This is a genomic window from Shouchella lonarensis, assembly GCF_900096965.1.
Lineage (GTDB): Bacteria > Bacillota > Bacilli > Bacillales > Bacillaceae_D > Shouchella > Shouchella lonarensis.
In genome coordinates, this window is record NZ_FMYM01000007.1 from 115211 (window position 1) to 172881 (window position 57671).

The following is a 57671-nucleotide window of genomic DNA, read 5'->3' on the forward strand; positions in this document are numbered from 1 at the left end:
TGTTTTGAGGAGCAGCTGCGACGGGTGTTGCCAACGGAAGATCATGATGTGAAGATTGATCATGTTGTTGTGGAAGGAGATGAATCGGGATGACGACAGCGGAACGTTATTCGCGGCAGTTATTATTTCCTGGTATCGGTGAGGAAGGACAGCGTCGTTTAAAAAATAGTCGTGTGCTCATTGTTGGTATGGGTGCACTTGGTACAGTGTTGGCCAACCACGTTGTACGCGCTGGAATAGGCTATACGCATTTTGTTGATCGCGATTATGTGGAATTAAGCAACCTCCAACGCCAATCATTGTTTAATGAAGATGATGTATCACGTGCGTTACCAAAAGCAGTCGCAGCAAAAAACACGTTAGAAAAAGTGAATACAGAAGTTGAGATTGATGCAACGGTGTGTGACGTTCATAGTGGGAATGTGGCTTCATTTACAGAGGATGTAGATATCGTTTTAGATGGCACAGATAATTTTCATACGCGTTTCTTACTAAATGATGCCTGCTTTAAGCAACAAATCCCACTTAGTTATGGTGGGGTCGTACAAGCAAAAGGGGTTAGTGCATTGTTTGTTCCAGGTATGACACCCTGTTTAAGGTGTTTCATTGGAGAAGGTGCGCAACAAGGAGAAACATGCGACACAGTCGGTGTCATTGCACCCATTGTCGATATCATTGCCTCTTATCAAGTGGTTGAGGTTGTCAAGTACTTAGTGGGTGCGACGGAACAATTAAGAAACACCGTTCAAACCATTGATATTTGGCATAATACATTTTCGCAATTGTCATTTCGAGCGCCGAAAGTTGATTGTGCCACTTGTCAAAAAGCTGAATATCCAGCGTTAGCAGAGCGAGCAACGGATACAGTTGCATTGTGTGGACGAGAAACGATTCAGGTTGGTGGTAAGCCGTTAAATATTGCAGAGATGGCAACGCGGTTGCGAGCGGTTGCAACGATACAGGAAACCCCATTTTTAGTGCGTGCGACATTGCCAGAGGGAGAGCGGCTCGTTTTATTTCCAGACGGTCGCGTGTTGGTTCAAGGGACAGAAGATGTGGCAAAAGCGAAGTCCTTATACAATAAATATATTGGCCATTAATAGGAGAGGAATAGACACCTCTCTTTTTGTCTATAAAAAAAGCTTGATTTTATCGTGGAAAGTACGTATGATAAAGAACATATTACAAATATACTTTAACGCGTTAAAGTGAAAGGGTGTTGTTGGCATGGAGAGGACAAAAATAAGTACAAAAGTAGCAATTTGCTCGCTATGTTTATTCATTTTAATGATGGTTGGGTGTATGTTCTTTCTGAAGGTAGCACCACACATTCCGATTTTACTCGTATTAGTCACAGCTGTAATTCTTGGTCGGTTATTCGGGTTTTCTTATCAGGAATTAGAGGGAGGGCTCGTGCAAGGGGTATATCGCGGTCTTCAACCTATTTTTATTCTCATGCTTGTTGGCTTGATCATTGCTGTGTGGATGATGAGTGGGACGGTGCCTACGTTGTTATTTTATGGTGTTGGTTTGCTCTCACCAGAATGGTTTGCCCCAGCGGCATTAACAATTTGTATCGTTGTGTCGACATTTACAGGAAGTAGTTTTACAACGATTGGGACTGTAGGTGTGGCATTAATGGGCATAGCGGTTGCGCTTCATGTACCAGCACCTTTAGCAGCAGGAGCAATTATTTGTGGTGCGTGTTTTGGAGACAAAATGTCCCCTTTGTCAGATACAACGAACTTTGCAGCCGCAGTCGCTCGTGTACCACTGTTTACACATATAAAACATATGTTATGGACGACTGTCCCAGCACTTTTCATTACGTATGTATTTTTATTTGTTGTCGGGCGGTCTCCTAGTGGGGGAGAGCAAATGCAGCTTCAACCAATGTTGGATGCATTAACAGGGCACTTTCATATTACTTGGCTCACACTTTTGTCCCCGATCATTGTTGTCATTTTAGCAGCTCGGAAATACCCGGTGCTTCCAGTATTAATGACAGGCATTGCGACAGGCATTGTGACAGCCATTGTACTGCAACATGTCCCATCTGTTGCCGCTGTCTTCCATGTGTTGCAAGATGGTTTTAAATTAGATACAGGTGAAGAAATGGTCAATAACATTATTCAAGCTGGAGGCTTGCAATCAATGATGTGGTCCATTTCCCTAATTGTGCTCGCCCTTGCACTAGGTGGTGTGCTGCAAACAATCGGTTTTATTGAAGCGTTATTTTCTCCGGTTCGTTCCTTACTTGTAAGACGTGGTCATTTAATTGCGGCAACAGCGATGTCATCGATCAGTGTCAATGTGGTGACTGGTGAGCAATATTTATCAGTGTTGTTACCTGGAGAAACGTTTCGGACATCGTACAAAGCGATTGGCTTGGCACGGCAAAATTTGTCCCGTACGTTAGAAGATGCCGGGACATTAATCAATCCATTAATCCCGTGGGGGGTAAGTGGCGCTTTCTTCGCTCATACGTTACAAGTACCAGTAAGTGCTTATGCACCGTTCGCATTATTCTTGCTGTTGTCCCCGCTGTTTACAATTGTATTTGGTTATCTTGGAATTGGTATTGCGCGAGTGGATAAAAGCGGGGGAGGAGCGGCATAGTAAGACTGGAGGTGACGTCACATGCGTCAAATAATGTGTATGATGGGTATCGGTTTAGCCTGTGGTCTTGCTTATCGTTACCGTTACCGGTTACTAAACATGTTTTTTCGGCAGTCTTTTCTCCGGAAGCTCGCTATTGCTTCATTATTACGAATCCCTTTTATTCGTAAACGATTGATGGGTTCATTGTTTACCTATCCGAGTGCTCCGAATGCTCCGGAAGCCTAGAAAAAGCGCACCTTTTAAAAGGTACGCTTTTTCTTAACTTTTCTTGTCATGGGCAACAATATCTTGCTCGTGAAGGGAATCGACAATATACGGATGGTTGACATGCACAGGTGAGTAGTTGCTAGCTAGTACAAGACCGAATGGTGTCGGGTCATTTGGATTCACAATTGTATACGGAACACGATTGGCCGCTGCTAATTTAATATACCGTGTGTAAAAGCGATAAGACGTCTCACCATTAATGTATAGGTGCACGTTATTTTTTTGTTTCATCAATCGCTCTACTTCAGGATAAACGTGTGTAGATTGCACTTGGCTTGTCGTTAGTGCTAAATAAACCCGTTCTAGTATCGTCGTTAAAAATAAACGCCGCTCACTAGGTTTTGTTTCAAGGCAACCTGCCAATGCTTGTTCCAAAATGTCATTTACATCTTTTGGCATGTGGACTGCTCCTTTATAAAAAGGGTTAATTAGTCATTTTTCCTTGGAGGCGTAGATTTTTCCTTTTCCTTCTTAAATCGTTGTTGTTCTCGTTTTAGGATGTGTTGCTCTCGTCTCACACGTTCTCGTTCTGTCCTTAAGGCAAGTCGCTCTTGACGAACTCGCTCTCGATCGACAACAAGAATGGCTTTTTCGGAACGCAACTCTTTAAAGAGTGAAACAATCATTAAAATGATAATGACGGCGAACGGAAAGGCACCAATAATGGATGCGGTTTGTAATGCAGTAAGTCCTGTTCCTGCTTTGCCACCTGTAATGAGCAATACAGCGGCAGTACCAGAAATAATGAGTCCCCAGATGAATTTAACGATACCGGGTGGATTGAGATTTCCACCAGTTGTTTGCATGCCAAGAACGACTGTAGCTGAATCAACAGATGTAATAAAGAAAGAGCAAATTAACAATACAGCGATGATCGAAATGACAAATGTTAAAGGGAACTGTTCTAGCAAAGAGAAGAGCGCCATTTCTGTGCCACTTTCTTGCATGTGAGAGTATAAGTCTCTCCCAATACTTTCAAAATAGAGGCTTGATCCTCCGAAAACGCTAAACCATAGCGTGCCAAATAAAGATGGTAGAGCGATGACACCTATAACGAACTCTCGAATGGTACGTCCACGTGAAACCCGCGCAATAAACGCACCGACAAACGGTGCCCAAGAAATCCACCAAGCCCAGTAAAAGATGGTCCAGTCTTGCACCCACGATGATTCAGGGTTGTAAACATCCATTGTAAAACTCATACTAAAAAAGTTTTGCGCATAACTACCGATGCCTTGTGTAAAGACGCCCATGATGTGGCTTGTTGGTCCTAAAAATAAAATGAACGTCATTAAAATGATTGCAAGACGGACATTCAAGTTGCTTAAAATGCGTATCCCTTTGTCAATCCCTGTTGCAGCAGATAAACTAAATAAGATGGTCACAATAACAATGACGACAACTTGGAAAATATATACGTTAAAATCTTGCAGTTGTGGAAATACATAGCGAATGCCCGCAGTAATTTGAGCTGCACCAAAACCAAGTGATGTGGCTGTGCCAAATACCGTTGCAAACACAACAAACACATCAATTAATTTCCCGATTGGACCGGTGACGCGATGACCAATTAATGGGCGAAATGTAGAACTAAATAATGCCGGCTCATCTTTGCGGTATTGAAAATAGGCAAGGGTCAAAGCAACGACAGCGTAAATGGCCCATGGATGAATGCCCCAATGAAAAATAGAATAACGCATTGCTTCAGCTGCAGCTTGTTTCGTTTCAGGCGCTGCATAAGGTGGCGAGAAAAAATGTGATAATGGTTCTGCTGCCCCCCAAAAGACAAGACCAATCCCCATTCCTGCTGTAAACAGGAAAGCAAACCATGTTAAGTAGTTGTATTCAGGTTCTTCATCTGGTTTCCCTAATTTTATTTTACCATAAGGACTGAAGATTAAATAGATGCCGACCCCAACATAAAATGTAGCTGATAGTAAGTAAAACCATCCGAGTTCAGAAGTAATCATTTTTTGAATCGTTTCAGTAATGTCTTTCATATTTGTTGGCGCAATGGCACCCCATAGTATGAAGGCAATTGCAATAGAGAGAGATACGTAAAACACTGTTGTTATTTGTTTCATATTTAGTTCTCAGACCCTTCTTTTTTCTTGTAAAATAAAATCGTAACATAGGTAAAGTATCTTTCCAAGTGATGGATATGGTTGTAAAATGGTAAAAAAAGCTGTTCTCTGTTGGAAATGAAGGGATAAACGTTTGATTTCGCTTAGTATGAAGTTTTTTGGGAAAATGTATACGAATATGGAGATAACCGTACAAAAGGCAATGCGATTTATTAAGTTAAAACAAAAGTGAATGGGAGAGATGATGATGAAAAAAGGGTGGGTATTGATCGCATGTGTCGTTGCCTTATTGGCTGCATGTAGGAACGACAATGAGCCATCAAAAAGGGATGTATCCGTTCCTCGTGAACAGACGGAAGTGACGAGTAAAGTGGAAGTGAAATATGAAATTGATCCAAAAACATATTTAGTGCAGCCACTCCCTGAAATAAATACAAACAAGAAATTGGTGTTATTAACCATTGATGATGCACCAGAACACTATAGTGTGGAAATGGCGCGGACGTTAAAAGAAGTGGATGCACCAGCAATTTTTTTCGTGAATGGTCATTTTTTAGAGGATGATCGTGGCAAGGACAAGCTTAAGGAAATATATGAGCTTGGGTTTGCGATTGGGAATCATACGATGACTCATGCGCGTCTAAGTGAGCTATCAACTACAGCACAAACAGAAGAAATCGTCGCTTTAAATGATTTAGTGGCGTCTATTATTGGAGAACGCCCGCGCTTTTTTCGCGCACCATTTGGTGTGAACACAGATCATGTTCGGGAACTAGCAAAGCGGGAAGGGATGACATTAATGAACTGGACGTATGGTTACGACTGGGAGCCGAATTATCAAACAGGGGCATCGATAGCGGAGGTGATGGTGAATAGTGAATATTTACAACCAGGAGCGAATTTGTTAATGCATGACCGAAAATGGTCTGCAGAAGGATTAGCAGACATTGTCATTGGACTTCGTGATCAAGGGTACGAATTTGTTGATCCACTAGAAATTCAAACAGTAGACGTAGCCAATTAGTGTTGACCCCTTTTCACCTTCATGTCAATTGTGACATACTAATTAACGCTTGACGCACACATTGAGTCATACTATAATAAAATAAAGTATGAAGGAAGCGTTTTCATATGAGGGAGGGGGATTTTAAGATGGGTACAATCGTTTGTCAACATTGTGATCAACTGATGGACCATTTTGAAGGGGAAAAAGTGAGTCGTCTTTATGCAACAGGTGTTTGTGCGACGTGCCAAGTGAAGGAAGAGGAGCAAGATGCACAAAAATAATTTAAATAATACCAATTAGGGGGAGGGTGTGACATACTGTTGCACCCTCTTTATTTAATGGCCTCTTGTTCGCGAATGACTTTTAATGTTGCAAGTGTCGCATCTTCTGGTCCTTGGACAGGCAATCCAGCAGCAACATTCTTTTGAACGTAAGCTAAGTTTTCTGTTGTAATGAGTTCCCCAGGACTAAGAATCGGGATGCCTGGTGGGTAAACCATAATAAACTCTGCAATGATTCTGCCGGCAGATTGATCAAATGGAATCACTTCTGTTTCAGCGTAAAAAGCTTCTCGGGGAGAGAGTGCCAACGTGGGGATTTCAGGTAATTCAACTGGAATTGTTGTCGCGATTGTTTCTGTACGACGATAGCGTGTAGCTAAGTTTTCAAGCGCGGATAGGAGCATGTGAATGCTTTCTTCGTCGTCTCCTAGTGTGATCACACATAAAATGTTGTACAGATCTGACAGTTCTACTTCAATGTTTGCATGTTTTCGCAACCATATTTCTGCCTCATAGCCCGTGATAGTCAGTCCTTTTAAGGAAATGAACAATTTTGTTGGGTCTTGTGCAAAGGTTGCACTTGACTGGCACACTTCTTCTCCGATACAATAAAGACCATTTATTTCATTGATCGCGTTACGTGCCCAGTGGGAAAGGGCAATGGTTTGTTCAAGATACGCTTGCCCGTAGAGTGCCAAATGTTTGCGTGCAGCATCAAGAGACGCCAGCAATAGGTAGGATGTAGACGTCGTTGTCAGCATACTCATAAGGGCGGCGGTGCGCTCAACGGAGACGAGTCCAGCGCGCACATTTAACACAGAGCTTTGCGTGAGTGAGCCACCTAACTTATGGACACTTGTTGCCGCCATGTCTGCGCCTGCGGTCATTGCACTCATCGGAAGTGCATTGTGAAAGTGAATGTGGACACCATGCGCCTCATCAACGAGGACAGGAATTGCAGCATCATGTGCGAGGGCAACGATCGCTTTTAAATCACAGACAAATCCGAAGTAGGTCGGATTAATGAGAAGGATGGCTCTGGCGTCAGGATGTGTTGCGATCGCTTTTTCGACAGCATTTGTTGTGATTCCGTGCGCAATGCCATGATCGTTATCTAAAACAGGGTGAATAAAAATGGGAAGTGCACCTGAAAAAATAATTGCTGACATGACTGATTTATGAACATTTCGTGGCATAATGATTTTATCACCCGGTTTACATACCGCCATGATCATGGTCATAATGGCACCGCTTGTCCCTTGTACTGAAAAAAACGTGTGGTCCGCACCGAAAGCGTGCGCGGCAAGCTTTTGTGCGTCAGCAATCATGCCTTGCGGATGGTGAAGGTCATCAAGTGGGGCAAGGTTGATTAAGTCAAGCGCGAGCGCTTCAGCACCCATTAGTGTACGAAACTGTTCGTCCATTCCCTTTCCGCGTTTATGTCCCGGGATATGGAACGGAAGCGGTTTCTTTTTTGCATAAGTGACAAGACCTGTAAGTAAAGGGGTTTGTTCATGTATATGTGTCAAAGAGGATCCCTCATTTCCGTGATTAAAAAAGTCACATGAAAAGTATAGCAAGAATCCTTATGTTTGACTATCTGTTTGGAAAACATAAGGAAGAAAACGTGTAGAAAACCTGTCGAGGAGGAGCGCTGATGAATATTCCACTGAATGATGAATGGACGCAAAATGAAGTGGTCATTGTTGCCGAATTTTGTGATTGTATCGCACGCGTGTTTGAACAAGGGGTAGAGGCAAGGGAGATTTTGCGCCGTTATGAGCAATTTAAAGAAGTTGTTCCTGCAAAATCTGAAGAGAAGCAGTTGTTTAAGGACATTGACAAGGAAATAGGCACGTCTTGTTATCATGTTGTGCAGGCTGCTAAGCAAGCAAAACCGCAAGAACGTATTAAGCTTTAGCGCACGCGCTAAAGCTGTCTAGATAGTTGATAAATTGGACACAACGTTTGAACGGTTTCTATGATGGTTGCCATTAGCTTATGACCGTCCTTTAAAATCGGACTCTCGGCTGGTATATGACGACCGACGAGCCATTCTGCCTTTTTGATTGAATGGAAACGTTGCAAAGATGCACGTAAGTCAAGCGTAGAAAAAGGCGTCGCTTCTTTTTTCATATGGTCAAGTGAAACGACGTAATGGTCAGGAATGGTTTCTTTTAATGTTTGTTCGTGAGCAAGAAATGTATTGGCAATGGCTTGTTTGTCTGGGCATTCATAAATATAAGCAAGCCAAATGAATACATGATCGTCAAACAGCCCAACTTGAAAATGTGGATGTTTTTTATAACCACGCTTGTTTTCCGCAACAGCGAGCCATGTGTCATTTGGTGGGTTCGTTTTGCGGCGTGCATGCTTGGCAATGTGTAGAAACATTTCTTGTCCAAGCATGAGTGAGAGTTCTTGCGCAAGTGTCGCGCCAATTTCTGCAAATTTTGGTTGAATGCGCGTTTGAATGGCTTCCATTCGTTCAGCGAGTCCGTCAACGTGGAAAGCTGCAAAATCATGTGCAGTGAAAGTAGGAAGTGTCATAGATTTGTCTCATCCCTTTTTTAATGTTTAGATAGTAGCATAGCGTTTTTATGATTTCCGTGCAAACGATTTGCTTACTATGTAATAATAGTGATATACATCAAAGATGAAGACAAGTGGTTTAGATGAAAGGAGACTTGTATGACAGCAACATGGGGAAACATTGAACGCCAGGCGCGCTTGTGGATGGTTGAAGCAGGTGACCGCATCAAAACGGCATTGACAGAGGAAGTAGTTATTAGCGAAAAATCAGGACCAGATGACTTAGTTACTGAAGTAGATCAAGACATAGAGGCGTTTTTTTATGAAAAAATTAGTGAAGCATATCCGACGCATCATTTTTTTGGGGAAGAAGGGGTAGCTCAAGTATTGTCATCGCTAGAAGGCACCGTATGGATTGTCGATCCGATTGATGGAACGACAAACTTTATCCACCAAAAGCGTGGATTTGCTATTTCAGTAGCCGTATATCAAGGCGGAGAAGGGATGATCGGATTAATTTATGATGTGATGAACGAGGAATTTTTTCATGCGCTGAAAGGTGAAGGTGCCTATTTAAATGATCGTCTCCTCCCAAAGGTGGAGCAAACGTCACTTTCTAAAGCAGTTGTAGGAATTAATGCAGGGTGGCTTGTCGGTGAGCATGCAGCGGCGCTAACTGAAGTAGTGAGGACAAGCCGAGGCTCACGTTCCTATGGTTCAGCTGCGCTTGAAATGGCGTATGTAGCCACGAATCGTTTAAATGCGTATATGAGTTTAAATTTGTCGCCATGGGATTATGCAGCTGGTGCCGTTATTTTAGCAGAAGTGGGCTGCAAAGCAACACGCTTAGATGGCACGCCATTATCTATGTTAGAAAAAGGGAGCTTGCTTGCTAGCTCGTCTAATCTACACGAGGAAATAAGGCGGCATCTGACTTAAATAAAAATGTTAACGTTCGTCTCGTGCTTCATTTTTTTTACGAAGTCGGAAGCCGATGGTCATGGCCAAAAAGATCCCTATACAAGCAATGAAAGCAATCCATACACTTCGTTCAGCAACTGCGACACCGATACACATGATGCCAGCAACTGTAATCATTGCAAGTAATAAAAACAAGATATTGTCTTTTTTCACTACGCTACCTCCTTTTTCGAATACAGAACACAGTCGCCAGAAAATTTGATACGAAATAAGGCGGCGGAGCTGGTTTCTTATCCTTCAAATTGTTTGAAGTAACCTCGTTCATAGTGTACATGTTTATTAGGAAAAGTGAAAGGTGATCGTGTGACAAAAAGCGAAACATTTTTAAAGCATGGAAAAACGATGACGAGTAAAATAGGCAACGAGCGCTCTTTATGCTATAATTGTACAGTTGTCCAAAGTACAGAACACAGCTGCTGGTAATCAGCATATCAGATCGGAACATAGCTACCAGAGATCGGCAAACAAAACATAGATGCGGTTTCGTCAATGTTTTCTCTCGAATTTCTTGGTTGTCTAATTCTGATCTCTGGAATGAGAAGGAGAGAAATGTATGACTTTACGTGATGATTTACGCAACATCGCCATTATTGCCCACGTTGACCACGGGAAAACAACATTGGTGGATGAATTATTGAAGCAATCGGGCACGTTTGCCCAGCATGAAACGGTGCAAGAGCGGGCAATGGACTCGAATGCACTTGAAAAGGAACGTGGCATTACCATTTTAGCTAAAAATACAGCGATTGATTATCATCAGACGCGTATTAATATTATGGATACTCCAGGTCACGCTGATTTCGGTGGTGAAGTTGAGCGTATTATGAAAATGGTCGATGGCGTATTGCTCGTCGTTGATGCATATGAAGGCTGTATGCCGCAAACGCGTTTTGTATTGAAGAAGGCATTGGAACAAAAATTAACGCCTGTGCTCGTTGTGAACAAAATTGATCGCCCAGCAGCACGAGCGAATGAAGTCGTGGATGAAGTGATTGATTTGTTTATTGATTTAGGTGCAGATGAAGATCAACTGGACTTCCCGGTTGTTTATGCATCAGCGATTAATGGCACAGCATCACTTGATCCTGAGCGTCAAGATGAAAACATGCATGTGTTGTTTGAGACGGTTGTTTCCCATATTCCAGCACCGATTGATAATAGTGAGGAACCCTTACAGTTTCAAGTGACGATGCTCGATTACAACGACTATGTTGGACGGATCGGGATCGGCAGAATTTTCCGCGGGACAATGAAAGTCGGTCAACAAGTGGCACTGATGAAAATTGATGGTAGTGTCAAACAGTTCCGCGTCACAAAGATGTTTGGCTTCTTAGGCTTAAAGCGAATCGAAATTTCAGAAGCGCGCGCAGGAGACCTTGTCGCCGTATCAGGTATGGAGGAAATTAATGTTGGCGAGACAGTATGTCCGCTTGAGCATCAAGAAATGCTGCCACTGTTGCGCATTGATGAGCCGACGTTACAGATGACGTTTCTTGTGAATAACTCACCGTTCGCCGGGCGCGAAGGGAAATATGTAACGAGCCGTAAGTTAGAGGAGCGGTTATTGTCAGAATTAGAGACAGATGTGAGCTTACGCGTTGAACAAACGGATTCACCTGATGTTTGGGTGGTTTCAGGTCGTGGGGAGCTACATTTGTCGATTTTAATTGAAAACATGCGTCGAGAAGGATACGAGTTACAAGTATCGAAACCGGAAGTCATTGTCCGTGAGGTTGATGGTGTCAAGTGTGAGCCAGTTGAGCGGGTACAAATTGATGTACCGGAAGAATATCAAGGTGCCGTCATGCAGTCGCTTGGAGAGCGTAAAGGGGAAGTCGTCAATATGGCGCACACAGCGAGCGGACAAGTACGCTTAGAGTTTCTCGTGCCTGCACGTGGCTTAATTGGCTATACGACAGAGTTCTTAACACAAACACGCGGATACGGGATCATCAATCATTCTTTTGACTCCTATCAGCCTGTTGTTGCGGGCAAGATTGGCGGGCGACGTCAAGGTGTGCTTGTATCTATGGAAACAGGGAAAGCGACGCAGTATGGCATCATTGGTGTTGAAGACCGCGGGACGATCTTTTTAGAACCTGGGACAGAGATTTATGAAGGGATGATCGTTGGCGAACATACGCGAGAAAACGATCTGACTGTCAACATTACAAAGACGAAACAACAAACAAACGTACGTTCGGCAACGAAAGACCAAACGGTGACGATGAAGCGTCCACGCATCTTGACACTGGAAGAAGCATTGGAGTATTTAAACGACGACGAGTATTGTGAGCTGACGCCAGCGTCAATTCGTTTGCGGAAGAAAATTTTAGGTAAGTCAGAACGCGAGCGTGAGGAAAAGCGCCGAAAGATTGCCGCACAGGACTAATGACGTAGTAGCAACAGAGAGGTAGGTGAAGAGACTTGTTTTTTGTAGCAGCAGGAACGACATCAGGTAAAACGTTGCCTTGGTTATTACAAGCAACCGAGGAAAATCCATGGATTGGGTTTTGGGCATTTATTTTAACAGTCGCTTTAACAATGCTTGTCTTTCACTTAGGCTTTGCCCGAAAGTTACCACTACTAAAGAGGCTGATTGTGTACACGATGCTAGTGCTAGGAAGTTTTTTCCTTTGGTTTTTGGAGTTTATTTTCGGCGCGCCAATCATCGCTGTTCTTGCAATTTCAGCGGTCGTCCTCGGGATTTACCGATTCCGACTGCATTTGCATCGTAAAGGGGACGAAAAAGCACAACGGTAAACCACACTTGTTTCAAACGCATAGCAACCGTAAAAATCGTGTCCGAGGGGGCGCGGTTTTTTACGATTGCACAGTAAACAAGGAAGCTGATAGGATCATCCCCTATCAGCTTCCTTGTTCATTATTTTTGAGGACGCATGTCCTAATTTTTGTTGCGTCTATTCACTTGTTCAGTAATACGCGTTTGACAATTTGTGCACATAAATGTATGGATCGGTCGATTCCGGAGTTTTTTTGCTAGAGGTGAAAAATCAGCAATTTCTTCAATTTTGTCACAAAGCACACATTTTACACGCATTAGATGACCTTCCTTTCGTTGTCCATGCAAGTCATATATCTATTTTAAACAATCTAGCCGAAAAAAGAAATGTTTATCGGTGAAGTCTAGTGTCATCACTTTGTACATATGTTAATGATAAAGGGCTTGACTCAAGTAGGCAAAGGGAGGATTAGCCATTGGATGAAGCAAAACGAATTTATGTTTTGGATACAAGTGTACTATTGCAAGACCCATCCTCAATTTATCAATTTCAGCCACATGAAGTTGTAATCCCAGCAATTGTGCTAGAGGAAGTAGATGCAAAGAAGCGACAAATGGATGAGGTTGGACATAATGCCAGACGAATTGCTCGGATGATCGACCAGTTGCGAGAAGGAGGGAAATTGCATCAAGGCGTATTGTTAGACCGTGGTGGGTTTATTCGAATCGAACTGAATCATCGCTCTTTTCACCATTTAAAACACGCGTTTGCGGATCGAACGAATGACAACCGAATTATCGCAGTTGCCCTAAATTTGCAATTAGAAGAAAATGAGAAAGCTGCAGGTAGAAAAGTCATCTTAGTTAGTAAAGATGCGATTGTCCGTGTGAAAGCAGATGCATTTGATTTGCAAAGTGAAGACTTTTTGAATGAGCGTATTGTGGAAAAAGATGAAGGGTATATGGGATATGTGCATGTAGAGAGCGATCCTGAAATGTTGACACAATTATTCCAAACCCGTACGTTACAAACCCGTGACGTGGTGTCGTCTTGTTATCCGCATCAATTTTTACTATTACAAGACCCACTGAAGCGATCAAGTTCCGCGTTAGCCAAAGTTGATGCTTTGGGACAAACATTGTCACCCGTCACCGGGAGGGATGAAGCAATCTGGGGAATCCAGGCGCGAAATGTCCAACAAAAGATGGTGCTTGAGCTATTATTAAACAAAGATATCCCACTAGTAACGCTCGTTGGGAAAGCGGGTACTGGAAAAACGTTGTTATCTTTAGCAGCGGGCTTATTTCAAACAGAGGACATGCATGCTTATCGGAAAATGGTCGTGACAAGGCCACTTGTGCCACTTGGGAAGGATATTGGTTATTTACCTGGTGAGAAAGAAGAGAAGTTACGACCGTGGATGCAGCCAATTTATGATAATTTAGATTTTTTGTTTGGGACAAAGAAACAGGTAGAGTTAGACCGCATTTTATCAGGAATGGGCGCCATTCAAATTGAAGCACTCACCTATATTCGCGGTCGCAGCATGCCCGATCAGTACATGATCATTGATGAGGCGCAAAATTTAACGAAGCATGAAGTGAAAACCATTTTAACGCGTGTCGGAGAGCGTAGTAAAGTGGTATTAATGGGTGATCCGGAACAAATTGACCACCCATACTTGGATGAGTACACGAATGGGTTAACGTATGCAGTGGAAACATTCAAGGAAGAAGCATTAAGCGGTCATGTCAAGCTTGTAAAAGGAGAACGATCCACACTGGCACAACTTGCCGCCGACTTATTATGACCGGCTTAAATAAAAGAAATGCGGGCGACATGACGAATCGGCGCGCGCGTGATGCCATCTGCAATGTATAGATGAATCGGTCCGTCCTCTTTCAATGGTTTTCCATTTTCGCAAAAAGCAGCGACAAGTTGCATCGCTTGTTCGCGTGTGAATGTCCATTTTTCTTCTGTGTGTGTTTCGATTTCAATGTTTGTGGCGTTGTCATGTGGCGAAGCTTTTTGAAAGAATGGGGCAAGTGGCATCGCAAACGAGCCAGTTTCAAGTAAATCACGATCGTATGATATGCGGTTTGTGTCACGGTTCGGATTAGGAGGCGTTGCGCCTTCAGTGATTTCTTTATCCCACTGGGCAGAAATCGCTTTTGTATATGTATTTAGATGAGGTTCTTCAGATATGAGCGACGTCTCATCGAAACTTTTTTTTAGGTCTATTTTCCGTTCATCGAAAATCCATACACTTGGATCAATTGTTAAGGGCTTTTTCACTTTGCCGGTAATAAAAAATACAAATTCTTGCATGATGACTCCTCCGGTTATGTTAGTATAAAAATCGGCCGCGCTTTCATTATAGCATAATTGTGCGATTGTGCATGCCAAAAGGATTGCATTTTAAGCAGAATACAGATACTATGGAAGAAGCAAGTACATTTAGGTGAGGAGGCGACACCTTGAGGATTGATGCGATCACAAAGCAGGGGGAAAAAGCCTATGCCCTGTTGCAGGAAGATGCTGAAAAAATTCGTCAGCTAATCGAAGTGCAGTTGGAAAATTTAACAATGCCGCAATGTCCTCTTTATGAAGAGGTGTTAGATACACGGATGTTTGGCTTGTCACGAGAGATTGATTTCGCCATTCGTCTTGGGCTTGTAGAGGAAGAAAAAGCAAAAAATATTTTGCATGAATTAGAACGCAAATTGGCATTGTTACATGAAGGGTCTGTAAAGAAATAAACGAGTCGGGCATTATTTTCTGTTCCCGGCTTGTTTTATGAATGATCAGGTGATGAAGCGGTGTCGCGTACCGTCTTGTGATTGCTGCAAAAGTTTTTCTTTAGTGACGTAGAGATAGAGCTCAGGAGGGAGACAACCATGAGTCAGTTGCAGACGATTAAAAAAGTACTTGTCGCAAATCGTGGTGAGATTGCGATTCGGATTTTCAGGGCTTGTTCAGAATTAAACATACGGACAGTAGCGATTTATTCAAAAGAAGATACAGGGGCGTTTCACCGTTACAAAGCGGATGAAGCGTATTTGGTCGGTGAAGGAAAAAAGCCGATTGCTGCGTATCTTGATATCGAGGGCATCATTGAAGTAGCTAAATTCCATGATGTGGATGCCATCCATCCAGGATATGGATTTTTGTCAGAGAATATCGAATTTGCCAGAAGGTGTCAGGAAGAAGGTATCATTTTTGTTGGTCCAGCACTCATTCACCTGCATATGTTTGGTGACAAAATTGAAGCACGTGCACAAGCGATTAAAGCAGGATTGCCAGTCATTCCAGGTAGCGACGGCCCTGTAAGTGGATTAGACGAAGTCGAACAATTTGCTGCTATGCATGGATACCCACTCATGATTAAGGCGTCACTCGGTGGCGGTGGACGCGGCATGCGAATCGTGTGGGCAGCTGAAGAGTTACAAGAAAGTTACGAACGCGCAAAGTCAGAAGCAAAATCGGCATTTGGCAATGATGAAGTGTATGTCGAAAAGTTTGTGTCTCGCCCGAAACATATTGAAGTGCAAATTATCGGTGATGCAGAAGGAAACTTGGTACACCTATATGAGCGCGATTGTTCTGTGCAACGACGTCACCAAAAAGTGGTGGAAATTGCACCAAGTGTGTCATTGAGCGAAACGGTGCGGCAAGACATTTGTGATGCGGCAGTAAAGTTGATGAAAAATGTGGATTATATGAATGCCGGTACAGTAGAATTTCTTGTGACGGATGATGGATCATTTTACTTTATTGAAGTAAACCCACGTGTGCAAGTGGAACATACAATTACAGAGATGATTACGGGCGTTGACATCGTTCAAACGCAATTAAAAATTGCCGATGGACAAGCCTTGCATAGTACATCAGTTGGCGTGCCAAAACAAGAAGACATTGCTTGTTTCGGGTATGCGATTCAGTCACGCATTACAACGGAGGACCCTGCCAATGACTTTATGCCTGATACAGGCCGGATCAATGCCTATCGTTCGAGTGGTGGTTTTGGGGTCCGCCTAGATGCAGGGAACGGTTTTCAAGGGGCGGTTATTAGCCCTCATTACGATTCATTGTTAGTAAAAGTATCGACGTGGGGATTGACGTTTGCTGAGTCAGCGAAGAAAATGGTGCGGAATTTACAAGAGTTCCGGATACGCGGCATTAAAACCAATATTGCTTTCTTAAAAAACGTCGTCACACACACCGATTTTCTAAACGGCAATTACAATACGCGCTTCATTGACGAAACACCAGAGCTATTCGTGTTTCCAAAAAGCCAAGACCGTGGCACGAAAATGTTGACTTTTATCGGCGAGACCGTCGTAAACGGTTATCCTGGTTTAGAAAAAATGGCTAAGCCACGTTTCCACCAGACGGCGGTGCCAAAAGTTCCTTCTTCTGAGCGCGCACAAGCGGGGACGAAACAAGTGCTTGACACACAAGGTGTGGAAGGGCTGGTCGATTGGGTGCGGGCGCAAAAAGAAGTGTTATTGACGGATACGACATTCCGTGACGCTCACCAATCACTTTTAGCGACCCGTGTGCGGACACATGATTTGAAAAAAATTGCTGCACCGACAGCGCACTTACTGCCGAACTTGTTTTCAATGGAGATGTGGGGCGGGGCGACATTTGATGTGGCGATGCGTTTCTTGCACGAAGATCCATGGGCGCGCTTAAAGACGCTGCGGAAAGAAGTGCCGAATGTTTTATTCCAGATGTTGCTGCGCGCATCAAATGGTGTTGGATATACAAGCTATCCGGATCACGTCATTCATGAGTTTGTGCAAGCTTCAGCGGAAGCTGGTATGGACGTATTCCGTATTTTTGACAGCTTAAACTGGGTGGAAGCGATGAAACCAGCGATTTTCTCGGTGCGCGAAAGTGGCAAAGTCGCCGAGGCAGCTGTTTGTTATACAGGAGACATTTTAGATAAAAATCGGACGAAATATGATCTCTCCTATTATAAAAAAATGGCACGCGAGCTCGAGGCAGCTGGTGCGCACATTTTAGGGATTAAAGATATGGCCGGTCTCTTGAAACCGGAAGCCGCATATCAACTAGTCGCATCATTAAAAGAGACGGTATCCATCCCAATCCATTTGCATATGCACGATACGAGTGGAAACGGTGTGCTCGCGTATGCGCGTGCAATTGATGCTGGCGTTGATATCGTTGATGTCGCAGTGAGCTCCATGGCCGGCTTTACGTCGCAACCGAGCGCGAACACGTTGTATTATGCGTTAAATGATACGGCGCGCAAGCCGAAAGTGGATATTGCTGCATACGAGCAACTAGATGAATTTTGGTTTGAAACACGCCAATTTTATCATGGCTTTGAAAGCGGCATGAACGCCCCGCATACGCAAGTGTATGAACATGAAATGCCGGGCGGCCAATATAGCAATTTACAGCAACAAGCAAAAGCAGTTGGCTTATTTGAGCGGTGGCATGAAGTGAAGCATATGTATCGCACGGTGAATAACATGTTCGGTGATATTGTTAAGGTAACCCCATCATCGAAAGTTGTTGGCGACATGGCGCTATACATGGTGCAAAACAATTTATCTGAGGAAGATGTGTACGAACGTGGAGACAGCTTAGACTTTCCTGACTCTGTCGTCGAATTTTTCCAAGGTCACCTTGGACAACCTTATGGTGGCTTCCCGAAACGACTACAAGAGATCATCTTAAAAGGGAGAAAGCCGATAGAAGGACGACCAGGCGCGGCGCTGCCACCAGTTGATTTTGTGGCAATGAAAGAGGAACTGGAAGAAAAGCTTACGCACAATGTGACGCGTGAAGACTTGCTCTCTTACGCACTTTATCCGAAAGTATATATGGCTTACGAGCAATTTAAAGCACAATTCGGTGATGTATCTGTGCTCGATACGCCAACCTTCTTTTACGGCATGCGTGAAGGCGAACAAATTGAGGTCGAGATTGAAAAAGGCAAAACGTTGATCGTAAAACTGGTGTCTATTTCTGCACCACAAGAGGACGGCACACGCATCATTTATTTTGAACTCAATGGTCAACTGCGTGAAGTCGTGATTCGCGATGCAGACGTGAAAACGGCAGTGACGGTGCGCCCAAAAGCAGAAAAGAACAATCCATCTCACATTGGCGCATCCATGCCAGGCACGGTCATTAAAGCACTTGTCAAAGAAGGCGATGTTGTTGAAAAAGGTGCGCACTTAATGATTACGGAAGCAATGAAAATGGAAACCACCGTCCAAGCGGCGGTGAACGGCAAGATTAAAAAAGTCCATGTTGCCGATGGTGAAGCGATTGCGACAGGTGATTTGTTGATGGAGCTTGAGGTGGAGTAGGGTGTGAGGGGTATTCGCATTGAAAGCTGTTTTTATAGAAAGAAGGCTGTCCACAAGGTCATTTTTGATGACTTTGTGGGGCGGTCTTTTTTTATGATGCACAGTCCAAATCGTAATGGTTGCAGTTACAACGTAGCAAAGAAGCGGCTGCAGTCGCAAAGAAATTATTACTATTTTAATTGAGGTGTTTATATCGTCATGAGCTTTTTTGTCTTTATGGAGAAAATCAAACAAAAACCCCGCTCCCACTTCAACGCATCTAAAGTGGAGGCGGGGCATTGTTGTTTCATCGTGATTTCCGCGTCACAAGCATCACCATATAACAAAGCACAGTGAACAACAATGAAATAAGCAATGCATGGAAAATGCCGAGTGTCAACGACTCATTCAGTGTAAAGACGACAGAAATGCCAGAAGCAGCCTGTCCAATGACAAGAATGAGTGCAAGCCACGCACAAACAGAAAGGACGCGCATGTGACGGAATGTCTTCATCGTCCAAATGAATAAGATGACCAAGAGTAGGAATAACGTGATCGCTGCGGCACGGTGAAAGACTTGTGCCCCAATTTGTGCGCCTGCCCCGCCTGTGAGTGAAGGCAATAATTCACCGTTACAAAGCGGGAAACCGCTACAAGCAAGGGTTGCGCCGGTATGTTTGACATATGCGCCTGTATAAATGACGACATACGTATACACGGTGGTGAGAATGACAAACCACTTGTATGCTTTTGTGACCGTCGGGACATACTGTTTAGTTAAATGGCCGTCTTCAAAGGCAAGCCGCGTTAAAAGAACGACGGAAGCAAACGAAAGGGCGGAAAAGCCGAAATGTAAGGCCATGATAAGGTTTGATTGACCGAACACGACAGCGCCCGCACCGAGCAGTCCTTGAAAAATAATCATAAAGACAGAAATCAGTGCCAAAAATTTTGTCTCAGCTAAGTGATTTAAACGCCGCCAAGACCAAATCGCCATTAAAATGACGAGCATACCGACAATCCCTGCGACGAGCCGATGAGAAAACTCAATCACCGTTTCTGGAGGAGGATCCATCGGAATGACTTCGCCGAAACAAAGGGGCCACGTGTTACCGCACCCTTCACCAGAACCAGTTTTTGTGACAAGTGCACCTTGTATAAGGACAAGTAAAACACCTAAAGAGGTGATCACGCCTAAGCGTTTTAAACCTTTATGCAATTTCATTCACCTTTCCTTCTAAGAAGCTACGTGGATAATGATACGAGTATTTCAATCATCATACACAATCGTGTATGAATGTCTGTAAAGTTGCCGGAAAATGTGGTAAAGTAAAAAGGACGTCCACCGACTCTCCCTAATCTTAAGGAAAACAAGGGGAAAAAGTCAATTTTTTGTGTGCGAATTTTTTTTGACGGTGAGAAATGTGAAGATCGTGTGAACATGTGAAATCTGATGAAACCGTCGACATTTTGCGTTATAATCAAAAGGAAAAAAGAAAGTGAGGGACAGACATGTTTAGGAAACACATGTGGCGTTTTCTGCCGATGACACTCTTATTGTTCGTGTTAACAGGGTGTCTAGGAAAAGAGAATTTAACTGCGCTTGATCCAAAAGGACCAGCAGCAAAATGGATTTATGATAATATGATTTTATCACTTGTTATCATGACCTTTGTTTCTGTTGTTGTATTTGTGATTTTCTTTATGATTCTTGTGAAATTTCGTCGAAAAGACGGTGATGATGCTTTACCGAAACAAGTACATGGGAATATGGCAATGGAAATTACATGGACAGTCATTCCAGTCATTTTGCTCATCATTTTATTCATTCCAACAGTGAGCGGAACGTTTAAATTTCACGTGAATGCAGTTCCAGAGGAACATGAAGGTTCGGTATACATAGATGTAACTGGGCATCAATATTGGTGGCAGTTCGATTATGTAGGAGAAGGGTTTACGGCAGGACAAGAAGTGTATATCCCTGTCGGTGAAAAGGTCGTTTTCGAATTGAACGCGGAAGATGTCATTCATTCATTTTGGGTACCGGCGCTTGGTGGGAAAATTGACACAATTCCAGGTGTGACGAACGCTTTATGGCTTCAAGCAGAGAAACCCGGTGTATATCAAGGAAAATGTGCGGAGCTATGCGGACCATCGCATGCGTTGATGGACTTTAAAGTCATTGCGCTTGAACGTGATGAATACGATGCATGGGTAGCAGATATGCAAGGGGTTGAAGCAGAGCAGACAGCGGTGAACGCAGAGGCGGGATATGACGTATTTCAGGATAAAGGCTGTATTAGCTGTCACGCAGTCGGTGGCGAAGGGCTGGGAACAGGACCAGCATTATCAAACTTTGGTGACCGAAAGACGCTTGCTGGAGTGCATGATATTGATGATGATGAGAAATTAGCGGCGTGGATACGTGATCCGCAGTCATTAAAACAAGGTGCGAAGATGCCACCACCTGAAAAGGAAATCAGTAACGATGAGATGGATGCGTTAATCGAGTATTTGCGTTCACTCCAAGTGCGTGGGGCAGATAAACCGTATTAATTAAGTAAAGGAGGGTCTTCTATTGGCTAGTAAAAAAGAAAAAAGCGTCGTGATGGACTGGTTAACAACAGTCGACCATAAAAAGCTAGGGATTATGTATTTAATCGCTGGGGCGCTCTTCTTTGTAAAAGCGGGTGTCATGGCGCTATTCATGAGAATACAGCTCATGGTCCCGAATAATGAATTTTTAAGTGGACAGACGTTTAATGAATTTATTACCATGCACGGAACGATTATGCTGTTTTTGGCAGCAACGCCATTGTTGTTTGCCTTTATGAACTATGTCATTCCTTTGCAAATTGGTGCGCGTGATGTTGCTTTCCCATTTGTCAATGCATTAGGATTTTGGATTTTCTTAGCCGGAGGATTATTGCTTTCAACAAGTTGGTTCTTCGGTGGCGGACCTGATGCGGGTTGGACAGCGTACGTACCGCTATCTACAACGGAAGGTGCACTAGGTATTGATTTTTACGTATTAGGTTTACAAATATCTGGGATTGGAACATTAATCTCAGCGATTAACTTTCTTGTAACGATTATTAACATGCGAGCACCAGGCATGACGATGATGCGTTTGCCGTTGTTTGTATGGACATCTTTTGTGACGTCAACGTTAATTTTGTTTGCCTTTACGCCGCTTGCAGCAGGGCTTGCATTGTTAATGTTAGAGCGAATATTTGATGCCAACTTCTTTGCGCCAGGGATGGGCGGGAATGTCGTCATTTGGCAACATATTTTCTGGATTTTTGGTCACCCGGAAGTGTATATCCTTGTATTACCAGCGTTTGGGATTATTTCTGAAGTCATCCCAGCTTTCTCGCGTAAACGCTTATTTGGTTACACCGCCATGGTGTTTGCGACGATGATTATTGCCTTCTTAGGATTCATGGTGTGGGCGCACCATATGTTTACCGTTGGTGTGGGTCCAGTCGCAAACTCGATTTTTGCGATTGCGACGATGACGATTGCGGTACCTACCGGGATCAAAATATTTAACTGGCTCTTTACGATGTGGGGCGGAAAGATCACGTTTAACACGGCGATGTTGTTCGCTTCATCATTTGTGCCGACATTCGTCCTAGGTGGTGTGACGGGGGTCATGTTAGCGATGGCACCAGTTGATTACTTGTATCACGATACGTACTTTGTTGTGGCGCACTTCCATTACATCATTGTGGGTGGAATCGTGCTTGCCTTATTTGCGGGACTATTTTATTGGTACCCGAAAATGTTTAATCACAAATTAAATGAGAAGCTCGGAAAATGGTTCTTCGTTTTATTCACCGTTGGTTTCCATTTAACCTTCTTCATTCAGCATTTCCTCGGACTGATGGGCATGCCGCGTCGTGTGTTCACATACTTAGGGAACCAAGGATTAGATGAATTCAATATGATCAGCACGGTCGGGACATTTTTCATGTCGATTGCGGTCATCTTGCTCGTTGTAAACATCATTTATTCTGCGTTTAAAGGTGAGCGTGTCATTGGTGTCAATGATCCGTGGGATGCACGGACATTAGAGTGGGCAACACCAACGCCAGTACCTGAGTACAACTTTGCTCAAACACCGCAAGTCCGTTCACTCGATCCGTTGTTCTATGAGAAGGTACATGGAGATGGCACGATGAAACCGGCAGAACCAGTGGCTGATATCCATATGCCAAATGGCTCGATTTTACCGCTCATCATTTCGGTCGGTTTATATTTCGGAGGATTAGGATTCATCATGTTGGAGATGGAGTCAACCATTGTGAGCCCTTGGATTGTGATTGGTTTAGGTGGGCTATTGACATTCGGTAGCATGGCGATTCGGTCCATTAAAGAAGATCATGGCTATCATGTACCGAAACAGCAAGTTGAAGCTGACCTGAAGAAACTGGGAGGAGGCAAATAATGGCGGGTATAGTTGATACAAGCAAAGGTTTGCCTTCTCATCCAGAGCGGGCAACGTTAGAAGGAAAAAATAAGTTTCTTGGTTTCTGGTTCTTTCTTGGTGGCGAAACCATTATGTTTGCAACTTTTTTCGGAACGTATTTAGGTTTGCGTAACGGGGTTGGAGATGGTCCTACGTCAACAGAGTTATTCGCATTACCGCTTGTTTTCATTATGACGATGATTCTTTTGACGAGTTCCATGACAAGTGTGTTCGCCATGTTTGCGATGAAGAAAAACAAATTTAAGCAAATGATGGCTTGGATGATCATTACTGTAGTGCTTGGGATTGCGTTTTTAGGAATGGAAATTTACGAGTTCCAACATTACGTCCATGACTATGAGTTTGGGTTCACGACAAGTGCTTTCTCTTCTGCATTCTACACGCTCGTTGGACTGCACGGGGCGCACGTATTGTTTGGCTTATGTTGGATTACCATTTTGATTTTCCGCTACATGCGCTCAGGCATTACGTTGACGAATGCACCAAAGTTCTATGTCGCCAGCTTGTATTGGCACTTCATTGATGTTGTGTGGATTTTCATTTTCACCGTCGTTTATTTAATGGGAGCAGGAGGTTATTAACATGGCCGATGAACATTTAAGTACCCCATTTGAGAAGAGTGCAATGACAGCAGCAGAAAAGCGGGCAATGAAAAAAGAAATTAAGCACCAAATGATTATGTTTGTGCTCATGCTTTTCTTAACGGTACTCGCTTTCGCTGCAGTTGCAGCAGACGTTGTACCGCACTCTTTTGCCGTACCTTTTATCTTGATTCTTGCCTTTGTACAGTTGCTTCTGCAGCTATTGTTCTTCATGCATATGAAAGACAAAGATCATACATGGGCAACCGTATTCATGGTAACAGGCATTTTTGTCACTGTGCCGACAATTGCATCTTTAATGTTGCTGATTGGTACTGTGAAATATTAAATTTAAACAAGCGCACTGGGCGATGATGCATCGTTCAGTGCGCTTGTTTTTTGTTCCGTAGCCAGAACATATTATTTCCATGCTTTAAAGAGTGCACGAGTGGTATTGCCTCGTTCATCATCACAGTATCCTAAAAAAGAAACTGTGTTGAAGCCTAAACGCTGGAAATCTTTTATCGTCTCCTTGGGAGGGGTGAGCGTGTTCATTTCAAACAATAACAGCTCTTTTGTGACGCTTTCTAGTAAACGATATAAATGTTCTTTGTTTTGTACGTGGGCATCAATAGACAAACAATACACAACATCAAAGGAGTGGTTTAAGTCCTTTAACGAAAGTTTTTCCAGATCACCTTGTTTAAATTGAACATGATTTAAACCTGCAAATGCGGCGATTTTTTTGGCAACGTGTACTTTATCTTCGTCATATTCAATTCCAAGACACATTTTAGGCTTTAATTTTTGCGATTCAAAAATCATTGAGCCGCAATGACTCCCTAAATCGAGTAAAGTTTTATTACGTAAATCGCTCTCGTTCATTTCGAACTGCTGTAATCGTCTTGTGCTATTTCTATGTGCTGTTTTTACTTCGATAGTAGGCAATGAAAAAGTAGCATAAGGCATTGTTTTTTTCGGAACAAGTCTTCCTTGCTTTTTCCGAAAACTTGTAGATGCGGATGTTAATTCCGAGATGATTTTCGTCTTCAGTGCCTCGGTTGCTTCATCTAATGTTGCAACATGTAAAATATTACAAATTGACACGGGGTGTTCTTTAAAGAAAAACATATTTCCAGTTTCGTAAGGGCTTTTTAATCCTTTGCCAGTTAGGTCGTAGCTTTCAAAGAACGGAGGTGGGTGACCGTTTGGGTATTTTCGTAACGTTTCATAATCAATGAGGGTAACGCGTGAGTTATGATAAAAAAGATTTTTTGCATGTAGATCGCAATGTGCAAAACCATGCACATATAAATCTAATATGATAGACATAATTTGTTCTGTTGCATCTTGTTGTTGCTCTTTGGATAACTGCGGAGCAATGAGATCTAAACGATGTTCAGAAGGGAACATCTTTGTAACAAACATGCTGTTGTCTTCTTCTTCCCACGGTAACATCCAATCGAATTGTTTAAATGTTTTTTGAGCAAGTTTTTCTTGATTAAAACAGTCTTTTCCGACGTTGCTTTGTAAAAATACTTTTCGAATAAAGGACTGTCCAGACTTTTCAAAATAAAAGGTTTCAGACTGATAGCCCCGATGTATGATGGTTTCATCTGACATACGAAATCCCCCTGTCTTTCTTTTTCTACTGCATGTGCCTTTTTCACTTTCATCTATGATTACTTCCACGCTTTAAAGAGTGGGCGACAATGATAAGCAGGGTGGGCATCATCATCACAGTAACCAAGAAAGGTCACTTTTTTAAATCCTGCTGCCTTTAGCTTCATTTTCACGTCGCTTGAATTTGTGCGTGCGTTTCCTTCGAAAAGCAATAATTGTTTTGTTACGCTTCCTAGCAACGAATACAACCGATCAGCGTCTTTTAGATGTGAAACAATGGATAAACAATAGACAACGTCCGCTTTATTTATGTCAGCAATCGTCATGTGATCAATGTCAGCTTGCATAAAGTGGACATTTTTTAGATGCGAAAAGGCAGCGATTTTCTTTGCGATATGAACTTTGTCATCATCAAATTCGACACCTAAGCTATGTTGTGGTTTAAATTTTTGCGATTCAAAGACCATGCCGCCACAGTGGCTGCCTAAGTCAAGCAATGTTTTGTTTTCAAGATCATCGACCGTGATGCCAAACTGTTGTAAACGGCGTGTGCTGTTTCGTTGGGCTTTTTCTGGTAGGATATGTAGGTCTGGAAGTATGAAAGAACTGTAGGGGCGAAAGACACTTGGTAAGTGTCTTTTCCCTTGAGAATGAAATGTGACAGAAGCAAGTGTAAGTGATTTTATAAGTTCTTTTTGTAGTGCAATTTTCGCGTCTTCTAATGAAGCTTGTAATGTTTTGCTGACGGAAGCGGCGAAAGTTTGTTTTAAAAAACAAACATGCTGGGTGTTATAAGGACTAGGCAGTCCTGCGCCAGTAATATCGTAGCTTTCCCAAAAGGGAGGGGGCGCACCAGTGTATCTTTCCATAAATGAGTAATCAATGAGCCTCACTTTGTTTTCATGAAAGAAAATGTTTTCTGCATGTAAGTCGCGATGAGCATATCCTGTGGTGTACATGTCAAGTACGGCAGACATCAATTGTCCGAGTACATTTTCACGGTCTGCTTCTGTCATATGGAGAGCGATTTTATCTAAACGATGTGCTGGAGGGTACATTTTTGTAACAAATATACGGGTTGTATGCCATTTCCATGAAGGGCACCAAGGAAACATATGAAATAATGATTGGGCCAATTTTTCTGTTTCAAAAAAGGTGTTTCCTTCTGTTGTATTAAGAAAGTGTTTGAGAATATAGCGTTCATCAGAACGAGAAAAAGGGAATGTTATAGAGTGAAATCCATGGTGAATCATGTTTTGCTGTGTCATAAGACAATGCTCCTCATACAATAGTGATTATTTCCATGCTTTAAAAAGTGGGCGGTTATTATGAACGTCCATGAAATCATCATCACAAAAGCCGATAAAGTCAATTTTTTGGAAGCCTACTGCTTGCAGTTTTTCTTTCACTTCCTCAACATGGGTCGTGGCATTTCCTTCAAAAAGTAAAAGTTCTTTCGTAACATCTCCGAGTAACTGGTACATACGGTGAGGGTCTTTTACATGTGCTTCCATAGCAAGGCTGTATACAATATCATACGGTCCATCAATCATTTGTGCTGTTAAATGATCGATGTCGCCTTGCTTAAAATGTACGTTGGTCAAATGATTTAGTGCTGCAACCTTTCTCCCCATGTGCACTTTGTTGTGATCAAATTCAATTCCTAGACTCATTTTCGGTTGTAATTTTTGAGACTCAAAAAGCATTCCGCCATAATGGCAACCTAGATCGAGTAATGTTTTTTCGCGTAAATCTGTTTGTTTAATCTCAAATTTCTTTAAGCGACGGGAGCCATCTCGTTGTGCCATTTGCGGTGTGACGGTGAGCTTTGGTAATGAAAATGAACAGTAAGGTCGTGAGAAACTATGTCGGTGTCTGCCTTCTTTCTTTTGAAAGTCTTGAGAGACTTGTGTGAGTTCATGAATAAGTGTTGTGCCTAATGTACGTATAGCTTTGTCTAATGTTGCATGAAAGACACGGCTAATAGATAAAGGATGGGTATTTAAGAAGCCCATATTTTGTGTATTATAAGGACTAGGTAACCCTTGACCTGTAATGTCATAGCTTTCAAGAAAAAGCGGAAGATGATCGTCTGGATATTTTATTAAGTATTCATAATCGATTAGTTGGACACCATTGTGGCAAAAGATGTTTCGTGCGTGTATGTCACGGTGGGCGTATCCTTTAACATAAAGGTCTAAAATAACTGACATAATTTGCCCTAGCACTTCGTCTTTAGCCGATTCAGATAGGACATGGGACAATGTGTCTAGTCGGTTATCCATTGCATACATGTCTGTTGTAAAAGAACGCTCGTCGCTTGTGTGCCATTTTGGTAACCATGAAAACTTGGAGAAAACTTCTTGTGCCCTTTTTTCGTTGTGAAAGCATGCTGTTGCCTCTGGCGTATCTCGGAATTGTTTTTGAATGAAAGGGGTGCCCGATTTCAAAAATGAGAATGTGTCTGCGTGAAGTCCACGATGAATATGCAGGCGATCCTCTCCCGCTTGTTGCTGTTCAAAGCTTTCCTGTGGTGATGTGAGATGAGTAGGCTCGGTGGTCAGTTTGGAAGCTGGATGCGCCGGTCCGCCTTGTTTTTTATAATACGCTGCTTGTTCTCTATGAAATTGCGCTTGTTTTAAGTCGCCAATTCCTTCGTAACAATGTGCAAGTTGGTGATGAGGAAGCCATGTATGGTAGATATTATCAGCAACAGACCAAGAATAACGGGCAGGTAATGGTTGTTTATAAGCAGTTGTATACCAAAAGATGGCTGCTTCTACATGTCCTTGTTTTAAGAAATGTTCGCCCATTCGACAGCTGAAGGCGGGATAAGGGGTATCAAGCGATAATGCTTTTAGCGTTAAGGGTAACTCTTTTTCCGGTTGTCCGTTCATGACATAACAAGTAGCGAGTTTGTGGAGTAGGAAGATTTTGTTTTCCAATGAGATCTCCGAGCTGTCCTGACATTTCTCAAAATAAGTGATCGCCTTATCATACTCTTTGTTCACGACACACTCTCTAGCGTAATGAAACATATCAGAAACGTTTAAGTCGTAACCTTTTGCTAGGTGGCGTTCATAAATGTCAATGTTTCTTCGTGAAGGTGCCCCATTAGGATTGCTCATTTCTTTTGTATGAGTAACAATGATGTCTGAATTAAAATACTGGTACTGTTCGTCAATGGATAAGTCTTCATGGACAATGCCTTTCCACGTGAATCCTTTTTCTCGCTTCACTAACCGTAAACGGGTCGTATGAGAAGTCGCATTTGAATCAAAGCCGTGTAGCATTTGGTATTTCATTGCGACTGCATCAACGTGTGACGGTAAAGATGATTTTAACTCAATTAGTTTCTTCTTTTCACGAGGCGTCAGCACGTCATCTGCATCAAGCCAAAAAATGTATTCTTTTGTGGCGTAACTAAAGGAAGCATTACGTGCAGCAGCAAAGTCGTCAATCCATTCAAAATCATATACGTGTGAGGTCCATTTATGAGCGATTTCCTTTGTTCGGTCTGTAGAGCCAGTATCTACAATGATAATTTCATCAGGAACGCCCTCAACTGAAGAAAGGCATTGATCCAGTGTATGTTCCTCGTTTTTTACGATGAGACATAAGCTAATTGTAATCATTAGGCAACTCCTTTCTGTCCCCATTCAAACACGCAATTATCATCTCAATATCATATGTGGAGGCTGCATGAATTATGAAGCGGCTATTTTAGCGAATAATTTTGTCTAGAAGTGTGGAAAATTTGCCGCATAGTTGTTCAAGGAATGGCTTGTTTTGTAGTATACTGAAGGAGGTCATGCGTAGAGGAGTGAGATAGGTGGAAAAGGATTTACAAAAACCAGTAAAAAAGCGAAATTATCGTCCGGCAATTATTGTGATTTCAGTTGTGCTCATTGGTATTATTGGTATATTATCAGGGCTGCCTGGTGTAAAAGACTTTGATGCCTTTGATGTAACCATTTTGCCACGGACAAACGCGATTTTAAATTCATTTACGTTTTTGTTCTTATTAGCGGCACTTGTGTCGATAATAAAAGGGAAAACACAGTTACATCGGCGATTTATTTATGCCGCATTTGTGACCACAACATTGTTTTTAGTGACGTATGTTGCCCACCATTTATTGGCGGAATCAACACCATATGGTGGAAGTGGCTTGATGGCTGCATTATACTATTTTGTGCTTGTGACGCACATTGTGTTGGCAGCTGTCATCGTCCCGCTTGCATTGACGAGTGTCGCACGTGCGTGGAACATGGAACACGAACGCCATAAAAAAATTGCACGCTGGACAATGCCTATTTGGCTTTATGTTAGTTTCACAGGCGTGCTCGTTTATCTTCTAATCGCGCCTTATTACTAATCTTGTGCCTTTAGCTAAAGGTGATTAACTTAACAGGAAAGGGTTTTTGTGTGAATGCTAAAGATGTGATGTATACGGTAGTTGGGTTATTATTTGTTGTTTTCCTGGCGGGGTGTGGGATGAAGGAGCCAACGGATTTGACCCCTCTTTCTAAAGAAGATGGACAAAAAGTGGTCGATTTTGTGACGCAATATAAGAAGGAAATGATTGATGCGGTGAATAAGCGAGATGTGGACGAACTAGAAGAAACGTATTTTCTTCCAAATACATCTTTCTCGCAGGCGTTTCACCGTTATGTAGAAGACTTGTCGAAACAAGCAGCAACAAAATCACTTGTCTCATTTGAAGTGGGCGGTGTTTACCGCGATCAAGAAGCAGGAGATTTGTTGGTAGACGTAGACGAACATGTAGTAATTGAAAGACCGAATGGTGAGCTGGAGGATGTGAATCGTTCTGTCCGTTATTGGATTGTAGAAGGATCAGAAAGTGAGTACCGTCTGTATACAATTATTGATCGTTCAAATTAAATGGTGCAAAAGGAAAAGGGGCTGTCAGCGGACAGCCCTCTTTTAAAGTTCTTGCAGTTCTTGCTCAATGGTTTTTGTAAGTGAGGTTAGCTTAGTGCGGCATTTGTCAAGCACTGCTTGTGGAAACGTCTCTTCACCATACTCTACACCGTGAGGGTAGTAGTATTTTCCAAGGATAGGCGTCATAAGTTTTACGGTAGTTGAAGGGTGTGGCATATCTCCTTTTACTGCATAAGCAGGAATGCGCAAATAAAACGTTCCGTCGTGGTGGACAATTTTGTAGTCAAACATGACACGTTCATAGTCCCACTGTTCTGCATGGACAAACCCTAATGTTTCAGCAGCGTAATGGACAATAGAGAATGGCAGCTCTTTGTTTTCTAAATTCGTTTCAGTAAATTTCACAGTCGTTCCCCCTCTTATTAGACGAAAATGTCTCATTCCTATCATAGTACGAATGGGCTTTGGATGCAACCTTCCAGAAGTCAGAAATCAGAATCCAATATTCAGATTGGAGGATTTCAAGGAAGCCATGTATCGTCGAGTGAACTTGCATCTGACTTCCGCCGATTGACCGCTGTATTTCGGTATGCTACATTCTTGCTTCTTCATGTGGTTTTCTTGGAATGACATAAAAAGTGCCAGTTGCCTTTGCAACAAGCCGGTTTTTATCGTCATAAGTCTCTCCTTCAACGACGACAAGTTGTCTCCCTGTATGGACAGTTCGTGCAACACAACGTAACCGAGAGCCAAATCCTGGACGAATATAATGAATGTTTAGTTGAGACGTGACCGCAGCCAGATGGTTGGGCAATGATTGAACCGCACGTAAACCCATGGCTGAGTCTAGCAATGTTGCGGTAATGCCGCCGTGTACCATTTTTAATGGGTTATAAAGCAGTGGCGTGATGGGGGCTTGCAACTCAAATTCATCTTCATTTCGTTGGTCATGGGTAACATGGGTAATAGCAGAGAGGTACGTTTGGTGTTGATCCGCTTGTTTTTCCAGTAATCCATCGACAATATTTGAAAGGATGGTCAAATCTTCTTTACTTGCTTTTGACATAAACGTTTGTATTTTACTTTTAAGATCCACGATGTGTTCACCTTTTTCAATCCACGTTGCGGTAGAAGTTTTGTTATTACAAGTCATCATGATCACCTCTTTCATCGGTGTCGATTTTTATGTAGGTTGGAGAGATGTGCTTTATTCAGTGTAACAAAAGAGGAAAAAAGAAGCAAAAACCTCTGCACGTTTGCCTAGCTGTGAAGATATAATACACTGTATATTTTATTTTAGAGAGGGTGAATATTGATGGATGCACAAGACAACCTCCATCCTTCCGTGCAAGCGTTTAAAAGTTTTATTAAAGCTCATCCAGGTGTGATGCGTGATATCCAATCAGGAAAAAAGACAATGCAAAATGTGTTTGAGGAATGGACGATACTGGGTGAAGGTCATGAATATTGGCAGTCGTATAGACAAACAGAGGGAGAATATGCGCAAACTGACGCGCCAGAAGAACCCGAACAGCCTGAAGCTGAGGGTGCAGAAGAAGACGAGGAAGGTGCTGACAACGGTGAAATGATGGGACAGCTGCTTGGGATGATGAAGAAAATGAATGTGCAAGACTTACAAAGTCATTTAGCACAATTCAGTGCAGTCCTCGGTAATATTCAAAATTTAGTGCAGACATTTCAAAAACCCACGGCGCCAACAGCTCGAAAAGAGAATGACTCACCATTTTCTTTTCGGAAAGACTAGGGGTGATGTATCATGAGAGGAGACATTCGCAGGCGTTTACTAGAGGATGAGGAGTTACGCACATTTATGAGACATCATCCGGTTTGGTATCGTTTGTTAGCGCGACAGCCAGCGCGTCTTGGAGAAATGGAACAAGAAGCCAAACGTTATTATGGAAAAACATTGCCTCAACGGGTAGAGAAGATGCAAAATAATGTGAATGTCATGATGATGCTCATGGAAATGATGAAAATGGGAAAAGGCACGCTTGAAGAGACGGTGCAATCACTTGTTCAATAGTTAAAGTGGAATGGCAAATCCCTCTAGAGGAAAACAATAAAAAAGTGTACAATGATGTTGTAAGGAGGGATTTGCGTGGTTGGGACAATGGATACAGTGAGAATGATGGCAGCGTCAGAGGACTTTTCACAAGTGATGTTAATGTCTGATGTATTCGAGCGGTATAAAATAGCACGTCAGCGTTTAAATGAGTGTGCAACGGCTCAAGAAAAAATGAACCGTTTTGCGGTGGTGAAAGAAGCGCATGAAGAAGTACAGCGTTTTGGAAAGTATCATCCTGATTATGCGAAAGTTTCACAAGAAATCCGAACGGTGAAACGTGAATTAGATAAAGATCCAATCGTCATAGATTTCAAACAGGCTGAAGCTGATTTAGAAGCATGTCTAAATGAAGTAAGTGCCATTTTAGCGCAAGCGATTTCACCATCGATTAAGGTCCCGACGGGCAACCCGTTTTTTGATCAACGTTCCTGTAGTGGTGGCTGTAGTACTGGTAAAGCGTGTGGTTGTGGATGAGTACGCAGACGATTTTTTATTTCATATGCAAAGGGCAGCAAGATTGTTTGTAAGTGATAAATAGCTATGATAGACTGTGTGATATAGCATAGGTAGGGGGCACAGGCGAGTATGATAAGTCGGGATCGTCAAGGGATTGTTGTATGGTTAACGTCGTTAAAGTATGCGCGACAACTTCGCCGTTTTGGTCATGTTCAATATGTGTCCAAAAAGATGAAATATGTTCTTTTTTATTGTGACCAAGAAAAAGTAGCGGCAACGATGGATAAGATTGCCCCACTCCATTTTGTGAAAGATGTGCAAGTGTCGATGCGCCCATTCCTTGCGACAGATTTTCAAAATGCGAAACCAGATAAAGCGAAAGAATATGACTACAAATTGGGTATTTAGTTGAAGTAGCTCAAGACCATGTGGTGTAAGCTGTTCTTGCTCTTTACGAAAAAAAGGCGCCTCTTATAAGGAGAGGCGCCTTGCCATGATGTTACATGGCTATGGGAGAGGAGAAACCGGAGGAAGAACTTATGGGGAAACGTAAGTCTTCTCTGCGGTTGTCGCAACACATTCTGTGCTGCTACTCGTCAGTATAGACGCATGTATTTATTTTTATACATGTAAGAGTGCTGGGGTTAAAAATGACAGTAGATGGGTGATCGTATGAGAATTATTGCAGGTGTGCACAAGGGATTGCGTTTAAAGGCTGTTCCCGGGAGTGGCACCCGTCCGACGACGGACAAAGTGAAAGAAGCGCTCTTTAGTATGATTGGGCCTTTTTTTTCTGGTGGAAAAGCGCTTGATCTTTACGCTGGTAGCGGCGGGCTTGGTATTGAAGCGTTAAGTCGAGGAATGGAAACGTGTGTCTTTATTGATAGCGCAAAACAAGCGATTGAAACGATTCACACGAATTTATCACATACTAAGCTGATTGAACAAGCCGAAGTGTATCGAAATGATGCTTCGAGGGCATTACAAGCGTTAGCGAAGCGGGATGTGCAATTTTCAATTGTGTTTCTTGATCCCCCTTATGCGAAACAATCGCTTGAAAAGTTGTTGTCGTCAATAGCGGAGTACAATTTGTTAGCTGATGAAGGTATTGTCGTGTGTGAGCATGATCGCGCTGTTTCTCTACAAAAATGTGTTGGTACGCTTGTGTGCCACCGTGAAGCGTTGTATGGACAAACAGTCATATCGTTATATCGAAAGGAGAAAAAAGATGACACGTGCGATTTGCGCAGGGAGTTTTGATCCCGTCACAAATGGACACGTTGATTTGATTACCCGTGCCGCAGCGATGTTTGATGAAGTCGTTGTAGCGGTGCTCATCAATCAACAAAAGAAACCGTTATTTACTATAGAAGAAAGAATAGACATGCTAGCACAAGTGTTAAAAAGTAGACCGAACGTCATCGTTGAATCATTCGATGGGTTACTCATCGATTATGCCCGATCAAAACAGGCTACGGTCATTGTAAGAGGGTTACGTTCCGCGACTGATTTTGATTATGAAATGTCGATTGCCGCGTTGAACCGTCACTTAGCACCCGAGATTGACACGGTTTGTTTAATGACGGATCCAAAGACAGCGTTTATTAGCTCTAGTATCGTGAAAGAAGCGGCAACTTATCAGTCAAATATATCCGCGCTTGTGCCGGCACCAGTTGCAGATGCACTCGGAAAAAAGTTTAATGTTTAGTGAAAAACCGGCCTCGTCTGTTTTCGTGCATTTAAAAAGATGAACACAATGAGGGCAATGAGCGTCATGTCTCCACCATATTGTTGTAATAGCGCCCAAATGGTCGTACCAAAAATAGCGTCATTGAATGGTGCGAACGTGGTTGTTTCGACGGCATGCTGTACATACAAAGGTTGAAAAAGAATCGCTGTTAGCAGTGCCGCAAACAAGCCATGTAATAACCGGGCATAAAAAAATGGACGAAAACGTAAGTCTGATTCAGCGAGAATACTTGCCACTTGTGCTTGAATGGATAAGCCGCCAAAAGCAAGAATGAAAGATGTGACGATGATTTGTGCTGCTAATGGTGTGGAGGGAAGCGTGCTAATCTGTTCAATGCCAATCGTGATCTCAAATATACCCGCGATAAATGGTTTAGAAAGATCAGTATGCAGACCGATGATGGCAAAGATTCCAGACATGGCTGTTGCGGCGATACTTAACAGACCAATGGTTGTCAATAACTCACTTAATACCGAGAATAAAATGATAAAACCGCCAATAAGTAATAACGTTTGTATAGACGTGCGCACAGCATCACCAAGTAATATCCCTAATGTTTGTTCCGTTTGTATACGATTTTTGTAGAGGCGGGTAAATCCTTCTCTATCATTGTGATTTTGAATGGTCGTTCGTTGTGCGTTATTTGTGCCATAAAATCGAAAACAAAGACCGACAAGGATGTTCCCACCATAGTGGGCAATAGCTAGAAGAAGCCCAAGATTTGGATGATGAAAAAAACCAACGGCGATGGCGCCAAAAATAAACAATGGATTCGCAGAACTTGTGAATGAGGTGAGCCGCTCCCCTTCGATGCGCGTGACAACGTTCGCTTGCCTCATGCGTACAGCTAATTTTGCCCCAGCGGGATTCCCGCTTGCTAGTCCCATCGCCCAGACGAAGCCACCATGTCCAGGAACACGGAAAAGTGGTCGCATGAAGGGCTCTAGGAGAACACCGAGAAAAGAGACGACGCCAAAACCGATGAGCAATTCAGACATGATGAAAAACGGTAAAAGTGAGGGGAAAACAACATACCACCACATAGAAAGACCCCGAATGGATGCATCTATTGCTACTTGAGGATTTGCAATCAAGGCGCCTGTGCAGATGATAGAAAAAGCTGCTAACAATCTTGTTTTTGAAAAGAATCTTGTTGGGACTGCCCGCATAAAAGCACCACCAGTTTTGAGGTTGGAGGTAGGAAGTGAGAAGTTGAGAAGGCTTTTCCTACTTCATAAAAAGTACGCTTTTGCTGTCCAATTTAGAAGCGCAACTGTTCTTGACTTTCCACATGGCCTTTCTTACTTCTAACTTTTGATTGAAAGCCATAAGATTGAAACAGGAAAGCGGAACAGGTAATATAAAGGAGGCGCATAAGTAGTGCAGCGTAGACCTAAAATTGGCCTTGCTCTTGGATCTGGTGGTGCAAGGGGGTTTGCTCATATTGGTGTTTTAAAAACATTGGTTGAGGAACAAATCCCGATTGATTTTATTGCCGGAAGCAGCATGGGGGCACTTGTTGCTACGATGTATGGGACAGGTCATACTGTGGAGACGATGGAGACGTTTGCGAAACTTTTTAAGCGAAAGGATTATATAGACTTTACAGTATCTAAACAAGGACTCATTGCGGGGAAAAAAATCGAGACGCTCATACGTATGCTTGCTAAAAATGGTTACTTAGAAGCATTGGATCCCCCAGTGTGTGTTGTTGCAACAGATTTAAATGCTGGTGAACGTGTCATATTGAAGTCCGGTGATGTTGCACGCGCGGTACGGGCAAGCATGTCTATTCCAGGCATTTTCGTACCTGTCATGATGAACGGCCGATTGCTTGTTGACGGCGGGGTAGTTGAGCGTGTACCAGTTTCCGTTGTGCGTGACATGGGTGCAGATGTGGTCATTGCTGTTGACGTCTCTTTTTTCCGATCAACGCTTTCATCACCATCTGTGTACGAGATTTTAATGCAAACAATGGATATTATGGGTAGAGAATTGGCTCGCGGTCAGATTCATTTAGGAGACATACATATTCGTCCAATTTTAAAGCACTCAGCACCACTAGACTTTTCGCAGACAAGCCAGCTAATTGAACAAGGTGCAGAGGCATGTCGGGCGGAATTACCAATGATAAAAGCTTTGTTGAAAGAGTGGAGGTAATTATGGAGAAAACAATCATAAAAAAGTTTTCTTGGAAGCGTTGGGTCGTTTTATTTATAATTTTACTTTTGCTTGGCTGGATAAAAATTCCTTACTATTACAGCCAACCAGGTATGGCTGAACCTTTAACGGAAATGGTTCATGTGGATGGTTCTAAGAAGGAACATTCAGGTACGTTTATGTTAACAACGATTCAGACAGCGCACGCGACTCCTTTGTTAGCCGCATGGTCTTACTTAAGTCCGTTCCGCTCTTTACATCCTGCACCAGAAGAGTTAACAGATGAAGAGTATGATGAACGTCAACGTGTGATGATGGAGATTTCTCAAGATAACGCTAAAATTGCTGCTTACACGGCTTCTTCTCATGGTCGCGTCAATATTACTAATAATGGGGTGTATGTGTCTGGTATTGTGAAAGGGATGGCGGCTGAAGGTTATTTAGAATCTGGGGATGTCATTAAGCAAATTAATGGTCAAGATGTAAAGACGGCAGAGGAGTTGTTAGAGGTGTTATCTTCATACGAAGAAGGTGACACGGTCTCTGTCACCTTTCGGCGTGCAGGTGTTGCAAAGACGGAATCGTTAACATTTGCCAAATTGCCAGCGCGTGAGGGTGAGATCTCTAAGCGAGCTGGGATCGGGATCCAAGGACCACTGACGGATCGAACGGTGACATTTGTTCCCGATGTTGAGATTACCGCAGGGGCAATTGGTGGTCCGTCTGCTGGACTGATGTTTTCGCTAGAAGTTTATCAACAGTTGTCATCTGAAAACTTGACAAAAGGACATTGTATTGCGGGTACAGGTACCATCGATGAGATGGGGAGAGTAGGCCCCATTGGTGGAGCGAATCAAAAAGTGGTTGCTGCAGATGACGAGGGTGCAGCATATTTCTTTGTTCCTCATCAATATGGCGCACCTAACTCGAACTATGTTGAAGCAAAAAAAGCGGCTGAGGCGATCGGGACGGAAATGGACATAGTTCCTGTAGATACATTGCAAGATGCGCTTACTTTTTTAAAGACATTACCAGAGAAAACGGAGGGCTGTTCTAAAAGGTCATAAAAGGACCTTTTAGAACAGCGTGTTTTTTATATACGAATAGGTGCTTGTTTATACGTTTGCTTTAATATGCGTTGTGTGATAGCTGGTGGGTGTGCTAGCGCATATGCCTGATCAACTTGTAAATCGAGCGCGCCTAGCGTAGAGGCGTGTTTGAGTTCGGCTGCACGTGTCACAATGGGACATGAAAGCTGCTTCTTTTTTTTGTTTAAGTAGGTCTGTCCTATTGTAGACATGCCAAGCAAGCGAATATATGGAACAGGTTGCTCATGAATGTAAGAAAGCATCTCTTTGGTGGTACCCGTTAATAAGTGTGTTGCCAGACGTTGTATCCGGGTTTGTGTATAGCGCTTTGTTTTCACATGCTGTAACCAGTCAGCAAAAGAGGTAGCTTCGTAGACGGCCTCGTTTAGGCGAAACTCAATCCCCTCTTCACATTCTGCAATCGTACGAATGTGTGAAAGAGGTGTGGTCAATAATCGGTGTTGTAAGTATGGAAAGTAGCGCTCCCACGTGTGCAAGTGCCCAACTTGTAGCATATATTTTTCCAGCGCTGAAATTGTTGTTTTAGGCATCACACGCGAAAGGTTAGATAGTTCTTGGCCAGATGATAGTGCATGACGAATACTTGTTGCACTTGCAATGGTATGCTCATCATGAATATTTTTTTCATGAAAGCCTGCTTGTTTGCGCACGGTGGTGGCGGGAATTAAAGGGAGATGTTGCTGTGTAATGGACGAAACGTAATGATACCCAAGGATATTGTTTGGTTGATCGAGCCTTAATAATGTTTCATTGCCATTTGCCAAGGTGCGAAATGCCGCTGCGCTTGCGTTTGGATAGCTTACGCCCTTTTGCATGTGTTCTTTTATAGCGAAGTCATAAGCTTCTTTGTTTTCATTCATAAATTGGACAAGTTGATGAAATAAGGTGATGTCACCGGCTTCGCTGCCAAAGTGAAGATGTGTACAGCCAAGGGTGGCTAAAATATTGGTCGCTCCTTCAGCAAAACGAGCGGCGCTTTGCACGGAATAGGCATATGGGAGTTCGACGACCACATCGACGCCGCAGGCAAGTGCCATCTTTGTTCTTGTCCATTTGCACACAATGGCTGGTTCCCCTCGCTGTAAAAAAGAACCACTCATAACTGCGATACATATGTGTGCACCTGTGTCAGTTTTTGCGGCACGTAAATGATGTAAGTGACCGTTATGAAAAGGATTATACTCGACAACAACACCAACAGCTTTCATGTAACCTCGTCCCCTTCTTTGCAAATCAACCGTATGTATAGTACAATTAGTCTTTATACTGTTCATTATAACGTATCGATCTTGTAAAACAACAGCCTTGTGTAAAGAAAAAAGATTGACATTCTAGCTGTGTAGTCTTATAATAATTTTTGTTGCCTTATGAGGTGAATAGCATATGAAATGGACAATGCAACAATTACAAAACGCTCGTGTTCAGCCCCTTTCCTTTGAAGGAACAGAGGATATCGCTACACAGCTCTGTCAACATAAAGAGATACGTGCGGCGACACCAGTAGCGTTTGCTGTGACGTTTCATGCGAGGCGGCATGTGTACACTTGTTCGTTCACGGTGAAAGGGACATTAACATTGGTTTGTGCGAGGACGTTAGCAGATGTTTCTTTTCCATTCTCAATAGATGGGACAGCACATTTTGTACCAGAAGGAGAGCAACCACCGCCTACCCTTGATGAAGCAGATGTTTATACGTATACAAATGAAGACATTCATTTGCTACCAGCCATTTGTGAGCGGATTTTTCTTGAAATTCCTATTCAAGTTTATGCCGATCACCCTTCAGAGGTGCTGGCTCCGTCGGAAGGTCAGGGATGGGCGCTCATCACTGAGGCATCTAAGCAGGCAACAGTTGATCCGCGTTTGGCACAGTTAGCGACCTTGTTTGAGGAAAAGGATTGAGATTGTTTTAGTTTTGAGAACGATAAGGAGGTGTTACAAATGGCGGTACCATTTAGACGAACATCTAAAACGAGAAAAAATAAGCGCCGTACGCACTATAAGTTAGAAGTGCCAGGTATGGTAAAATGCCCAGATTGTGGAGAGTATAAGCTTTCACACCGTGTTTGTGGAGAGTGTGGATCTTACAAGGGTGAGAATGTCTCAGCAAAATAAATACGGAACGCATGAAAAAAACTTAGTACCTAGGTACTAAGTTTTTTTCATGCGTAAATATGTAGTCTATCGCATATTTTCCTAGGATAAAGGGAATCTTATAGTAATAGAATAAAGTCTATTTGAATGGGTTTGTGCATACACTTTACTATTTCCATGTGATAAGAGGAGGTTTTTTAAATGGTCGCTAATCGCCAAGATGCGTGGACGGAAGAAGAAGATTTGTTGTTAGCAGAAACAGTGTTAAGGCACATTCGTGAAGGTGGAACACAGTTAGCTGGCTTTGAAGAGGTGGCAGAAAAATTGTCTAGAACGAGTGCTGCTTGCGGGTTTCGATGGAACTCAACCATTCGCAGAAAATATGAAGCAGAAATTAAGATGGCAAAAAGGAAACGGGTTTCGAGTAGACAAAGATATCGAAAAGAGCAACACGAACAAGATTTACAAAAGAAAGAGATATCTTTTTACAAAAAGAATGAGTCGTCTATGCAGAGGGCCACACCGCCTAACATTAACATGGATATGATCATTGCTTATTTGCAGGAGTTAGGCGATAAACAAGCAGATCACCAACATGTTCATGCATTGACAGACGAAAATAGGCAGTTGCGGGCACGTTTAGAAGCACTTGAAAAAGAGAAAGAAACGATTGCGAAGGATTATCGGGCATTAATTGACATTATGGAGCGTGCACGTCATTTAACGGTAGATCGTGCGGGAGAGACCCAAAAGTCGATGTGATAAAAGGTAAGGCGGGCATCAATATGAGAAGTGAAGCCATAATGTGGTGCACTTCTCATATTGCCCGCCTGTTTTTAGTTTGTTTGTGCGGTTTGTTCTTGTACACCATTTGGAAACCATACATAAGGGCTTTCGCCCCGGTCACGTGTTTCGTTATACGTCACAGATTCAAAGCCAAGCTTTTCCCAAAATTCGCCAGTACTTTGACGAGCATTCGTTTTAATCGGCAAATTGAATTGTTTTGCAAAGTCAACCAGTGCGCGCCCGTAACCTTTTCCTTGATAAGGAGGTAGTACTTCAAGTTTCCAAAGTTCTAAGAAATCTTGTGGTGGTTCAAAATAGCGGTCAAATTGTGCATTGATGCGATAAAGACTCATTCTCGCCACCAATTTTTTTCCATAGTAAATGCCATAAAAGGGTGATTCACTATCGTTTTCAATGATGCTCTCATTTAAGTCATCTTTCATTGACAATTCCGCGGCGCCGTACTCACGAAATGCGCGAAACTCTTCCAGTGTCTTATAATTGACAAGTAGCCGTTTTACTTGAATGTGTGCCATGGTGCTTTCCTCCTATATGAAATAACATTCCTATTTTAGTTTACTACAAAATAGTGTCAGTACGCACGAGAAATCGCTTTGTGTCAACAAGAATATTTGGTACAATACGGATGAAAAGAGGTGAGGAAGTGCGAGTGGGGGTCATTGGCGCTGGAGCGATTGGGTTATTGTTAGCGAGTGCATACGAGCAAGAGGGTGCAGACGTGATGGTATTCACAAGACGACCTGCGCAAGCGTGTCGACTAAACAAGGAAGGGATTCGTGTAGACGGTTTATTGTCATACACGGCTGAGGTAAAAGCTAATACGACCAATGAAGCCATCCCTATGTCTTTCGACTTATTGATCGTAGCCGTAAAATCATATGATGTGGCAACCGCATTGCAGTCATTTTTCCAAAAGAATATGGCTGTCCGGCAATGGCTGTTTATCCAAAATGGGATGTCCCACCTTGATATCATTTCATCACTTCAGGGAGACATCTATGTTGCGGGTGTTGAATATGGCGTCAAAAAAAGCACGGACACTTGCGTGGAAGTGACCGGACTTGGACGTATACGTGTGGCACCTTTTCGCCTATTCACAACGGAATCTTTTGTGGAAACATCTTTTCTGCAGATTGAAAGAGCATGTCACTATAAAGAAATGCTGGAAGATAAGTTGATTGTCAATGTGTGTATTAATCCGCTGACAGCACTATTAGGTGTGAAAAATGGGGCGTTGCTCACCGAGCCGAGTTATAAACAAGCGATGCGTACCATTTTTCGTGAAGCAATCTCGGTGCTAAATAGAGATGCAGATTGGCTCATGTTATGGCGGCGCGTTGTATCAGTTTGTCAAAAGACAAGTGATAATACGTCATCCATGCGTGCTGATTACGAGGTGGGAAGGCGTTTAGAAACGGAAGCCATTATGGGCTATTTACTGAAGGAAGCAGACAGAAAGAAGAAAGCCGCCCCGTGCATAGCATTTTTATCTCACTTGCTCGTGAATAGAAACGATCATTGAGTGTTGCAAGCATCTTGTTTGGGTTCACTCGTTTTTTTTGCTATGATGAAGGCGTAGAGATATACATAGGAAAGCGAAGGGGAGCATTAAATGAGGATTGAGCGGCTAAATAAGATGCATTTACAAGGGCTTTTATATGACTATCTGGAACAACCGGCGCGATGTCAAAAACGCTTTTCTTACGATATTCATGACGCAAACTGGCTACGGGAACGCGTGGCTGATATTTCAGCACGCTCTTTTCCTCATCGGCAAGCGTTATGTGATGAGCTTGAAAAGAAACATGCTGGATTACCACATGCTGAACCCTGCTTAAATCATATTCACAAATTAAGGAAAGACGAGTCTCTTGTCGTCGTTGGTGGTCAGCAAACAGGAATATTGACAGGTCCATTGTATACAGTTTATAAAGCGATGTCACTTATTATAATGGCACGCCACTATGAGCAGACATTGCAACGTCCTGTTGTACCCGTTTTTTGGGTAGCGGGTGAAGACCATGATTTAGATGAAATACGTTTTGTGTATATGAAAGCAACTCGTGGTTGGCAGAAGCATGTATTAGAAGATGAACGAACAGATGAATCTGCTACTGATAAGGCTTTTCCAAAAGCAGCATTTTCAGTACTGAGTCAGAAATTGTTTTCTTCCTTGCCAGAAACAATGCATACGCAACATTTACAAGCGTTTTTATTAGAGGCAGCGCAGACGTCGCAAACATACAGTGATTTTTTCCAGGTAATGATGCACAAGTTATTTGCAGAAGAGGGCTTACTTTACTTGGATAGTGGTGATCAGGCGATACGTCAACTAGAGCGTCCGTTTTTCCGTGCGCTTATCCAGCAAACAGAAGAATTGCAAAACATGCAGCAGGCGGGGAATGAAGCTTTGACCAAACTAGGTTATCCATCTACGCTTGTGACAGCGCGTGAAAATGCGCATCTTTTTTTAACTATCGACGGAACGAGACGGCGACTAGACTATGCTGACGGTCATTTTTTTATTAAAGGAACCAACCTTTCTTATACGAGAGAAACGTTGTTAGCCATGGTGGAGGAAACACCGGAACGGTTTAGCAACAACGTTGTTACGCGTCCACTCATGCAGGAATGGCTGCTCCCGACGCTTGCATTTAGTGCGGGGCCGGGAGAATTATCCTATTGGGCAACGCTAAAAGAAGTGTTTACATTATATGGATTGAAGATACCGCCCATTGTTCCCCGTCTATCTGCAACCATTGTGCCACGCCATATTGAAAAGTGGCTCTTAGAACAGAGCGAATCAGCTGCTGCGTATATTGCAGGAGAAGGAATACGTAAGCGAGAGTCATGGTTAGAAAAAAAACAATCACTGTCCATTGAGGATGTTGTTCATGAAGCACAAAAGGAAATTGAGCAGGCACACAGGCCACTGAGACAATTAGCGAGGCAAATGAGTCCAACGTTACGAGAACTCAGTGAAGAAAATCATTTAAAGTTACAGCAACAACTTCAATTTCTTAAAGAAAAGATGCTACAAGAGGTACGAGGAAAGCACGCTGTACATTTAAGGAAATTTGATGAAGCAATAGATTGGCTCTATCCTCAATCGAAGCCGCAAGAACGTTTGCTTAGTATGATTATTTTCGTCAACTTGTACGGATTCAATCTATTTTCTAGAATGATTGCAGAGACGCCACCTTCGTTTGATCGACCGTTCATTTATTATTTGTAAAGTATTCTTTAAAAAGTTTTGTCTTCGGGCAGGACTTTTTTCTTTTTTGTGGAAAACTTATGAGGCTGGGTGGTGCAAAGTGGTGATTTGTGGTAAGTTAGAGGGAGAAAGTGGGGGAGGTGGCTGATCGATGTTTTTGGGAGAATATCATCATACGATCGACGAAAAAGGCCGTATGATTGTACCTGCCAAGTTTAGAGACAGCCTTGGTCCTTCATTTGTTGTCACCCGTGGACTTGATCACTGCTTATTTATTTACCCAAAAGTGGAATGGGACAAGCTTGAAGGACAATTGAAAGCTCTACCTTTCACAAAAAAAGATGCCCGAGCTTTTACGCGGTTTTTCTTCTCGGGTGCAGCAGAGTGCGAATTGGATAAACAAGGCAGACTGAATGTCCCATCGCCATTAAGAGAATATGCTAAGCTGGAAAAAGATTGTGTTGTCATCGGTGTATCGACGCGTTTAGAAGTGTGGAGCAAATCACTTTGGAAAGACTATGTCGTACAGTCAGAGGATGCACTGGCAGAGATTGCTGAAAACCTCGTTGACCTTGACCTGTAATGTGACGCAATCTCAAATATTAACTGAAAAAGGTGTTTGAATGTTTTTGCATACAACGGTATTAAAGGAGGAGGCCGTAAAAGGGCTCCATATGAAACCAAGTGGCCTTTACGTAGACTGTACGTTAGGTGGTGCAGGTCATAGTGAAAGGATTGCAGCACAGCTTGGTGAGGGGGGGCATTTATATGCATTTGACCAAGATGATGTGGCGTTAGCGCATGCAAAGGAAAGACTTTCCCCTTATGAGAATAAAGTGACGCTCATTCGCAGCAATTTCCGTTGGATACAAGCGTCACTTGCTAAGTACGATGTGCACGCTGTTGATGGCATTTTATTCGACTTAGGCGTGTCTTCACCGCAGTTAGATGAGGCTGACCGTGGATTTAGTTATCACCAAGATGCGCCACTAGATATGCGCATGGATCAGACGGCACCACTTACCGCGCAACAGATTGTAAATGAGTGGCCGTTTGCTAAACTTGTATCCATCATCTCTCGGTATGGAGAAGAAAAGTTTGCTAAGCAAATTGCGCGTAAGATTGAAGCTTTTCGCACCAAGCAACCACTCGAAACAACTGGACAGCTTGTGGAGGTCATTAAGGACGCAATTCCTGCACCTGCTAGAAGAACGGGAGGACACCCAGCAAAAAGAACGTTTCAAGCGATTCGCATTGCTGTGAATGATGAACTCGGTGCTTTTGAAGAAGCGCTCACAGATGGTTTATCATTGCTACGAAGTGGTGGACGTATGGCGGTCATTACTTTCCATTCATTAGAAGACCGCCTATGTAAACAAGTATTTAAAGAAAAAACAAAGCAACCTGATGTACCAAGAGGTCTCCCGATCATACCAGAGGAGATGACAGCGCCATTCAAATTAGTGACACGGAAACCCATTGTCGCCAGTTCGGATGAATTGGTTAGTAACAACCGAGCCAGATCAGCAAAATTAAGGATTATTGAAAAAAGATAAACGGGGGGATTACACAATGATTGCACCGAAACAGTCGTATGAGTATCAACATGAGCACCATGATGTAAGGGAGCAGCAACACGTTGTTCGTTACCGTAAAGGAGTGACCCCCGGAGAAAAAATGATCGCAAGTTTGATGGCGGTCGTACTTTGCTTATTGCTTGGTTGGGTCGTCCATAACTATGCAACCATTTATGGCTTGGATGTCTCCATTCATGAAACACAACAAGAAATGAATGCGCAAGAGAAGGTAAATGCGGGCTTGAAAATGAAAATTGATGAACTCAGCGCACCAGAGAGAATTATTGAACATGCCAAAGGACTTGGAATGGAACGCGCAGGGGGAGAATGATGCGACTCGAGGGAGTGTGAGGAGCTTGGAAATTAAACAAGCAGTAACGAATAAACGAGCGGTAATATTAATGCTCGTTTTTTGGTTCATTTTTTCTGTATTTACTATTAGGATTCTTTACATCCAATTCTTTAAAGAAGTACATGGCGAAGATTTGAGGGCATTAGCGGAAGCGAAATATCAAGAAGCGCGCATACTGCCTGGGAAGCGTGGAACGATTCATACGCGAGATGGTGGAGTGATTGCAGAGGAAGTGCCGTCGTATGCGATTACAGCCATTTTGTCTCAAGCACAAGGGCCGAATCATTATGTGAAAGACGTTGCAGAAACAGCAAAAAAATTGTCTGAAGTGACCGAGATGGAAGAGGCGTTTTTGCGTGAACGGCTAGAAGACGGGGAGCGCCGCAGCAAATATCAAATCGAGCTAGGAAAAGAAGCAAGAGGATTAACATATGAACAAAAAGAAGAAATTGAATCGCTCCGTTTACCTGGGATCGTCATTGAAGAAGAGACACGGCGCTACTATGCGAAAGGTGTGTTTGCTTCTCATGTTATTGGTCACGAGAGTCGTCAAGAAGAGATACCAAGCTTAGGGCTAGAAGCGAAATTTGATGACGTCTTACAAGCGAAAGATGGTAAAATTGACCACCAACTTGCACGTGGTGGACGGGGTATACCTGATGCAAAAGAAAGAATAGAACTACCCGAAAATGGATCTGATTTGTATACGACCATTGATACAGGTATTCAAGTGACATTAGAGCAAGCGATGACACATGTGGAAGAAGTATACACGCCTGAAAAGATGACGGCCATTGTCGCTAACCCACATACTGGGGAGATCCTTGCGATGAGCAATCGTCCAAGCTTCGATCCGAACGCGTACCATGATATTGAAAACTTTTCGAATTACGCTGTACATGACACAGTTGAACCTGGTTCAACGATGAAGGCATTCACCGTCGCTGCTGCAATAGAAGAAGGCGTGTTTCACGACGAAGAAATGTTTAGATCAGGGCAATATGAAATTGATGCGCATACTGCACCAATTCGTGATGTCAATCGAGGCGGATGGGGGGACATTTCCTTTGCGGAAGGTGTGTATCGCTCGTCAAATGTATTGATGACGAAGTTAGTATTGGAACGATTAGGACTAGATACATTTTCTTCTTATTGGCAGCGTTTTGGTTTTAATGAGCAAACGGGTATTGATATGGCGCAAGAAGGAACAAGCCGATTAACACTTGAAAGCCGGGCGGACGCGGCACGGACGTCATTTGGTCAAAGCTCTGCTATGACACCGATTCAAATTGTCCAAGCGTTTACAGCGATTGCAAATGAGGGCAAGATGATGAAGCCATACGTTGTTCAAAAAGTGGTTGATGAGTCTGGAAAAACAACATATGAAAGAAAACCAGAAGTGGTTAGAGAAGTCATTTCCGCTGAGACGGCTGCCCATGTTCGTAAGTTGTTGCGTGGGGTGGTTTCTGAGCCAGTAGGTACAGGGCAAGTGTATGATGTTGAGGGGTTGCAAGTAGCGGGGAAAACCGGAACAGCACAAATTGTAGAGGACGGGAAGTACTTGCAAGGAAGTGGACAATATTTGTATTCATTCCTTGGAATGGCACCATATGATGATCCACAAGTCGTTGTTTATGTGTCTGTGACAAAGCCAAATTTGGAAGCAGGAGGCGGTGGTGTTGCACCTGTTTCATATATTTTTAATGAAGTGATTAAGAGTGCTGTCGCGCATACAACAGCTGAAGAAAATAAACAAGAAGAAGTGTCTTCCGAATCACTTCTTTCCTTACGTGATATGAAGGGAAAGACGATCGATGAAGCAGTAGCGATGTTAAAGGAGGACGGGTTGACGCCAGTCGTAATTGGAGAGGGCAGCAAGGTCGTGTCGCAGTCTCCACAAGTAGGGGAACATGTCGCTCGGCATGAGCGAATGATACTACGTACAGATGGAGAAGAAACGAGTATGACGGATATGACGGGATGGTCTGTGCGTGATGTGTTAAAAGTGACCACAGTATTATCGCTTGAACCGTCTTTTGAAGGACATGGCTATTTAGTCAAGCAGCATCTCAAGGATGGTGTATTGTATGCGACATTTGCACCGCGTGTGGAGCAGCAAGATGACAACAATTAAATAAAAACAGTTAAGATGCCTTGCGTGATAGATGTGCGCAAGGCATTTTTTTGCCTTTGTGTGTGTTTCATTATCATACATTCACATTGAAAGAACGCGAGAAATAAAAATCATAACCATTGTTTAAAGACCATAACATTTAAAATAACGGCATAAAGGAGGCAGTTTGTGCCCATTGTCAGGAGAATAAAATGTCTACTGACAATATAATTGGATGGGAGGTTTACTATGATTACAGTAAGTTTATGTATGATTGTAAAAAATGAGGAAGATGTTTTAGCACGGTGTTTGGACACAATTAAAGACTGCGTTGATGAAATTAATATTGTTGATACGGGATCGACGGATCGGACGGTAGAGATTGCAAAGCAATACACAGACCGCGTCTTTTTCTTTGAATGGACGGGAAGATTTGCTGACGCACGAAATGAGTCATTTAAGTACGCGACAAAAGATTACATTTTATATTTGGATGCAGACGATGTCGTCTTGGAAGAGGATAGAGAAAAGTTTAAGAAATTAAAAGAGACCTTAGACCCAGCCGTAGATTCTGTATCGATGTTTTACAATGCCGGCATGGATCAATTTGGGAATGTGACGTTAAGGTACCGAAGAAATCGTTTAGTGAAAAGAGAAAAAAACTTTCAATGGGGTGGAGACGCACACAACTATTTAAACGTCTTCGGACATATTATTAACTCTGATATTGGTATTACGCATAAAAGTGTTAGACATGCAACGGGAAGAAATTTATCTATTTACAAAGACAAAATTGAGCGTGGCGATAGCTTCTCACCACGAGATTATTTTTACTATGGGAATGAGTTACGAGAAAATGGCCATCCTGAAGAAGCGATCGAGTCCTATGATAAATGTATTGCGTTAAAGGAAGGATGGGTTGAAGACAAATTTTATGCTTGTATTAATAAGGCTGATTGTTATACACGATTAAAAGAGAACCAAAAAGCATTGGAATCTTTGTTTCAGTCATTTGTCTTTTCAAGAACGCCGCGTCCGGAGGCGTGTAGTAGGATAGGAGATAAGTTTAAAGTAGCAAATCAATTCAAGGACGCATCCTATTGGTATGAATTGGCTGTATTAATGAAACCGGATGAAAACCAGTGGAGCTTTAGTTATCCAGCATTTTCAACTTGGTATCCGCATCTCCAACTATGTGTTTGTTACGATAAGCTTGGCGATATAGAAAAGTCTTATGAGAATAATGAAAAGGCACGAGAATATCGACCACAAGACCCAGCTGTCCTTCATAATAAACATTACTTGGAAAAAAAGATGGAGAAGCTAAAAGAAGAGAAAGAGAAAAAAGAGCAAGAAAAAGAAGATAAAGTGGAGAAAGAATGACGGAGAAGTAAATTATGAAGAGGACGATAAAGAAAAGAGGGTGCATGGCACCTTCTTTTCTGTTTTAAAGACAGGTGTTCTATCATGTTTTCACGTGAGTAAGCTTGTTCTAACGTAAGCATTTTTGTCATACGTTAAACTACGTTTAGTGTTTGAAAGTGAGGGAATCTCTATGCGCGTATCAAATATTACCGTACGGAAGCGGCTCATTCTTGCTCTTTTTGTAGGAATGATCGTTTTTAGTATTATCATTGGACGTTTAGCGTTTGTTCAATTTGGACAAGGGGCGTGGTTGACAGAAAAAGCGGAAGACTCTTGGGGAAGAAATATTCCTTTTGAACCGAAAAGAGGGGAAATCATAGACCGAAATGGGATCGCATTAGCGACAAACGTTAGTGCGCCGTCTGTCATTGTATTTCCGCGTCAAGTAACAGATGTGGCTGAATCAGTGGAGAAGTTGGCATCTGTACTAGAAATGGATCGTGAAAAAGTATACGAGGCGTTGACAAAGCAGGCGTCTAGCGTGTGGTTACGTCCTGAGGGACAAAAATTACCACAAGAGAAAGCACAAGAAGTGCGGCGTCTCGGTTTATCGGGGGTCTACATTGCTGAAGACGCCAAACGTCATTATCCGTTTGGCAGTTATTTGTCTCACGTGCTTGGTTTCGCCGGTATTGATAATCAGGGATTAACTGGACTTGAGCATTATTATGATGAAAGGTTAAAGGGCGAAAAAGGGTTTGTGTCCTTTTTTTCGACTGCAAAAGGGACAAAGATGCCAAACTTGGCGGATGAATATGAGGCACCGATGAATGGGCTAGATTTAATGTTGACAATTGATAGTCGTGTGCAAACAATTATGGAGCGAGAGCTTGATCTAGCTGAAGCGAAATATGATCCAGATGGTGTTATCGCACTTGCAATGAACCCAAAAACAGGGGAAATTTTAGCGATGAGCAGCCGCCCTCATTTTAATCCTGAGCACTATCGGGATGTACCAGCGGAAATTTATAATCAAAATAAACCAGTTTGGATGCAATATGAGCCTGGCTCTACATTCAAGCTCATTACACTTGCGGCGGCATTGGAAGAAGGTTTAGTTGATTTAGACCACGATACTTTTTATGACCCTGGTCATGTGAAAGTAGGTGGCCGCAAATTAAGGTGCTGGAAAAAAGGTGGGCACGGTTCGCAAACATTCCTTGAAGTGGTACAAAATTCTTGTAACCCTGGGTTTGTAGAATTAGGACAACGTTTAGGGAAAGAGCGGTTATTTTCTTACATCAAAAGTTTTGGTTTCGGAGAGAAGACAGGGATTGATTTGCAAGGGGAAGGAACGGGCATATTGTTTCACCCTGACAATATCGGGCCTTTAGAGCAAGCAACAACGTCATTTGGGCAAGGGGTCGCAGTAACGCCGTTGCAACAAGTCGTCGCAGTGTCGGCGGCGATTAACGGGGGCTATGTGTATCAACCGCAGCTCGCACGGGCATGGATGAATGGAGAAACAGGGGAAGTGATTGAACGAATGGCACCCGTGCAGAAGCGTCAAGTCATTTCTGCTGAGACGTCAGAACAAATTCGGTATGCGATGGAAAACGTTGTCGCAAAAGGTTCTGGAAAGGGCGCATTTGTGGATGGTTATCGTGTTGGTGGCAAGACAGGTACAGCACAGAAAGCAAAAGATGGGCGCTACTTAGAGAACAATCATATCGTGTCTTTCATTGGGATGGCACCGGCAGATGATCCACAAATTGTGGTGTATGTGGCAGTTGATAACCCAAAAGGGACTGTACAGTTTGGTGGCGTAGTGGCTGCACCCATTGGTGGCACGATTATTGGAGATAGTTTAGAAGCCATGGGGGTTGAAAAGCGGACAGACCAAATTGAAAAAGAATTAACGTGGCTTGATGAACCGTTAGTTGAAGTGCCTGATTTGGTAGGACTTACGCGGAGAGAAATTAATGAGGCTTACTATGAGTTGCAATTAAACATGTCCGGAGATGGGGAGACAGTTGTACAACAATCGCCTAAATCAGGTACACGTGTTGAAAAAGGTGCAACAATTCGTGTTTATATGGGTGACAAAATCGCCGGAAACGACTAAAATAGATGTAGTTGTTATAGAAATCAGGAGTTAGGGACCAGAATTCAGGTAGGAAGCAGATTTGAATGGGAACGATCTCGTTGATAGGCTTAAACCTGACTTCTGGCAACAAACTTCCGTATTCTGGCATTGGAGGCATCATTATGACATTACAACAATTGCTTCGGGTATTGAGGGAAGTCTATGATCTCGATCCCGAAGCTCAAAACATACATGTAACGCGATTGGATATGGATTCACGTTCAGTGAGAGAGGGGACGTTGTTTTTCTGTATAAAGGGGTATACCGTTGATGGACATGACTATGCAGCACAAGCAGTCGCAAATGGCGCTGTGGCAATTGTGTCAGAGCGTCCGTTATCTTTGTCTGTGCCCGTCGTGGTTGTTCGCGATACAAAGCGGGCGATGGCTCGTCTAGCAAGTCATTTTTACAATGAGCCTACGAAGCATCTGCATTTAATTGGTGTGACAGGTACGAATGGGAAAACATCTGTATCACATATGCTCGCGCAATTATTTGAGGACGCAGGGAAACCATCAGGCTTAATTGGGACGTTGTATACAAAGATAGGCAAGGAGACACTTGAAACAGCTAATACAACACCAGAGTCACTGATTTTACAAAAACGTTTTTCAACAATGCTTGAAAGAAATATTGAAACAGCTGTGATGGAAGTATCATCCCATGCCCTTGACCTAGGTCGGGTTCATGGATGTGATTTTGATGTCGCTGTGTTTACAAATTTAACGAGAGATCATTTAGATTATCATGAGACGATGGAGCAATATTTGTTTGCAAAAGGGTTGTTATTTTCACAGTTAGGCAATACATACAATGGGAAGGTGGCAGTAATAAACATAGATGACCCCGCAGCACATCAACTAATGAAAATGACAGCGGTAGATGTGGTTACGTATGGTATAGACGCGCCTGCCCATGTCACAGCGGAAGAGATTCAGGTGACCGCAAGTGGGACGACATTTTTACTTTGTGCATTTGGTGAAAAAGTCGCGATCACGCTACCATTAATTGGGCGCTTTAATGTATACAATGCATTGGCAACCACGGCAGCAGCGCTTGCTTCTGGTTTGTCACTTGTACAAATAAAACAAAGTTTGCCTCGTGTGAGTGGGGTAGCCGGTCGATTTGAGCGGATTGATGAAGGTCAAGACTTTACGGTCATTGTCGATTATGCTCATACACCCGACAGTTTAAAAAATGTATTAATGACTGTACAACAGTTAACAAAACAAGCAGTGACGGTTGTTATTGGTTGTGGTGGCGATCGTGATGTAACGAAGCGCCCTATCATGGGAAAAATTGCGACAGGTTATGCAACACGAGCAATTTTTACTTCAGATAACCCCCGTACAGAAGCACCGGAAAAGATTTTGGATCAAATTGTGCAAGGTGCATCGGACAGCGATGACACATACGAAGTGGTGATTGATCGACGAATGGCCATTCGTCATGCCATTTCTCAAGCGAAAAAAGGTGATGTGATCGTCATTGCTGGAAAAGGACATGAAACGTATCAAGAAATTGGACACGAACGTATGTATTTTGATGATCGGCTAGAAGCGAGAGAAGCGATAAAGGAGTATTTAAAATGAGTATAGATGCGACATTGGTTCAAAAAGTTGCGCTGCGTCAGCGTCTAGCAAATGATACACGTACGTTTGCATCTGTTTCCACCGATACACGTCATCACTCACCGCAGTCATTATTCGTACCATTACGCGGAGAACGATTTAATGGGCATACCTTTTTAGATGCCGCGATTGAAGCTGGTGCGACGGCGACTTTATGGCAGGAAGATGAGGCGTTGCCACGAGAGGTTCCCGATACTTTCCAAGTTTACTATGTAACAGATACAACGGAGGCATTACAAAACCTTGCCCGACTGTATAGAGAACATGTGAATCCATTTATCATTGGTATCACAGGTTCGAACGGCAAAACAACGACAAAAGATATGGTGGCAACACTACTTGAGCCGTTGGGTGTCGTTCATAAGACAAAAGGTAACTTCAATAACCACATTGGTGTTCCGCTCTCGTTACTTTCAATGCCTAGTCATTGTGATTATGCTGTCATTGAGCTAGGGATGAACCATCCAGGAGAGATTGCGTTTTTGTCGCGCTTAGCGGCACCAAATGCGGCGATTGTGACAAATATTGGTGAGGCGCATATTGCTGCTTTTGGATCTCGGACAGGAATTGCGGATGAAAAGATGTCCATCCGGTCAGGTCTTACAAATGAAAAATGGTTATGGATTGATGGTGATGAATCGCTGTTAACAGCGTATGCAGATGAGGCAACCACTGTTGGATATGCCTCGCAGGCAGATGTGTATATCAATGCGATAACGCCACTGAAAACGGGTTATACATTTAAAATCAATTCAAATGTGAGCTTCTCTCTTCCCATGCTTGGTGAACACAACATTAAAAATGTAACGTATGCAATTTCATTAGCGCAACGACTAGGATTAGAAACAGAGAGGATCCAGAAACAAATGAATATAATAGAAGTGAGTGGGATGCGACTAGAACCATTGCAAGGACCAAATGGTGTGACCATTGTTAATGACGCATACAATGCGAACCCAACATCAATGAAGGCGGCAATCGAGACAGTGAAATCATTACCGGGGTATAAGGAACGTGTGCTTGTACTTGGTGGAATTTATGAACTTGGGGAAGCGGAAGAAGCTTTGCATAAAAGTGTGGCTGAAGTCATCGAAGCACCTATTACAACGGTAATCACCGTTGGAGACAAAGGTTACTGGATTCATGAGGCGCTTACGCTACGCGCATTACCGCACATTACATGCATCCATGTATATAGTGTAGACGAAGCCAAAAAGCATTTATCCCCTTATTTAAAAGAAAATACGGTTGTATTACTTAAAGCTTCACGTGCAGTTGCGCTTGAAAAAGTATTACCGGCTGTCAAAGGAGGTTTTTAAAATGGAAGAACGAACACTTTTATTCGTTCTCCTTCTCTCGTTTGCGGCTGCGGTTTTGTTGTTACCGCTATTCATCCCTTTTTTACGGAGATTAAAGTTTGGGCAAAGCATTCGCGAAGAAGGACCAAAATCGCACCACAAAAAAACCGGAACACCGACAATGGGTGGGATTGTCATTGTCTTAGCTGTATTCATCACAACATTGTTCATTGGGTTTGTTTTCTCCTCTTTTAGTGAGGAGTTATGGTTATTGTTATTGGTTACGCTCGGTTATGGTATAGTTGGGTTTTTAGATGATTATTTAAAAGTCATACGAAAACATAATTTAGGACTTACCTCGAAGCAAAAACTCGTCGGACAATTGGTGATTGCCGCCTTATTTTATGCTGGATTACTTTATATTGGGCTTGATACCACAATTTCAATCCCCGGGACAACTGTCATGATTGAATTAGGATGGTTTTATGCTGTACTTGTTGTTGTCATGCTCATTGCTGGAAGTAATGCTGTCAATTTGACAGATGGCTTAGATGGTTTACTTGCAGGAACAGGTGCGATTGCATTTGGTGCGTTTGCAATCTTGGCATGGAGTGTTGAGTTATTTGACACGGCTTTATTTGCTGCGGCAATTGTTGGGTCAGTTCTAGGGTTCCTTGTGTTTAATGCACATCCCGCAAAAGTTTTTATGGGTGATACGGGTTCTCTCGCGCTTGGTGGTGCCATTGCGGCAATAGCGATTTTAACAAAGATGGAATTAATGTTAATTGTTATTGGTGGCGTATTTGTTATTGAAACACTTTCTGTCATTATTCAAGTCATCTCATTTAAAACGACAGGTAGACGTGTGTTTAAAATGAGTCCGCTTCACCATCATTATGAGCTATGTGGCTGGTCAGAGTGGCGTGTGGTCGTCACATTTTGGAGTATTGGTATGGTGTTTGCAATTATAGGTGTATATATGGGTGTGTCTTTATGAGAAAAAATCAAGATAAATTGAAAGAAAAGAAAATCCTTGTTTTAGGTATGGCGAAAAGTGGGGCGGCTTGTGCAACATTGCTGGTGCAATTGGGTGCAGTTGTCACGATAAATGATGCAAAAGAACGAATGGATCATCCTGAAGCGAGTGATCTTGAAGCGCTAGGGGTGAAGGTTGTTTGCGGTGGTCATCCGTTATCGTTGTTAGATGATATAGACGTCGTCATTAAAAATCCAGGAATTCGATATGACAATGTGCTTGTGAAAACTGCGTTGGAGAAAGGGCTTCCTGTTTGGACAGAGATTGAATTGACGACGATGCTTTCTGAAGCGGATGTCATTGCAATCACGGGTTCAAATGGGAAAACGACGACGACAACACTTGTAAATGACATGTTAAAAGATAGCGGAAGAACACCGCGTATGGCTGGAAACATTGGTATTGTTGCATCTACAGTAGCGGCCAATGCAACGAAGCAAGATATTCTTGTACTAGAGTTGTCTAGTTTCCAATTAATGGGGACAGACGCTTTCAAGCCGAAAATTGCCGTTTGGCTTAATTTGTTTGATGCCCATCTTGATTACCATGGGAGCCGAGATGCTTACATTGCAGCAAAGGCAAAGATCGCTGCAAATTTAACGGCAGAAGATTACCTTGTTTATAATGCTGATGATACGCAAGTAGTAAAAGAAGTGAGCAGGTTAGGTGGAACAAAAGTCCCCTTTTCGCGTAAAGAACAGCAAGAAGCGGGTGCCTATTTACACGAAGGGATGATTATGTTTCGTGGAGAACAAGTCATGCCACTAGCAGAAGTGGTGCTTCCTGGTGAACATAATACAGAAAATATGTTAGCAGCAGTTGCCGCAGCAAAATTAGCTGGTGCGACATCGGCACAAATTTACCGGGTGCTCACGTCTTTTTCTGGGGTGAAGCATCGCTTACAATTCGTGGGGACATGGGAAGGGCGTTCGTTTTATAACGATGCAAAAGCGACAAACGTGTTGGCGACGCAAGCAGCCCTTTCTTCGTTCACAAAGCCAACGATTTTGCTCGCGGGTGGTCTTGATCGCGGTCACTCTTTTGAGGAGCTTCGTTCAAGTATGGCGCACGTAAAAGCAGTGATCGCTTTTGGGGAGACACGCAAGCGTTTGGCGTCTTTTGCAGAAAAGGCAGGCAGTACCGCTGTTGTCGTAAACAATATTGGAGAAGCGGTGCGTGAAGCACTAAAGTATTCAAATGAAGGAGACGTTATTTTGCTTTCTCCAGCGTGTGCAAGTTGGGATCAATATCGCACATTTGAAGAGCGTGGGGACGCTTTTTTACAAGCGGTCGCGATGGAGACGATGCCTCACTTTAAACCTCCAAACGCCGATGTGTAAACATTGTTCTCGTTCTTACACTTCTAAATGAACGTGCTTGTTCATATTGTACAAGTATACGTCGTAGGAGTGAGAGGTGTTCACATACATGTACAAGCAAAAGTCTGCACCAGATTATATGCTGCTTTGTCTTACACTCGCCCTATTAACAATTGGTTTAGTGATGGTTTATAGTGCGAGTGCAGCATGGGCGTCTTACCGTTTTGAAGACCCGTACTTCTTTGCAAAACGGCAACTTTTTTTTGGTGGTACAGGGGTTGTGCTCATGCTTGGAATGATGCGGATTGATTATTGGACATGGCGCACTTACAGTAAAGTGCTGCTTCTCATTTGTTTTTTATTATTAATCGTGGTCTTAATTCCTGGGGTTGGCTTAGTGCGTGGAGGAGCGCGCAGTTGGCTTGGTGTAGGGGCTTTTTCTATCCAGCCTTCAGAGTTTATGAAAATCGCGATGATTATCTTCTTAGCATGGTACTTGGCAAAATACCAAAAACGAATTGTCTCGTTTAAAAAAGGACTCGTGCCTTCTTTAGGGCTTGTATTGATTGCATTTGGTTTAATTATGTTACAGCCTGACCTAGGAACAGGTGCGGTGATGGTGGCGACGTGTGTGGTCATGATTTTTGTGTCTGGTGCGCGCATCATGCATTTTGCTTTGCTTGGTTTATTAGGTCTCGCGGGTTTTGTCGG

59 protein-coding genes (2 of these 59 running past the window's edge) are annotated in these 57671 nt (G+C 42.9%); 43 read left to right on the forward strand and 16 right to left on the reverse strand.

Features of this window, described 5'->3' with window-relative positions; all coding sequences use genetic code 11:
• The 4 genes from BLT29_RS08710 to yqgO all read left to right on the forward strand — a co-directional run.
• Window positions 1-93, forward strand: the final stretch of a protein-coding gene (locus BLT29_RS08710) for a 5-formyltetrahydrofolate cyclo-ligase (protein ID WP_176763872.1). The gene continues 468 nt to the left of window position 1, outside the view; 93 of the gene's 561 nt are visible here — the last part of the coding sequence; the start codon falls outside the window, past its left edge; its stop codon occupies window positions 91-93.
• The gene (locus BLT29_RS08715; RefSeq protein WP_090775928.1) at window positions 90-1100 is read left to right on the forward strand and encodes a ThiF family adenylyltransferase; all 1011 of its coding nucleotides are present in this window, start codon (window positions 90-92) and stop codon (window positions 1098-1100) included. The genes BLT29_RS08710 and BLT29_RS08715 overlap by 4 nt, the downstream gene beginning before the upstream one ends.
• A gap of 127 nt (window positions 1101-1227) precedes the next feature.
• Entirely contained in the window at window positions 1228-2619 is a 1392-nt protein-coding gene (gene nhaC / locus BLT29_RS08720; RefSeq protein ID WP_090775929.1) for a Na+/H+ antiporter NhaC, read from the forward strand.
• A 21-nt stretch (window positions 2620-2640) separates the two neighbouring features.
• Window positions 2641-2847: a protein YqgO gene (gene yqgO / locus BLT29_RS08725; RefSeq protein ID WP_090775930.1), complete on the forward strand. Its 207-nt coding sequence runs from the start codon at window positions 2641-2643 to the stop codon at window positions 2845-2847.
• 33 nt (window positions 2848-2880) lie between these two features.
• On the opposite strand, the gene BLT29_RS08730 is transcribed toward yqgO, so the two are convergent.
• Together BLT29_RS08730 and BLT29_RS08735 are read right to left on the reverse strand one after the other, a co-directional pair.
• Complete coding sequence (locus tag BLT29_RS08730) at window positions 2881-3288, reverse strand: YueI family protein (RefSeq protein ID WP_090775931.1); 408 nt, start codon at window positions 3286-3288, stop codon at window positions 2881-2883.
• Window positions 3289-3317: 29 nt separating this feature from the next.
• Window positions 3318-4973 (reverse strand): glycine betaine uptake BCCT transporter, encoded by a 1656-nt coding sequence (locus BLT29_RS08735; protein ID WP_090775932.1) that lies wholly within the window; start codon window positions 4971-4973, stop codon window positions 3318-3320.
• A 247-nt stretch (window positions 4974-5220) separates the two neighbouring features.
• On the opposite strand from BLT29_RS08735, the gene BLT29_RS08740 reads away from it, so the two are divergent.
• Together BLT29_RS08740 and BLT29_RS08745 are read left to right on the forward strand one after the other, a co-directional pair.
• Entirely contained in the window at window positions 5221-5997 is a 777-nt protein-coding gene (locus BLT29_RS08740) for a polysaccharide deacetylase family protein (RefSeq protein ID WP_090775933.1), read from the forward strand.
• 128 nt (window positions 5998-6125) lie between these two features.
• Window positions 6126-6260: a GapA-binding peptide SR1P gene (locus BLT29_RS08745; RefSeq protein ID WP_090775934.1), complete on the forward strand. Its 135-nt coding sequence runs from the start codon at window positions 6126-6128 to the stop codon at window positions 6258-6260.
• A gap of 50 nt (window positions 6261-6310) precedes the next feature.
• Here the strand turns inward: BLT29_RS08745 and BLT29_RS08750 are convergent, their stop codons facing one another.
• On the reverse strand, window positions 6311-7780 hold the full coding sequence (locus BLT29_RS08750) for an aminotransferase class I/II-fold pyridoxal phosphate-dependent enzyme (protein WP_437182637.1): 1470 nt from the start codon (window positions 7778-7780) through the stop codon (window positions 6311-6313).
• A gap of 137 nt (window positions 7781-7917) precedes the next feature.
• Here BLT29_RS08750 and BLT29_RS08755 point away from each other — a divergent pair, with 137 nt between their 5' ends.
• A complete protein-coding gene (locus tag BLT29_RS08755; protein WP_090775936.1) occupies window positions 7918-8181 on the forward strand; it encodes a UPF0223 family protein in 264 nt (87 codons plus the stop codon).
• Between the two features lie 8 nt (window positions 8182-8189).
• Here the strand turns inward: BLT29_RS08755 and BLT29_RS08760 are convergent, their stop codons facing one another.
• A complete protein-coding gene (locus tag BLT29_RS08760) occupies window positions 8190-8810 on the reverse strand; it encodes a DUF1054 domain-containing protein (protein ID WP_090775937.1) in 621 nt (206 codons plus the stop codon).
• Between the two features lie 141 nt (window positions 8811-8951).
• Here BLT29_RS08760 and BLT29_RS08765 point away from each other — a divergent pair, with 141 nt between their 5' ends.
• Window positions 8952-9731 (forward strand): inositol monophosphatase family protein, encoded by a 780-nt coding sequence (locus BLT29_RS08765; RefSeq protein ID WP_090775938.1) that lies wholly within the window; start codon window positions 8952-8954, stop codon window positions 9729-9731.
• A gap of 9 nt (window positions 9732-9740) precedes the next feature.
• On the opposite strand, the gene BLT29_RS08770 is transcribed toward BLT29_RS08765, so the two are convergent.
• On the reverse strand, window positions 9741-9926 hold the full coding sequence (locus BLT29_RS08770) for a DUF5325 family protein (protein WP_090775939.1): 186 nt from the start codon (window positions 9924-9926) through the stop codon (window positions 9741-9743).
• Between the two features lie 400 nt (window positions 9927-10326).
• Here BLT29_RS08770 and typA point away from each other — a divergent pair, with 400 nt between their 5' ends.
• Together typA and BLT29_RS08780 are read left to right on the forward strand one after the other, a co-directional pair.
• Window positions 10327-12165 (forward strand): translational GTPase TypA, encoded by a 1839-nt coding sequence (typA, locus tag BLT29_RS08775; protein ID WP_090775940.1) that lies wholly within the window; start codon window positions 10327-10329, stop codon window positions 12163-12165.
• Window positions 12166-12200: 35 nt separating this feature from the next.
• Window positions 12201-12536 (forward strand): YlaH-like family protein, encoded by a 336-nt coding sequence (locus BLT29_RS08780; RefSeq protein WP_090775941.1) that lies wholly within the window; start codon window positions 12201-12203, stop codon window positions 12534-12536.
• Window positions 12537-12678: 142 nt separating this feature from the next.
• Here BLT29_RS08780 and BLT29_RS08785 read toward each other — a convergent pair whose 3' ends face one another.
• The gene (locus tag BLT29_RS08785) at window positions 12679-12834 is read right to left on the reverse strand and encodes a YlaI family protein (RefSeq protein WP_090775942.1); all 156 of its coding nucleotides are present in this window, start codon (window positions 12832-12834) and stop codon (window positions 12679-12681) included.
• 158 nt (window positions 12835-12992) lie between these two features.
• Between BLT29_RS08785 and BLT29_RS08790 the strand changes: the two genes are divergently transcribed.
• On the forward strand, window positions 12993-14327 hold the full coding sequence (locus tag BLT29_RS08790; RefSeq protein ID WP_090775943.1) for a PhoH family protein: 1335 nt from the start codon (window positions 12993-12995) through the stop codon (window positions 14325-14327).
• 5 nt (window positions 14328-14332) lie between these two features.
• Here BLT29_RS08790 and BLT29_RS08795 read toward each other — a convergent pair whose 3' ends face one another.
• A complete protein-coding gene (locus BLT29_RS08795; protein ID WP_090775944.1) occupies window positions 14333-14845 on the reverse strand; it encodes a hypothetical protein in 513 nt (170 codons plus the stop codon).
• A gap of 149 nt (window positions 14846-14994) precedes the next feature.
• On the opposite strand from BLT29_RS08795, the gene BLT29_RS08800 reads away from it, so the two are divergent.
• Window positions 14995-15276, forward strand: a complete 282-nt coding sequence (locus BLT29_RS08800) for an Fpa/YlaN family protein (RefSeq protein ID WP_090775945.1) — start codon at window positions 14995-14997, stop codon at window positions 15274-15276.
• Window positions 15277-15414: 138 nt separating this feature from the next.
• Window positions 15415-18867 carry a pyruvate carboxylase gene (gene pyc, locus BLT29_RS08805; protein ID WP_090775946.1) on the forward strand — a complete coding sequence of 1151 codons (3453 nt, stop codon included), beginning with the start codon at window positions 15415-15417 and terminating at the stop codon, window positions 18865-18867.
• A gap of 286 nt (window positions 18868-19153) precedes the next feature.
• On the opposite strand, the gene BLT29_RS08810 is transcribed toward pyc, so the two are convergent.
• Window positions 19154-20065, reverse strand: coding sequence for a COX15/CtaA family protein (locus tag BLT29_RS08810; protein ID WP_090776009.1), 912 nt, complete (start codon window positions 20063-20065; stop codon window positions 19154-19156).
• A gap of 293 nt (window positions 20066-20358) precedes the next feature.
• Here BLT29_RS08810 and coxB point away from each other — a divergent pair, with 293 nt between their 5' ends.
• From coxB to BLT29_RS08830, 4 genes are read left to right on the forward strand one after another with little or no spacing between them, the layout of a single operon-like run.
• A complete protein-coding gene (gene coxB, locus BLT29_RS08815; protein WP_090775947.1) occupies window positions 20359-21402 on the forward strand; it encodes a cytochrome c oxidase subunit II in 1044 nt (347 codons plus the stop codon).
• A gap of 52 nt (window positions 21403-21454) precedes the next feature.
• Window positions 21455-23296 (forward strand): cytochrome c oxidase subunit I, encoded by a 1842-nt coding sequence (gene ctaD, locus BLT29_RS08820; protein ID WP_090776010.1) that lies wholly within the window; start codon window positions 21455-21457, stop codon window positions 23294-23296.
• Window positions 23296-23919, forward strand: a complete 624-nt coding sequence (locus tag BLT29_RS08825; protein WP_090775948.1) for a cytochrome (ubi)quinol oxidase subunit III — start codon at window positions 23296-23298, stop codon at window positions 23917-23919. The genes ctaD and BLT29_RS08825 overlap by 1 nt, the downstream gene beginning before the upstream one ends.
• A gap of 1 nt (window position 23920) precedes the next feature.
• Window positions 23921-24268, forward strand: coding sequence for a cytochrome C oxidase subunit IV family protein (locus BLT29_RS08830; RefSeq protein ID WP_090775949.1), 348 nt, complete (start codon window positions 23921-23923; stop codon window positions 24266-24268).
• A 71-nt stretch (window positions 24269-24339) separates the two neighbouring features.
• Here BLT29_RS08830 and BLT29_RS08835 read toward each other — a convergent pair whose 3' ends face one another.
• Genes BLT29_RS08835 through BLT29_RS08845 form a run of 3 tightly spaced genes read right to left on the reverse strand, consistent with a single transcriptional unit; the run spans window position 24340 to window position 29177 of the window.
• The gene (locus tag BLT29_RS08835) at window positions 24340-25542 is read right to left on the reverse strand and encodes a class I SAM-dependent methyltransferase (protein WP_090775950.1); all 1203 of its coding nucleotides are present in this window, start codon (window positions 25540-25542) and stop codon (window positions 24340-24342) included.
• Window positions 25543-25601: 59 nt separating this feature from the next.
• On the reverse strand, window positions 25602-26810 hold the full coding sequence (locus BLT29_RS08840) for a class I SAM-dependent methyltransferase (protein ID WP_090775951.1): 1209 nt from the start codon (window positions 26808-26810) through the stop codon (window positions 25602-25604).
• Between the two features lie 27 nt (window positions 26811-26837).
• Window positions 26838-29177: a glycosyltransferase gene (locus BLT29_RS08845; RefSeq protein WP_090775952.1), complete on the reverse strand. Its 2340-nt coding sequence runs from the start codon at window positions 29175-29177 to the stop codon at window positions 26838-26840.
• 197 nt (window positions 29178-29374) lie between these two features.
• Here BLT29_RS08845 and BLT29_RS08850 point away from each other — a divergent pair, with 197 nt between their 5' ends.
• Both BLT29_RS08850 and BLT29_RS08855 read left to right on the forward strand, forming a co-directional pair.
• Window positions 29375-29920: a DUF420 domain-containing protein gene (locus BLT29_RS08850; RefSeq protein ID WP_090775953.1), complete on the forward strand. Its 546-nt coding sequence runs from the start codon at window positions 29375-29377 to the stop codon at window positions 29918-29920.
• A 50-nt stretch (window positions 29921-29970) separates the two neighbouring features.
• Window positions 29971-30447: a TcaA NTF2-like domain-containing protein gene (locus tag BLT29_RS08855; RefSeq protein WP_090775954.1), complete on the forward strand. Its 477-nt coding sequence runs from the start codon at window positions 29971-29973 to the stop codon at window positions 30445-30447.
• A gap of 42 nt (window positions 30448-30489) precedes the next feature.
• Here the strand turns inward: BLT29_RS08855 and BLT29_RS08860 are convergent, their stop codons facing one another.
• Complete coding sequence (locus tag BLT29_RS08860) at window positions 30490-30852, reverse strand: YugN family protein (RefSeq protein ID WP_090775955.1); 363 nt, start codon at window positions 30850-30852, stop codon at window positions 30490-30492.
• A 187-nt stretch (window positions 30853-31039) separates the two neighbouring features.
• Window positions 31040-31600 (reverse strand): PaaI family thioesterase, encoded by a 561-nt coding sequence (locus tag BLT29_RS08865; RefSeq protein WP_245701188.1) that lies wholly within the window; start codon window positions 31598-31600, stop codon window positions 31040-31042.
• A 162-nt stretch (window positions 31601-31762) separates the two neighbouring features.
• Here BLT29_RS08865 and BLT29_RS08870 point away from each other — a divergent pair, with 162 nt between their 5' ends.
• From BLT29_RS08870 to coaD, 6 genes are all read left to right on the forward strand, one after another.
• The gene (locus BLT29_RS08870; protein ID WP_090775956.1) at window positions 31763-32212 is read left to right on the forward strand and encodes a YlbD family protein; all 450 of its coding nucleotides are present in this window, start codon (window positions 31763-31765) and stop codon (window positions 32210-32212) included.
• 12 nt (window positions 32213-32224) lie between these two features.
• On the forward strand, window positions 32225-32491 hold the full coding sequence (locus BLT29_RS08875) for a YlbE-like family protein (RefSeq protein WP_090775957.1): 267 nt from the start codon (window positions 32225-32227) through the stop codon (window positions 32489-32491).
• A 75-nt stretch (window positions 32492-32566) separates the two neighbouring features.
• Window positions 32567-33007 carry a YlbF/YmcA family competence regulator gene (locus BLT29_RS08880; protein ID WP_090775958.1) on the forward strand — a complete coding sequence of 147 codons (441 nt, stop codon included), beginning with the start codon at window positions 32567-32569 and terminating at the stop codon, window positions 33005-33007.
• A gap of 111 nt (window positions 33008-33118) precedes the next feature.
• Window positions 33119-33397, forward strand: coding sequence for a YlbG family protein (locus tag BLT29_RS08885; RefSeq protein WP_176763873.1), 279 nt, complete (start codon window positions 33119-33121; stop codon window positions 33395-33397).
• A gap of 264 nt (window positions 33398-33661) precedes the next feature.
• Window positions 33662-34249, forward strand: coding sequence for a 16S rRNA (guanine(966)-N(2))-methyltransferase RsmD (gene rsmD, locus BLT29_RS08890; RefSeq protein ID WP_090776013.1), 588 nt, complete (start codon window positions 33662-33664; stop codon window positions 34247-34249).
• The gene (gene coaD / locus BLT29_RS08895; protein ID WP_090775959.1) at window positions 34218-34697 is read left to right on the forward strand and encodes a pantetheine-phosphate adenylyltransferase; all 480 of its coding nucleotides are present in this window, start codon (window positions 34218-34220) and stop codon (window positions 34695-34697) included. The genes rsmD and coaD overlap by 32 nt, the downstream gene beginning before the upstream one ends.
• Here the strand turns inward: coaD and ylbJ are convergent.
• Complete coding sequence (gene ylbJ / locus BLT29_RS08900) at window positions 34694-35908, reverse strand: sporulation integral membrane protein YlbJ (RefSeq protein WP_090775960.1); 1215 nt, start codon at window positions 35906-35908, stop codon at window positions 34694-34696. The genes coaD and ylbJ overlap by 4 nt on opposite strands.
• Before the next feature lie 211 nt (window positions 35909-36119).
• Between ylbJ and BLT29_RS08905 the strand changes: the two genes are divergently transcribed.
• Both BLT29_RS08905 and BLT29_RS08910 read left to right on the forward strand, forming a co-directional pair.
• Complete coding sequence (locus BLT29_RS08905; protein WP_090775961.1) at window positions 36120-36899, forward strand: patatin-like phospholipase family protein; 780 nt, start codon at window positions 36120-36122, stop codon at window positions 36897-36899.
• Between the two features lie 2 nt (window positions 36900-36901).
• Window positions 36902-37966: a SepM family pheromone-processing serine protease gene (locus BLT29_RS08910; RefSeq protein ID WP_090775962.1), complete on the forward strand. Its 1065-nt coding sequence runs from the start codon at window positions 36902-36904 to the stop codon at window positions 37964-37966.
• 26 nt (window positions 37967-37992) lie between these two features.
• On the opposite strand, the gene BLT29_RS08915 is transcribed toward BLT29_RS08910, so the two are convergent.
• Window positions 37993-39216, reverse strand: coding sequence for a nucleotidyltransferase (locus BLT29_RS08915; protein WP_090775963.1), 1224 nt, complete (start codon window positions 39214-39216; stop codon window positions 37993-37995).
• Between the two features lie 175 nt (window positions 39217-39391).
• Between BLT29_RS08915 and BLT29_RS08920 the strand changes: the two genes are divergently transcribed.
• The 3 genes from BLT29_RS08920 (at window position 39392) to BLT29_RS08930 (ending at window position 40864) form a co-directional block, all read left to right on the forward strand.
• Window positions 39392-39910 (forward strand): YceD family protein, encoded by a 519-nt coding sequence (locus BLT29_RS08920; protein ID WP_090775964.1) that lies wholly within the window; start codon window positions 39392-39394, stop codon window positions 39908-39910.
• 39 nt (window positions 39911-39949) lie between these two features.
• Window positions 39950-40123 carry a 50S ribosomal protein L32 gene (gene rpmF, locus BLT29_RS08925; protein WP_090775965.1) on the forward strand — a complete coding sequence of 58 codons (174 nt, stop codon included), beginning with the start codon at window positions 39950-39952 and terminating at the stop codon, window positions 40121-40123.
• A 180-nt stretch (window positions 40124-40303) separates the two neighbouring features.
• A complete protein-coding gene (locus BLT29_RS08930; protein ID WP_090775966.1) occupies window positions 40304-40864 on the forward strand; it encodes an RsfA family transcriptional regulator in 561 nt (186 codons plus the stop codon).
• A 74-nt stretch (window positions 40865-40938) separates the two neighbouring features.
• On the opposite strand, the gene BLT29_RS08935 is transcribed toward BLT29_RS08930, so the two are convergent.
• Entirely contained in the window at window positions 40939-41424 is a 486-nt protein-coding gene (locus BLT29_RS08935) for an N-acetyltransferase (protein WP_090775967.1), read from the reverse strand.
• An 80-nt stretch (window positions 41425-41504) separates the two neighbouring features.
• On the opposite strand from BLT29_RS08935, the gene BLT29_RS08940 reads away from it, so the two are divergent.
• The 13 genes from BLT29_RS08940 to spoVE form a co-directional block, all read left to right on the forward strand.
• Entirely contained in the window at window positions 41505-42431 is a 927-nt protein-coding gene (locus tag BLT29_RS08940; RefSeq protein WP_141769877.1) for a 2-dehydropantoate 2-reductase, read from the forward strand.
• A 90-nt stretch (window positions 42432-42521) separates the two neighbouring features.
• Window positions 42522-44144, forward strand: coding sequence for a bacillithiol biosynthesis cysteine-adding enzyme BshC (gene bshC / locus BLT29_RS08945; RefSeq protein ID WP_090775969.1), 1623 nt, complete (start codon window positions 42522-42524; stop codon window positions 44142-44144).
• Window positions 44145-44274: 130 nt separating this feature from the next.
• The gene (gene mraZ / locus BLT29_RS08950; RefSeq protein WP_090775970.1) at window positions 44275-44706 is read left to right on the forward strand and encodes a division/cell wall cluster transcriptional repressor MraZ; all 432 of its coding nucleotides are present in this window, start codon (window positions 44275-44277) and stop codon (window positions 44704-44706) included.
• A gap of 40 nt (window positions 44707-44746) precedes the next feature.
• Window positions 44747-45679: a 16S rRNA (cytosine(1402)-N(4))-methyltransferase RsmH gene (gene rsmH, locus BLT29_RS08955; protein ID WP_090775971.1), complete on the forward strand. Its 933-nt coding sequence runs from the start codon at window positions 44747-44749 to the stop codon at window positions 45677-45679.
• Window positions 45680-45695: 16 nt separating this feature from the next.
• Window positions 45696-46031, forward strand: coding sequence for a cell division protein FtsL (ftsL2, locus tag BLT29_RS08960; RefSeq protein ID WP_090775972.1), 336 nt, complete (start codon window positions 45696-45698; stop codon window positions 46029-46031).
• Window positions 46032-46056: 25 nt separating this feature from the next.
• A complete protein-coding gene (locus tag BLT29_RS08965) occupies window positions 46057-48186 on the forward strand; it encodes a penicillin-binding transpeptidase domain-containing protein (protein WP_176763874.1) in 2130 nt (709 codons plus the stop codon).
• Between the two features lie 228 nt (window positions 48187-48414).
• Window positions 48415-49548, forward strand: a complete 1134-nt coding sequence (locus BLT29_RS08970; RefSeq protein ID WP_090775974.1) for a glycosyltransferase — start codon at window positions 48415-48417, stop codon at window positions 49546-49548.
• A 172-nt stretch (window positions 49549-49720) separates the two neighbouring features.
• A complete protein-coding gene (locus tag BLT29_RS08975; RefSeq protein WP_090775975.1) occupies window positions 49721-51655 on the forward strand; it encodes a stage V sporulation protein D in 1935 nt (644 codons plus the stop codon).
• 143 nt (window positions 51656-51798) lie between these two features.
• The gene (locus tag BLT29_RS08980) at window positions 51799-53268 is read left to right on the forward strand and encodes a UDP-N-acetylmuramoyl-L-alanyl-D-glutamate--2,6-diaminopimelate ligase (RefSeq protein WP_090776014.1); all 1470 of its coding nucleotides are present in this window, start codon (window positions 51799-51801) and stop codon (window positions 53266-53268) included.
• Window positions 53265-54626: a UDP-N-acetylmuramoyl-tripeptide--D-alanyl-D-alanine ligase gene (locus BLT29_RS08985; protein WP_090775976.1), complete on the forward strand. Its 1362-nt coding sequence runs from the start codon at window positions 53265-53267 to the stop codon at window positions 54624-54626. Before BLT29_RS08980 ends, BLT29_RS08985 begins: the two co-directional genes overlap by 4 nt.
• Before the next feature lies 1 nt (window position 54627).
• Window positions 54628-55602, forward strand: coding sequence for a phospho-N-acetylmuramoyl-pentapeptide-transferase (gene mraY / locus BLT29_RS08990; protein WP_090775977.1), 975 nt, complete (start codon window positions 54628-54630; stop codon window positions 55600-55602).
• Window positions 55599-56981: a UDP-N-acetylmuramoyl-L-alanine--D-glutamate ligase gene (murD, locus tag BLT29_RS08995; protein WP_090775978.1), complete on the forward strand. Its 1383-nt coding sequence runs from the start codon at window positions 55599-55601 to the stop codon at window positions 56979-56981. Before mraY ends, murD begins: the two co-directional genes overlap by 4 nt.
• Before the next feature lie 88 nt (window positions 56982-57069).
• Window positions 57070-57671, forward strand: the 5' portion of a protein-coding gene (spoVE, locus tag BLT29_RS09000; protein WP_090775979.1) for a stage V sporulation protein E. It continues 496 nt past the right edge of the window; only the first 602 of its 1098 coding nucleotides appear in the window; it begins with the start codon at window positions 57070-57072; its stop codon lies off the right edge, out of view.

Excerpts from the sequence above, each read along its gene's own strand:
- BLT29_RS08715 (WP_090775928.1), top strand. The coding sequence starts at position 90 with ATGACGACAGCGGAACGTTATTCGCGGCAGTTATTATTTCCTGGTATC.
- nhaC (WP_090775929.1), top strand. The coding sequence starts at position 1,228 with ATGGAGAGGACAAAAATAAGTACAAAAGTAGCAATTTGCTCGCTATGT.
- yqgO (WP_090775930.1), top strand. The coding sequence starts at position 2,641 with ATGCGTCAAATAATGTGTATGATGGGTATCGGTTTAGCCTGTGGTCTT.
- BLT29_RS08730 (WP_090775931.1), bottom strand. The coding sequence starts at position 3,288 with ATGCCAAAAGATGTAAATGACATTTTGGAACAAGCATTGGCAGGTTGC.
- BLT29_RS08735 (WP_090775932.1), bottom strand. The coding sequence starts at position 4,973 with ATGAAACAAATAACAACAGTGTTTTACGTATCTCTCTCTATTGCAATT.
- BLT29_RS08740 (WP_090775933.1), top strand. The coding sequence starts at position 5,221 with ATGAAAAAAGGGTGGGTATTGATCGCATGTGTCGTTGCCTTATTGGCT.
- BLT29_RS08745 (WP_090775934.1), top strand. The coding sequence starts at position 6,126 with ATGGGTACAATCGTTTGTCAACATTGTGATCAACTGATGGACCATTTT.
- BLT29_RS08755 (WP_090775936.1), top strand. The coding sequence starts at position 7,918 with ATGAATATTCCACTGAATGATGAATGGACGCAAAATGAAGTGGTCATT.
- BLT29_RS08760 (WP_090775937.1), bottom strand. The coding sequence starts at position 8,810 with ATGACACTTCCTACTTTCACTGCACATGATTTTGCAGCTTTCCACGTT.
- BLT29_RS08765 (WP_090775938.1), top strand. The coding sequence starts at position 8,952 with ATGACAGCAACATGGGGAAACATTGAACGCCAGGCGCGCTTGTGGATG.
- typA (WP_090775940.1), top strand. The coding sequence starts at position 10,327 with ATGACTTTACGTGATGATTTACGCAACATCGCCATTATTGCCCACGTT.
- BLT29_RS08785 (WP_090775942.1), bottom strand. The coding sequence starts at position 12,834 with ATGCGTGTAAAATGTGTGCTTTGTGACAAAATTGAAGAAATTGCTGAT.
- BLT29_RS08795 (WP_090775944.1), bottom strand. The coding sequence starts at position 14,845 with ATGCAAGAATTTGTATTTTTTATTACCGGCAAAGTGAAAAAGCCCTTA.
- pyc (WP_090775946.1), top strand. The coding sequence starts at position 15,415 with ATGAGTCAGTTGCAGACGATTAAAAAAGTACTTGTCGCAAATCGTGGT.
- coxB (WP_090775947.1), top strand. The coding sequence starts at position 20,359 with ATGTTTAGGAAACACATGTGGCGTTTTCTGCCGATGACACTCTTATTG.
- ctaD (WP_090776010.1), top strand. The coding sequence starts at position 21,455 with ATGGACTGGTTAACAACAGTCGACCATAAAAAGCTAGGGATTATGTAT.
- BLT29_RS08825 (WP_090775948.1), top strand. The coding sequence starts at position 23,296 with ATGGCGGGTATAGTTGATACAAGCAAAGGTTTGCCTTCTCATCCAGAG.
- BLT29_RS08830 (WP_090775949.1), top strand. The coding sequence starts at position 23,921 with ATGGCCGATGAACATTTAAGTACCCCATTTGAGAAGAGTGCAATGACA.
- BLT29_RS08835 (WP_090775950.1), bottom strand. The coding sequence starts at position 25,542 with ATGTCAGATGAAACCATCATACATCGGGGCTATCAGTCTGAAACCTTT.
- BLT29_RS08840 (WP_090775951.1), bottom strand. The coding sequence starts at position 26,810 with ATGACACAGCAAAACATGATTCACCATGGATTTCACTCTATAACATTC.
- BLT29_RS08845 (WP_090775952.1), bottom strand. The coding sequence starts at position 29,177 with ATGATTACAATTAGCTTATGTCTCATCGTAAAAAACGAGGAACATACA.
- BLT29_RS08865 (WP_245701188.1), bottom strand. The coding sequence starts at position 31,600 with ATGACTTGTAATAACAAAACTTCTACCGCAACGTGGATTGAAAAAGGT.
- BLT29_RS08870 (WP_090775956.1), top strand. The coding sequence starts at position 31,763 with ATGGATGCACAAGACAACCTCCATCCTTCCGTGCAAGCGTTTAAAAGT.
- BLT29_RS08875 (WP_090775957.1), top strand. The coding sequence starts at position 32,225 with ATGAGAGGAGACATTCGCAGGCGTTTACTAGAGGATGAGGAGTTACGC.
- BLT29_RS08885 (WP_176763873.1), top strand. The coding sequence starts at position 33,119 with ATGATAAGTCGGGATCGTCAAGGGATTGTTGTATGGTTAACGTCGTTA.
- rsmD (WP_090776013.1), top strand. The coding sequence starts at position 33,662 with ATGAGAATTATTGCAGGTGTGCACAAGGGATTGCGTTTAAAGGCTGTT.
- coaD (WP_090775959.1), top strand. The coding sequence starts at position 34,218 with ATGACACGTGCGATTTGCGCAGGGAGTTTTGATCCCGTCACAAATGGA.
- ylbJ (WP_090775960.1), bottom strand. The coding sequence starts at position 35,908 with ATGCGGGCAGTCCCAACAAGATTCTTTTCAAAAACAAGATTGTTAGCA.
- BLT29_RS08910 (WP_090775962.1), top strand. The coding sequence starts at position 36,902 with ATGGAGAAAACAATCATAAAAAAGTTTTCTTGGAAGCGTTGGGTCGTT.
- BLT29_RS08915 (WP_090775963.1), bottom strand. The coding sequence starts at position 39,216 with ATGAAAGCTGTTGGTGTTGTTGTCGAGTATAATCCTTTTCATAACGGT.
- BLT29_RS08920 (WP_090775964.1), top strand. The coding sequence starts at position 39,392 with ATGAAATGGACAATGCAACAATTACAAAACGCTCGTGTTCAGCCCCTT.
- rpmF (WP_090775965.1), top strand. The coding sequence starts at position 39,950 with ATGGCGGTACCATTTAGACGAACATCTAAAACGAGAAAAAATAAGCGC.
- BLT29_RS08930 (WP_090775966.1), top strand. The coding sequence starts at position 40,304 with ATGGTCGCTAATCGCCAAGATGCGTGGACGGAAGAAGAAGATTTGTTG.
- BLT29_RS08935 (WP_090775967.1), bottom strand. The coding sequence starts at position 41,424 with ATGGCACACATTCAAGTAAAACGGCTACTTGTCAATTATAAGACACTG.
- bshC (WP_090775969.1), top strand. The coding sequence starts at position 42,522 with ATGAGGATTGAGCGGCTAAATAAGATGCATTTACAAGGGCTTTTATAT.
- mraZ (WP_090775970.1), top strand. The coding sequence starts at position 44,275 with ATGTTTTTGGGAGAATATCATCATACGATCGACGAAAAAGGCCGTATG.
- rsmH (WP_090775971.1), top strand. The coding sequence starts at position 44,747 with ATGTTTTTGCATACAACGGTATTAAAGGAGGAGGCCGTAAAAGGGCTC.
- ftsL2 (WP_090775972.1), top strand. The coding sequence starts at position 45,696 with ATGATTGCACCGAAACAGTCGTATGAGTATCAACATGAGCACCATGAT.
- BLT29_RS08970 (WP_090775974.1), top strand. The coding sequence starts at position 48,415 with ATGATTACAGTAAGTTTATGTATGATTGTAAAAAATGAGGAAGATGTT.
- BLT29_RS08975 (WP_090775975.1), top strand. The coding sequence starts at position 49,721 with ATGCGCGTATCAAATATTACCGTACGGAAGCGGCTCATTCTTGCTCTT.
- BLT29_RS08980 (WP_090776014.1), top strand. The coding sequence starts at position 51,799 with ATGACATTACAACAATTGCTTCGGGTATTGAGGGAAGTCTATGATCTC.
- BLT29_RS08985 (WP_090775976.1), top strand. The coding sequence starts at position 53,265 with ATGAGTATAGATGCGACATTGGTTCAAAAAGTTGCGCTGCGTCAGCGT.
- mraY (WP_090775977.1), top strand. The coding sequence starts at position 54,628 with ATGGAAGAACGAACACTTTTATTCGTTCTCCTTCTCTCGTTTGCGGCT.
- murD (WP_090775978.1), top strand. The coding sequence starts at position 55,599 with ATGAGAAAAAATCAAGATAAATTGAAAGAAAAGAAAATCCTTGTTTTA.